The organism is Pseudophaeobacter arcticus DSM 23566, assembly GCF_000473205.1.
In the GTDB taxonomy this organism is placed as follows: Bacteria; Pseudomonadota; Alphaproteobacteria; order Rhodobacterales; family Rhodobacteraceae; genus Pseudophaeobacter; species Pseudophaeobacter arcticus.
Map to the genome: position 1 here is coordinate 169,824 of NZ_AXBF01000005.1, position 55,742 is coordinate 225,565.

Genomic DNA, 55,742 nt, shown 5'->3' on the forward strand with positions numbered 1-55,742 from the left:
TCTCGGCGATCATGCCCTGCACCCGCGCGAGCTTCTCGGCATAGAGGCTTCTCAGATCCTCGAAACTTTGATCCTCGGCCATATACACATCTCCTGTTCGGTCCACCTGCCCGCCGCGCGCCAGCACCTCGCCCGCGCGGAAGAGTGCCGCGGCGATGTCTTCCCGGGCCTCCCGGGAGGCCTCTGCGGCAAGCGAATGGTAGACGGTTCTGGTGTTGACGATCTCCGCCAGCGTCCGGGTCAGGTCCTGCCCCACGCGTTCGCGCTCGCGGGGCGCGCGACCCTCTTCTTTCGCCGCATAAACCTCGCTGGTGCGGGCCGGGTAATGCACGACGCCGCGCTCCACCCGCCGCGTGGCTTCCAGCCGCACGCCGTACTTCTCCGCCTCCTCGACCATGGCGAGGCGGAAATCGTCGTAGTTGAAGCGGTGGTTGCGCCCCAGAAAGAAGAACTCGCCTTCCTGCGAGCGGCGGTTCAGCACCAGATGCGCATGGGGGTGATCGCGGTCCTCATGCACCGCGATGATGTAGTCGAAATGCCCCGCATCGGTCTGGAAGAACCGCTCGGCCACATCCGTCGCAATGTCGCGCACATCCTCCCCGCGCGTGCCGATGGGGAAGGACATGAGCATGTGGGTGGTCTGTCCGAGCTTGGGCTTAAAGCCCGCATCCCACCGCTTGGCAAAGCGCTCCGTCAGGTCCTTGATGTCACCCGCCTCGAGCTTCGCCTTGCCATCCAAGAACCCGCTCGAGTCGACAATATGGGTGGACTTGGTGGTGAGGTAATCGAGCTGGTTTGCGAGCTGCGATTTGGTATGCGTGCCGCCGCCCCGGATCGCCTTGAAGACCGCTGGCCGATGCCCTGCTGCCGCACGCGTAAGCTGGGTCTGCTTGGCCACGTGCAAACCTTGCATCGAGCCCCGGACGCGGCTCCAGCCATCCCGGAAGACCTCGCCCGTGACGGCATGGACGGCATCATTCAGCCGCATGGGCAAACTCCCTCAGCGCGGCCGTGGCCTGCAGCTGCATCGCATCACGACGGCGGCGCAGAAGCAGATCGATCTCGTCAGCAGAATCCAGGATGAACCGCGCCAGCCCGCGCATCTGCGCAAGGCGCAATTCGGTGAACTCGGCACTCGTGCCCCCCACGGCCCCCTGCCCCTGCCGGTTGGCCTGCGTCATCTGCTTGGCAATCTGCGCGACCCCATTGCCGACCTCGTGCAGAGAGGCGCGGTAGCGCGCCATCTCTGCTGCCATCTGCGCGTCCGGAACGAACACCCCGCCTGCCGCCTGAATGAGCCGCCTGAGCCCCTCGGCACGGCTCTCGATCCCGGCCTCGGCCAGCACCTCGTCGAGCGCCGCAAGCTCCGCAGCCGTGACCTTCACACTGACTGCTGAGACCGGAATAGCGGTATCGGTCTGGCGCTCGGCATCAGCTTTGAGCGTGTACTGGATCGCCCGCACCGACACGCCAAACCGTTCCGCCAGCACTGAAGTGGAAACGCCTTCCGCAGCTTCGCGAACGATCTCCATGCGCTCCGCATCGATGAGGCGTTTTGAGCGAGACATGCGAAGAAAGACCCCCTATTTCCTGCCACCTTCCACCAAGGCTGCCCCTACCTTACGATAATATACCAAGCTGTCAATTATATACTTACGTCGCAATCAGGCTCAGGCAGCCTTGGTGTCCGCTTCACGCCGCGGCCCGCAGGGACGCGGCTCTGCCGCCCTCACCACCGGGCGACCCACCTGTCCCAGGGGTCCCGTCCGCCAGCCCCGCCCGAGGGTCTGGCCGAACACCCATGTGTTCGGACGGAACCGCGGGCGGGCGCAAACCCCTCCGACAGGGCGGACAGGCAGGGTCAAGGAGGGCCAGATTTGGGCCCCCAAATCTCTGCCGCAAAAACCGGGAGGCCCTGGCCGATAGGTTTTTGTGGATGGCCCCCTTGAGGCTGACTGGCCGGTCTGTCGCGGCCTGTTCATTCCGGGCGGAGTGCGTCCGTTGAACGCGCAGGGACCGGCATCCCTGGAACAGGGATCGGGCCGCCCCAAGATCGTCCTGGGGCGGCCCATCCTCGTCAGAGGATTTAGTCCTGGGGATCTTTCGCGCTCGGTGGGAACATCACCAGCTCCGAGACCGCGACCGGGAAGTCGAGCTTGAGGCTGAAGAACTCCGAGCCGTCCCCGTTGCGGGTGTTGCGGAACATCGCGCCCACGCGCTGAAAACGGGTGCGCTCCTGGCCATCGGTATCGGTGAACTTGACGGGGACGGTGGCGATGTAGTGGTTGGTCATTTGGGTCTCTCCTTGTTGCGATGGGGATCACCCGGCACGGGGGCAAGAGGGCCGGTCGCAAGCGCAAATGCGGAGGGTCCGCGGCTAGCCGTGGAAGCCGTATTTGTGCTTGCCGAAGCGTGAGCTGAGGGCACGATTGGGCCGACCCCGTGCGATCCACATCTATGAGCAAAAAGGAGAGACCCGGATGACCCTTGCTATCACGCAGCCGCCACCATCCGCGTCCGCGTCCCGCCGAGCCTTGCCGGGGTGCTGACGGAGCCCGCCCGCGTGGATGCGATGTTCCGAAACATGCCCCGAGGGACGTGCAGGTCTTCAGCCTCATGTGCGACGTCTCGACCCCTCGCGTCTTGCGCTGCTGACGATGTGCGTGTGGTGCGCGCCATCCCCAGCCCGTACCGATGCGGATGGGCCGCACGCTGACGTAACGGGTAGAAGGATGACGGTGCTGGCTGCTGCGAGCTGCCGATTACGCGTGACCGACCGCACGCGCCATGAGACATGACGAAAGGGCCGCGCCAAGCGCGCCCCCCTCTCTTCAATCCTGCGACGCCTTCTTCGCCGGGTCCGCAACCCGCATGACCGTCAGACCTTTCGCTTCCGCCTTCTGCCCGAGGTTCAGCGCGACCCCGTTGCCGCCGAAGAGGACAACCCCCGTCGCCGCGAACTTGTCGTCGAGCATTTCGTCGTTGCATTTGAACGGTGCCGCCCGGCCATGCGCTGACCAGCGCGGATCGAAGCGCGCCTGCGCTACCCCGCGTGCCCGGGCCCACCGGGCCGCAATCATCTCCGCCCCGTGCTTGCCACCCTTGTGGCAGAGGAAGATCTCCTGATTGCGGTTCTGCTTGATCCGTTCGCGAACCTTGTCGAGCGTGTTGAAGACCACATCGACATCGGTCCAGTCGGTAGCGCCTGAGACGATCAGGGGAACCCCCGCGACTTTCGACTTCTCGGCGGTTTCGCGGTCGTGCTGCTCGAGGAGCTGCCGTGCCTCGAAGACCGCCCCGGTCTCTTGCGCGCGGACGCTTGCGCGCGACCCGGCTGCCGGGATGAAGGCGTGACCGGTCTCGATCTCGTAGCATTCCGCCGCCGCCTCGCTCATCACCTCGATGGCGCCGACGATCTCGCGCAGTTGCACAAAGCGCGCCTGCGCCTCCTCAATGGCGGTCTCGGCGATCTCCGATCCATCGTGGGATTTTGCCAGGGCGCCGATCTTGTCGGCGGTGCGGTCGACCTCCTTGCCAAGCGCCAACTTGCGGCGCTGCAGGATCGTCGCGAGCCCGTGCGCGAGCGGTTCGATCTCCGCTTCGAGGCCGGTGTTGCGCAATTGCCCGAGCAAAGCCTCGAAGCTCTCGCGGATGATGCGGTCGGTCAGGACGTGATCCTCCGGGATCGGCAGCTGTGCGTCCTTCTCGGTCAGTCCGAAAAGCTCGATGGTCTCGTAGGTGTTTGCGGTGTCGTAAGCCATGTCTGGTCTCCAGTGTTCGGTTATAGAGCCACCACGTGAGTGTGGGGGCATGGCCGAATGTCTGGTTTCCGAATCTGCCCGGGTCAGGGACGGCGCAGCCGCCGGCTTGCCGGGCGCAAAAGTTTTCCGCGCGCAGCACCCGACACATGCGCGCGCTCACGCACGGGACCGCCCCGCACCACAAGCGCCGCCCTCGCCGAAAAGTTTTGCGATCCTTGACGCGGGCTGATTTGGGGGCCATCCGGAGGATATGCTTCCGCACTCATGTGTGTGTGTTTTGACGGTAGGTTTGGCCGACCCGAGCAGGCAAACGGCCCGACCGGACGCGGGAGACGGATGCAGTGGCGGGATCGTTTTGGCCTCGGGCCAAAACAGACCAGAGCGCAATCCGGCGGAGCGGCCGGGGTGGGACGTGCTCGCGAGGCGGGCAAACCGGGATGCCGGGTGCGACGCCGCGGTGAGGCCGCATGGCCGAATGCGCGACGGACCGAAGGGCCGTTCTCCCCTGCGACACGCGCAGCCGAGCGGGGAGGCCGCAAGGCTATTGACGCATTTCGCTCGGTCGGCCCGACCTGCTTGCCAGAAGCGGCAAAATTCGGTAGTCTATTGGAGCACCAAGGAGTTTGCCATGAGCGTTCAAAAGCAATCTGTCAGTTTCACCGACACGGCCTACACATTTGCCAAGGAACTGGTCGAAGCTGGAGAGTACCCAAATATGAGCGCGGCTGTTTCGGGTGAATTGGCGAAGGCCAAGGCAGAGCGAGATCGTGAACGGTCTTTGTTTGAGGCTGAATTGGAACGCCGCCTGTCTCTGCCACTCGACCAATGGGAACCCGTCGGCGAAGCGTCCGACGTCACGGCCAGCGCACGGGCCCATCTTGCGGCGATGGCCAAAAAGACCTGATGCGATTTATCAGGCATCCGTTCTTCGAACGGGACCTTATCGGTATCGTTGATCATATTGTCGACGTGACTGACGGTGACCTTGCAGCGGCGAGCCGTCGACTAGATGAAATCGATGCCCTTATCCAGAACATTGCCGCAAACCCAAAATCTGGTGCTCGCCTCAGCGGCAAGTTGGACGGATGGCTGGTGCGCCATGGCGGCACCGGTCAGCGACTGACCATCGTATTCAAACCGCATGTAGACGCCGCACAGATATATCTCGCTCTTGTCGCGTTCGGCGGCCGGGATTGGATGAGACTGGCGTCAGCGAGACAGGTCTTCACTGACTAGCCTTAGAGCCATGGAGTGGCCGGGAAGTTGTAGACCGGACCTTCGCTGCGCCGTGCGCGAACTGGTAGGATGCGGGACAAAGTGCCCTTTCGCTGCGGTTGCGCCAACGGCTGCTATGGGAAGGTTGCATTGAGGTTGGTGGGCACGGCAGCCTTCAAAATAGCACGATTTGGTAAGGTCATTGCCCCACATCCTATTGCAGGATTTCGACCATTTCGGCGTAGCCGCGCGACGTGGCGTGTTGCAGCGGTGTGACGCCATCGCGATCACCGATGGATTTATCTGCTCCTGCATCAACGAGGATTTGCAACGCCTTGATATGATCTGGGCCGCCGTCTCCTAAAACGACAGCCTCTATCAAAGCCGTCCACGCCAGATTGTTGATATGATCCAGTGGTGCGCCGCCATCCACCAAACGTGCAACAACGTCGTGATGCCCGAGGTGGGCGGCCGCGATAAGGGCTGTCCCGTCGTAGACACTGGTGATCAGGTCAGGGGCGTTCCCGAGTTCCATTGCAAGTGACACCATTTCAGGATCGTTCGCGACAGCGGCGATGGTCAGCACGTCATAGACGCGGTTTTCCAGCGCATTCATATCCGCGCCTCCGTTTGCAAGTGCCGTCAGCGCGTCATCGTGTGATGCGAACGCCGCGACATGAGCAGGCGTGCGCTGGGATCGATCTCGGATGTCCACATCGGCACCTGCTCCGATCAGTCGGTTAATTACATCCACGTCGCCTTCGTGGGCGGCAAGATGCAGACCTGTGTAGGACGCAATGTCTGATGCTGACGGGGCTGTCTGCGCATGGGCAGACCCAAAAGAACCAATTACCAAAGCGAGCAGCAGGAAACGAAACATGATGTTGCCTTTCAGAAAGAGGGGCCCGCCCCCCGAGGGACGGGCCATGTACTTTACTCAGCACCGATTGCGTCAAGACCTGCGCGGGCACATGTCTCGTCAATTGCGCCAGATGGTGCGCCACCGACACCGATGCCACCGACCAATGCGCCACCGATCCGGATGGGCAGGCCGCCAGCCTGGATCACCAGACGGCTGTCCATATCGCGCAGACCACCGTTTTCAGGGTTACCACCGATAAACCCCGCAAGACCTGCCGTGTCACGGCCCATACTGGCGGATGTGAACGCTTTGCCTGTGCTGGACCCAACGGTATGCGGGCCCGCGTTGTCGGCACGCAATAGCACTTTGGTCTCGCCGCTGCGCGCAACGATTGCGACGCTGACATTGTGACCTTCGGCAGAACATGCAGCGACGGCAGCCTGTGTTGCTGTGGTTGCCATATCGAGCGGCAAGTAAGGAGCTGTGGGCAGGTCTTGGGCGAAGGCTGCAGCGGGTGTCAGCAGAGCTGTGGCAAGTGCGATGGAACGGATCATTGTGTATTTCCTTTTGTTGAACTGATGCTCCAGTTCTAATTCGCCGCTGTGATCGGCGATATTCGTAGCATCCGCAAAGGTGTCCGTAGTTCTACTGATAAGTGTGTTAGTCTGCCTGTGCATCCAACCAATAACGGGTCAATTCCGCCGCCGAGGACGTGCCCGCTTTGGCCGCAATAGCCGCGCGGTGACTTTCAACTGTGCGGGGTGACAGGGTCAGCGCGTCAGCGATTTGCTTGGTCGTCAGACCCTTTGCGATCATCTCAAGAACCTGTTGTTCGCGTGTGGACAGATTGCGCACCAATGCCACCGCTTCTGCGCGTTCTTCCAAAGCCTGCTGGTTAGCTTCCAGCTCTGCATGACCCTTCTGGATTGCGTCGATCAGGTTTTGTTCGTCGACGGGCTTGCTCAGAAAATCAATCGCCCCATTGCGAAACGCGCGCCTGCACGCCTCGATATCGCCGTGTCCGCTGATAATGACGGTGGGCCATGACACGCCTTTCTCGGTTAGCTTTTCTTGCAGTTTCAGCCCCGAAATAGCAGGCATCCTGATGTCAAGGATCAGGCATCCCGGCGTCAAGTCTGCCACTTGGCTCAGGAATTTCTCGGGCGAGGCAAAACTGCACACATTCAGCCCGACGGTTTCCAACAAAAGGCTCAGCGCGTTGCGAACAGCCTCATCATCATCAACGAGGTAAACATGGTTGGTCATGGTCTCACCGTCTTGATTGAGCGCGGCAGGGACAAACGGAACGTGGTCTGGTCGGTGTCGTCGAGCAGCTTGATATCACCGCCCATTTCCTCAATCAGCCTTTGACACAGCGCAAGGCCAAGCCCCGTTCCATCCGGTTTGCCTGTCACGAAAGGCTCAAAGACGCGAGGCCTAAGGTCGTCAGACACCCCCGGCCCGGTATCGCTGACATCCAAAATGACCGACGGGCCATCGACATACGTGCGGATCGTGACCTGTGCCTCGTCCGAGGCATCAAGCGCGTTGCGCATCAGATTAAACACAACCTGTTCCAACTCGACCGGATCGGCGTCAATGAAAAGTGGGTGATCATACAGCGACAGGGTAATGCCAGCCCCCTTCGTCTTGGCCTCCAATGCCAACAGATTTTTAACGCTTTGCGCGGCTTCATGGACGGAACAGGCCTCAGACGGGGCACGGTTCGGTTTGCTCCACCTTCGCAGGCGATCAAGGAGATTTGCCGCGCGCTGTGCTTGGGATACCGTGTCGTCCAACACAGTGCCAAGACGTGCGACCTCACCACGCCGCGCCAAATGGCGGCCAGCCTGCGCTTGACTCAGGATTGCGGTCAGAGGTTGCGCCAGTTCATGCGCCATGCCGCTGGCCATTTCGCCCATTGCATTCACGCGGGAGGCGTGGGCTAGCCGCGTTTCCTGCGCGCTCAGCTTGGCGCGGTCTTCTGCATCTTTGGTGCGCGCGCGTTGCTTTAGACCGAAGGCTGACAGCAAAAAGAGGGCCGTGACCAGTGCGATAACAAAGACCACTGTCTCGACCGGCAACAGGTCAGACAGCCCAATTGTCAAAGAGGTCTCAAACACCAAAGGCTGAGACGCACTGCCGAGCGGTTTGGAAAACCCAGTCTCACCCGATGAAACCTCACCGACCAATGCCGTTTGACCATCAGGCGTCGACAGACGCAAAGAAGCTGATGGCGTGTCCCAAAACGGATCATCTGTGGCAATCAGCGCGCGGGCGTCAATCACCAGCGCTAAACCGTGCCGTGCCGCATCAGAATTAGGGGTGCGTTTCACTAGCAGATAGTGATCCGGCAGGTCCGGCATTGGCCCAATTTGCAAAGCCCCGGTCGAGCGGCGGGCCAATTCAATGACGCGTTCCCTCGCCTGTAACGAAAGACCGGGCTGCGTTTCTATGGCGGTTTGGGACGGAACGTATGGGACAACATTCACCGACGTAATACGTGGGTAAAACCGCCTGATCGTCGCGGCCACGTCTAACAGTAAGTCCTGCCGCTCCATCCCACCAGCCACAAAAATTGCAGACAACGATGTCAGATGCGCATCGTGCTGATCAGCCCGCTGTGAGGCCAGACGATGCAGCGTTTCACTTTTGATCGTCAGTTCACGCACCAAGTTCTGTCGTTCAAAAAACGCCACCCCGCCGAGAGCGAGCATGACGGCAAGCGCCCATAGCAAAGTGTTCCGCCAGAAGTTTGTTGGATATGAGACGGCCATTTGCATTCATCGCAGGTGTCGGCGCAAACACCAATCCGTATTTCTACGGGCAAAAAGCTTTGCGTCAATGCCAACCGGCTTGAGATTCCTTAACAAAAAGACCTACATTTTCATCTGCGCAAAAGAGCGGACATTGATGCAACGTGCAGCATTGGATCTTCTGGGCTCTTCGGTAGCATTAGCTGCGGGCGACACGAACGTCAGCAATGTACGCCGGGTTCATTCAACCACACCAGTACAGAAAAAGGGGAACCGTGGTCCCACGGCTCCCCTTTCGGTTCAGATCGTCTCCCCCTCGCGCGCCGATTAGGCAACCAGCGACAGCCCCGCGCCTGCGTCCTGCGGTTGCTCACCGCTGTCGATGAACGGGATGATCGAGAAGGTCTGCCCGCCGCGCTGTTTTTCGTTCTGCACGGCGTTGACGCGCAGATCGCCATCGGGCGTGTTGATCAGCAGCGACAGGTAGTCATTGCCCGTGCGGCTGCTTTTGGCCATCCACGCCGATCCGACGCGGATCGGTGTGCCCCGGGGCGAGCTGACCTCGACGCGGTAATCCGGGTGGGTCTCCTCGGATTTGTAGCTGTTCTCGATCAGCATGAACTCCAGATCGAACATCATGTTGGCGATGTAGCCGGTGAAGGCGTTGTCAGCGTCCATGGCGGTCAACTCGCCCGAGATCGAGCCGGACTTCATCAGGCCGTTCGAGACCAGCGGGATGATCTCGAAGTCGCCGCTTTGGGTCGCGCGCGCCTCTTTCGTCTGCACCGCGTTGACCCGGAACGGGCCCAAGCCGACATCGATCTGCATCGAGACGTAGGGGTTGCCGCTGGTATTGCCGGTCTCGTTCCAGGCCGTGCCGATGCGCACCTTGCGACCGGATTTGTTGACTGCCGTCACGTCAAAATCCGGGCTGCGTTCGGACATCTTGGCCCGCGCCTCCAACTGGATGGCGATGTCAAAGCGCGTCGAGTGGATCATGCCGGTGTACTGAGCGGCTGCGGTCTCGACATTGCGGGTGAGGGTTCCTGCGAACATGGGATGGTTCCTTTTCAGATTGTTCGGTGCCTGACGTTCTTGCCAGCGCATCCGGGATTGCTTTCTCGACCCCTTGAGGGATCACAAACCAGAAAGCTCGCTTTCCTTTCTTCCCAACCTTCAGTTTAGCGCTGACGCCTGAAAGACTGTGCCACCTTCCCGCCGGGTACGACGCCCCTCCCCTGCCCGTCTGGCCTCGGATGGCTGTCCTGGGTATTCTCGTCGCCCTCCTCCGATCCCGCAATGAAGAACTCTGCTTCCTCCCCGTTCAACCGCTGCCCGCTCCGGTCGGTCAGCCCGATGGTGCTACCGTTCGGCTCAAACGTGATCAGGTATTGGCCGAGGCTGTCCTTGTGCACGCGGTAGCCGGTGTTGGCCCAATGTACGGTCTGACCTGCATCGATGGCGGCTTTGATCTCTCCGAGAGTCATGATCGTCCCCTCGCCTATTCTGCTGCCACTGAAGTTACGTCCCAAGTGGCGTCTGGTCCGGTTCCAACAATCCGGGAGAGGATGCCCGCTGTGTCGATCCCGTCCCCGTGCGGCAGAAACACCCGCAACTGAAAGGCGATGATCTCCGTGAAGCAGCCGAGGGCCTTGAGGCCGTCGATCATGCCCCGATCCGCACCGCCCAACTCAAGGCGCATCTCGCCTGCGACACGACGACGGGTCAGAGTCAGACCCCGGCCCAGATCGACCGGCGCGGTGGTGCCGAGGGCGGCGGTCAGCATCTCCTGCGGTGTTTGCGGATTGGAGACGAGGAAGCGGGCGCGCAGCGCGGCCGCCCCTTCTTCGCTCAGCGTCCGCCCGATCATCGCGGTCGCCCCGTCGGGCGTGACCCGGTAGATGCGCTCATTGGTGGTCGGAATGTCCTTCCAGATAGGCAACAAGAGCCCGGTCAGCAGGTAGAGCTTGATCGTGGTGGTTTTTGGCAGGGACGCAGCCTCGGCATCCCAAAGCCTTGCAAACTCAGGCCTTCCGATGTCTTCCCAGGCCGAGGACTCGAACCGCGTCTCCTCCAGATAGCTGGACCCGTTTGGCCGCACCGCCTTGCGCATCAGCGTGACAATGTCCTCGTCATACATCTGCATGGGGCGCGCCGAGATGAGCGCTGCGCGTCCCGAAGCACGGTTAACCATCGGTAGCTTGTCGGGATTGCGCGACAGGGCGTCATCCGCCGACAGCACGTGGACCGGGTCCGTCACCTCAAGTCCGATGATCCGCGTCACCGCCCCGGATTTCGGGCAGGTCCAGAGATCCTCGGTGGAGACCTGCTCGATCTTTTCGCCGCGCAGGGTTTCCACGCCGAGATCGAGCGTGCCCGCCGCGCGCGCCCGTTCCGTCTGATCAGCGATCCGACGCATGAACTCGGCAAAGAGCGCGTTCTGCATGTGGATGGGAAGGGCAAGCACCCGGTTGAGAAACCGCTGGATCGGCGGCAGCTCCTCGAGCAGCACCCCGTCCTTGTCGATCAGCCGCAGGGCCGTCCAGTCGGTGAAGCTCTCGTAGCTCATCGCCTCAGCGCGTCCGGCGGCAAGATCGGCGAAATACCCACGTAGTGCGGCCCGCGCGATCGGGCTTTCCAGATTGTCCTCCTCGCGGAACATGCCCTGCGAGCCGGTTTCGCGCTGACCCTTGGTCAAGGCCCCCAGCTGGTCGAGGCGTTTGGCAATCGTCGAGGTGAAACGCTTTTCGCCATGCACATCCGAGGTGCAGACGCGGAAGAAGGGCGCGCTGACCTGGGCCGAGCGATGGGTGCGGCCCAGCCCCTGGATGGCCGCATCGGCGCGCCAGCCGGGTTCCAACAGGTAGTGCCGGCGCCGTTTCTGGTTCTTCGCCGTTTGCGCCGCGTGATAGGACCGGCCCGTACCGCCTGCATCGGAGAAGATAAGGATATCCTTCTCGCCGTCCATGAAGGCTTGGGTCTCGGATGAATTACTGCTGGCGGCGCGCTTTTCGATGAAGAGATGACCATCCTCGGACTTGAGGGGCCGGATGGACCGCCCCGTGACTTCTGCCACGGCCTCGTCGCCAAAGGCCCAGAGGATCTGATCCAGCGCCGAAGGGATCGGGGCGAGCGTCATCAACTCCATCATGGCCGCATCTCGCAGGGCGAGCGCCTCGCGCGAGACAACGAGCGCGCCGGTCTCATCCCGCAAAGGTTCGGCCACCATGTTGCCGTCGATCTCGACCAGCTTTTGCGCATGAATCGGGAAGGCCTGTTCGAGGTAGCCCAGAACATAGTCGCGCGGCGTCAAGGCCCCCTCAACGAGTTCATCCTCCGGGTCCATTGTCTCAAGTCGACGTTTCAGCAGGCTCTCACCTGTCGAAACCACCTGGATGACGCAAGCCTTGCCCGTTGCCAGATCGTCCTTGATGGCGTGGATGATGCTTGGAGCCTTCATGCCCATCAGGAGATGGTTGAAGAAGCGCTGCTTCGTGCTCTCGAAGCGAGATTTGGCCGAGGCGCGTGCTGCCGACGCATTGGTCTCGCCCGAGGCATCGTTGACGCCGGTCGCAGTCAACGCCGCTTCGAGATTGTGGTGGATCGTCCGAAACGCACCCGCGTATGCGTCGTAGATCTCGATCTGGGCCGGGGTGAGCGCGTGTTCGAGCACGTCATACTCCACGCCATCAAAGCTGAGGGCGCGCGCCGTGTAGAGGCCGAGCGTCTTAAGATCACGCGCGACCACCTCCATGGCAGCCACGCCGCCGGCTTCCATCGCAGAAACGAAACTCTCGCGGCTTGGGAAGGGGTATTCGGGGCCCTGCCCCCAGAGCCCCAGCCGCGCGGCATAGGCGAGATTGTGCACGCTCGTGGCACCCGTGGCCGAGATGTAGAAGACGCGGGCGCGGGGTGCTGCCAGTTGCAGCCGCAGGCCAGCAAGGCCCTGCTGGGAGGGTTTGACCCCCCTGCCCTGCTCGGACCCTGCTGCGTTCTGCATGGCATGGGCCTCATCAAAGGCCAGCACGCCTTCGAACTCCGCGCCCATCCATTCGAGGATCTGGCTCAGTCGCGTGGTGCCGCATTTGCCCGCGGACCGCAGCGTGGCGTAGGTGACGAAGAGGATACCGTCGCCCATCGGGACCGGCTGGTCCGATTTCCATTTGGAAAGCGGCTGAATGTCGGCAGGCGAGCCGCCGAGATCGGTCCAGTCGCGGATCGCGTCCTCAATAAGCGTGGCGGATTTGGAGACCCAGATCGCCTTTCTGCGCCCGGCCAGCCAGTTGACAAGGATGAGCCCCGCGCATTCGCGGCCCTTGCCGCAACCGGTGCCGTCGCCGAGGAAATAGCCAAGGCGATAGGCACGTGCATCCTGGTCATCATCGGCGCGCGTCAGCTTGGTCTGGTCGTAATCGATAGTGAACCGACCGGGCAGGTCGCGCCCATGGGCGTCATGCGCCATGATGATGGTTTCCAGCTGCGCCTCGGAGAGGTGACCCTCCTCGATCAGCTTCGCGGGCAGTCGCAAGTCATCACTGCCCGTGTTTGAGGGCATGGGCGGGGCAACCGAGGCCATTGCGATGCTTTCAACGAGCGGCGTGGGATGTTCCTGCGCACTCGCAATCTCGATCCGTTGCGGACGGTAGCGCGCATAGATGTCCGAGATGGGCGTGTTGTCGCGCGGGGTCTGAAGGCTTGTGAAGCTGAGCGGGACAACGGCCTTGGCCCGGGGTTTGGAGGGGGCGACAGGCGCAGCGGCGGCCTTGCGCGGGGCAGATGATGGAACGCTCGACCGAGTATGAGGGATCGCTGCCGCCCGTTGGACTGGGCGCATCTCGGTCCGGGTCGCGGCCACGGCGTCAACGAAAGGAAGGACTTCCTCCAGATCCTGAACCGCGGCGCGGATCATTTCGCCGTCCTCCTGCACCTTGTCGAAGACCATCAGCTGGGTTTCGACAGAGGTGCCGAGCTTGCGGTAGACCTGCCCCGGCATCGTCAGCGCCAAGCGTGGCGTCAGGAGACCGCAGGCGCGGGACCAATGCGCGGCATCGCGTTCGGGCGTGAATCCCGGCGGCATGATCGCCACCAGCCGCCCGCCGGGCGCGAGACGCTTTGCAGCCCCGATGAGATGTTTTGCAGCGATGTGCTTGTCGCGGGAACGATCGACCGAGGAGGCGAAGGGCGGGTTCATCACCACGACGTCGGGTAGAACCGGCGTCTGCAGCAGATCGTCGATATGCTCACCGTCATGGCCCGTCACATCGCCACCGAAGAGGGCCCGCAGGAGGCACTGGCGAAAGGGGTCGATGTCGTTGAGCAAAAGCGTGGCACCAGCCCGGGCGGCGAAAGCTGCCAGGGCACCGGTGCCAGCCGAGGGCTCCAGAACGGTCTCGCCCTTGCGGATCGCCGCGGCCCGCAAGACCAGCGCCGCAAATGGCAGCGGCGTGGAAAACTGCTGCAGCCGGATCTGCTGCTCGGAGCGGCGGGTTTCCGTCAGCAGCCGTGAGGCAAGCAGCTTTGCAGCAGCGAAGTCACCTGCCGCGCCGTCCCCACGCAGCACAACCTGGATGGCTGCGGCCTGCATCAGGTCATAGGCTATGCGCCAGTCCCAGGCGCCCCCGGCATCGCTGCCATGAAACGTCTCGCGCATGATGCGCGCCAGCGCTGAACTGCGCAGGGGTTGATGGTCGATCTCCGCGCCGATCTGCGCCAGCGCAGAGGTGAAATCAGCGTCGGAGGTTGAGAGAGCCGGGCTTGCCGGATTGGGCTTGGACATGGGATTTTCCTTTGGATCAGGGTCTGAGTTCCAAAGGACAAAAAGCCCGCTTTCGCTTTTCATGGTGACGGGGGTCAGACCGCGCTGACCTCCAAGGCTTGGTCAGGACTTGGCTTCGACCTCCCGTTTCGCATCAATCAATGCCTGTGCGGCCTGCATCACCTGAACCTGAGATGTTCCCGAGCGTGCATCCTCCAGCGCGGCCTGCACCTGCGCGCAAAACCAGGCGTCATAAGAATTCGCTTCAGCGGCCATGGAAATGCTCCTCGAGAGCTTTATCCAGAAGCTTGCCAAGGCCATGGGGCATGTCTGCAACGTGCACCGCGACTGGCAAACGGCCCCGCTTCATCTGGGACGCGCATTGCTCATCGAGACCAAGAAGTGGCCCTTCCTTTCCCGTTTCGTCCATTGCGTTTTCTCCAACCGTGTTAAGGCGTGAGGTTACATCACCTTGCGTGATACCGTAAACGGCGGTGCCGTTAGGGTCGCAGAAAATCATCCTAGGCCACTTACCGATCGGGCGCCGCTTCAAGGGAAGTTTCGAACCGCTTGTCCGCCGCCGCGGCTTCTTTCAGGAGCGCGTCAAAATTGTCAGGTGGGTTGCCATCTTCCAGCATCCCTTTGAACGTCGCATAGGTATCCGTCTTGCTGCCATAGGCGCGCAGGGTCTTGTCGTCGTTCACCCAGGCCACCACGATGACCTTCGCATCGCTGTTGAACCGATAGAACAACCGATACTGTTGGAAGAATTTCGCCCGGAACCAGTGCTTGCGGTGATCGCCGAGTGTGCCGCCTTGCCGGAAGGCGGCGGCACCCGGATCTGCCGGTATGGCCTCGGTGACCAGCTTGAAGATGGCGGCCAGCCGTTTCGTGGAATTCTTCTTGCGCCAGGTCTTGGGATCGCGTGCCTTACGCGCCTCGACCTCCAGGGTCAGCCCTTCGAGCTGGTCCAGAAAGAGCGGATGCGCATAAATCGACCATCCGTTTACGACAAGGGGCGCTTGAGCGGGCACGCTATCGCCGCTCATTCATCCTCGAGCGATAGCGGCGCATCGAGATCGACGTCAACGTCTCCGACCAGTGCTGCAAGACGGTCATGCAAAGCCCCATCGAACGCCCGAATGCGGTCCGGATGCGCCTTGATATCGGCCTCGACAAAATCGAGAAAGGCGCCGAGCACAGGATCTTCCTCGTCGCTGCGCACGGGCTCAATATAGACCCTGCCACTCGGCTCGGTGCAGTAGCGAATCTGGTCGCCCTTGCCCAGCTTGAGCTGCTTGCGCACACCCGCCGGCACGGTCGTCTGATACCGATCCGTGAGTTTCGAGACATCTTGTGCGAGCGCTGTCATGGCAGTCTCCTGAAAGAATGGGGGTCTTTGCTGCCTGCGATAGGTAATGCATTTGCATTGCTCTGTCAAGATAAGCCGCAGGATCTGCTGTCGCCGGGCAGGTCGATGAACCGTCCGGCGCAGCACCTAGTCTCGCCCCGCGAGATACTCCGCCAGCACAGGACTGGCCGCACCCTTCGCGAAACTGAGCAGCTCCGAGCCCGCAAGCGAGGCCTTCGACAGGCGTACGAGCCCACCGGTTTCCTCGATGCGGTAGCAGCGGCGTTTTTGCCGCCCACGCCTGTAGTGCGTCGCGGTCACGATCTGGCAAGTGCTGCCATCGGTGAGCGTCACAGGGGTGGCGAGCCTGATCTTGTCGCCTTCCTCGTAGTCCGGGATCGCAGCCCAATCCCGGCAGCGCTGGCGCCAGTCCTGGGCGTAGCTGTCCGGGTCTTTCAGGTTGGAGAGGAGCCCGATCAACGCAAGGGGAGCACGAGACTCGTTCGGGCCAGCGCTTTCCTCCATGTCCTTGTAGCCCCAGCAGCCGTCATCATATCGGGTGAGGAAGACAGCCCCGAACGTGATGGAGCCATCCACATCGGTCACATAGGTCGCGTCTTCGACAGCGGTGCCGTCGAGATTGGTGACCCTTGCCGCCGCATACCAGGTGGAGCCGACCTTGCAGGCTTTGACCAGTTCGGTTTTGCGCGTGTCGCCATGAGAGGTGCAGAGCCGGGCGATTTCCGCTTTCTCATCCGCGTAGGTTTTGACGCGGCGGTCGGTGTAGAAGAGCCATCCCATCTCAGAGTCCTTTCTCTAATTGGGGGAATTGTTGTCGCCAATGTCCCGAGAAGGCCGCAGGCCTGGCAGGGTATTGGCGATGCTTGTTTGAGAAAGGGCGCGTTACGCCGCCCTCCGGTCATCGATTTCCATCAGCGCATCGAGCGGCACGCGGTAGGGCTGCATGGCGTCGAAATCCTCGCAATTGCCGCAGTTCTGCACGATCGCGAAGGTGTCGCAGGCATCCTCGAGGATGACCCGGAAGGTGCCGCCGAGGCCCGAGGGCACCTCGTAGGTCCCGCCGATGAGATAGTCCGAGGCCCGGCGCACGAAGACGCGGATGCTGTGGCCATCGGTGGCCAGCCGGATGGCCCCCCGCCCCCGGTCGATGAGCACCTGCACGTCATCCAGGGTGTCGGTGTAGAACTGGCCGGTCAGATCGCGAAACGCCATGCGGCGCTGCGCCATCCAGTCGGTGTCCCGAAACGGGTTCATGCCGTCGGCGAAGGCGAAGGACGGATCGGCCTGTTCGGTGGTGACGATACGGGTGGTCGTGCCATCGATGCCGTTTGAGCGCAGATGCACACCATTGCCGACGATCAGGATCAGGGCGGGCCTGTCCACGGGCCCGTTCCAGTTGGGCAGGAAGGTTTTGCAGGCGCGCGCATGGGCGATCTGCGCCGCAACTGCGGAGGCAGAGAACTTGAGAATAGCCATGGGGATGTCTTTCTGTTCGGTTTGGAAGGGTCGACCCGCGCGGGCGACGTGGTCCACGCGCGGGTCGCGTAATGGCTCAGGCCGCTTGCGCGACCTCGCTGTCAGGCTCCGGGGTTTCCGCAGTGGGCTCCGCCTCATCACAGGCGACACCGGCGGTCTGCATCATCGGCGGGCACCAGGCGGCCACGGCAGCGCGCTGCGCGTCGGTGAGCGTGGCGAAGGGTTCAGCGAAGAGTTTGTCGCAGAAGGCGACGATCTCCTTCTTGCTCGACGAGGCGAGCGTCACAGCCTCCTGGGCGAGACCCAGATCCTCACCGAGGATCTTCAGGAGCCAGGCCTTCTTGAAGCGGTTGAAGAGCGCCGCATTCGGCGTCCAGTGGGCGCGGATGTCGGGCATGATCTCGATCTCGAACGCATGCATCAGGCTGTCGCGCTGGCGGTCCCGCGCGAAGCAGGACTGCGTGGTGCTGGCCGTGGCATAGGCCACGAGCTTGGCCTTCTCCCCAGTCTTCAGCGCGCGAAACGCCGCGAACTGATCGGCGGGCGGGCGGGTATCATCGAGCCAGGAGAGGTCAAGCGCATCATGCGCCGCCGCCACCTGCTCAAGCGAGGTCTCGTCGATCTCGTCCATCTTGGCATGGCTGCGGTATTCCTTGCGGGCATCGATCTTGATCGCCTGTGTGACACTCATGCCGCTGGCCAGAACGTCACTGACCAGCTTGAAGAGCGTCAGATCGAGCGTGGCTTCCGGATGCAGCGCCATCGCGGCGCCAAGGGCCATGGCCCGCTCGGTCTTGAGGTCCTCTGCCAGCGAGGCTGGATAGGTGATTTCTCCGGCGTCTGGGGCCTCCTCCCCAGTCGGGTTAGCCGAGGAGCCGCGCGCACCCTCCTCTTTGACGGTGTCCTCCGGGCGCACGAGGCCAATATGGAGCGTGATCTGCCCACCCTGCCACGAGGCAATCACACCAGCGCGGGCGAGGTCCTCGGCGCTGTAGGCCTCCTGCAGATCGCGGGCTTCCTCTTCCAAGGCGTCCACGCGCTCGTAAAGGGCGTTGTAGGCACCGTCCTCGAGCCCCTCATCCTCCATCTCGAGCTGCAGTTTCTCAAGCTCGGCGGTGATTTCATCCACGCGCTTTTGCGCAGCCTCATCAGGCTCGATCGGGCCGGGATAGACGCGGCCGTAATCGGCCATGGTCGCGTAATCATAGCGGACCATCGCATCGGCCCAAGCAAAGCCCAGCCTCATACGGGCGTCCTCGGCGGCTGCACCAAGCTTCTCGAGCAAGATGGTCTCGACCAGAGCCGCATCCTCAAGCACGGAATGCTCATCCAGCAGATCGGCTGCGACGGCACCGCCACGCGCCTCGTAGTCCACGCGCACGAAAGCCCCGATATCGTCGCTGACCTGCACGCCGCGGGATTTGAGGGCCTGACGGACGGTATAGGCCTGCAGATAGCCGCCGTCCTTCGTGAGCGCCTCGAAGACCTCGCGCTGCGCCTCCTGGCTTGGATGCTCAGCAAAGGCCTTCATCGTGTCGAGCGTGATCACCTTGCCCCGGGCCGCGGCGCGGATGTCGGGGTGGATAAGGCCATAGCGCAACCGGCCTTTCACGGCGGCCACCGTGGTGCCGAAGGTCTTTGCGATCGTCTCGGGCGTTTGGCCATCGACCTCCATCATCCGGGCGAAAGCCTCGAACTCGTCAATGGCGTTCATCGGCGCCTGGGTGACGTTCTCGGCGAGCGACAGCGCCGTGGTGACGTCGCAGTCTTCTGGCACAAGGCGGCAGTCCACCTTGGTCTTCGCCGTGAAGCCCTTGATGGCCTTGTCAGCGACCAGCTCCTTCAGCGCGGCATGCCGCCGGCCACCGGCCAGCACGGCGTATTTGCCGTCGAACTTCTGGACCAGGATCGGCTGCAAGAGGCCCAGAACGGCGATGCTGGCCTTCAGATGCGCGATGTTCTCGGGATCATAGGTTTCCGGCGAGTTGCTGCGCACATTGGCGGGATGCGGGACCAGATCGCCGATGGCGACGGTGAGAGGGGCAAAGTTCGTGGTCATGGGGTATCCTTCCAGGTGGGTGAGGTGTGGCCCGCGCCTTCACCCGCGTGACCAATCCCCGGCTTCAGGGATCACCACGACAAAAGGCCCACTCTCCCTTTGAGGGGTCAGTGGGCCTTCATCGCCTGGGGTTTCAGCAGGGGGTGTCCCCTGCCCTACCAGTCGCGCGCCAGCATGATGGTCAGCACGCGCATGGTGGTGGCGGGATTGTCCGGGGTCTCAGCCCCGTAGCGGAAATCCGAGTCTGCTTCATAGAGATCGATTTTCCAGAACACGGTCTCGCCCCGGATCTCGACCGCGCCAAAATCGTGCCATCCCTCGGGATCATTCTCAGGCTCGAATGTGGCAAACTCACCGGTCGCCTTCACCGCCTCGGCCATGAAGCCGTCACCGGCCTCCATAAGCGCGCGGGTGACATGCATCCGGCCCTGGATGGGCCGCGCGGGCGGCACTCCAAGGCATGCGAGCTTGCGAAACGCGTCGTTCTGCGCCGCGATCACGGTCGGATCCGGACGGTCTGGCAGGGGTTGAACGGTCATGGACATGGGGATCTCCTTTGAGAAGTTAAAACACCCTTCTCAAAGCCCGCTTTTTCTTTTCCGCATGTCGGAAAACCCGGTCCAAACCTGCCCGAACCAAACAGTTCCGACAGTCCGCTCAGCGGGACGAAACTGCGGTTCGCGTCACCAATTCGATTGTCCGCTTCGGCAATGACAATGCCTATGATTTCCTCGCCAATATGCAACCGGCTCAAAAAGAAAAGATCATGGCGATGACAAGATCCTAGGCACGGCCCTCTACACCTCATTGAGATCCGACGGGATGACGAAAATCTAGGCTGGAACAAAGAGGGGTGGCGCAATGTGCTGTTTTGTTTTCGTGAATTTGAAAAATCTGACATCTCTGACAGGGCATTTTCTCGTGCCCGAACCCTTGGGAACCAATCGCGCGGGTTGTCAGCATGATGTCGCCCTAGTAGCGCTGTCGGACAAATTGGAATTGGTCCGACAGCGCCATTCAGCAGGCGTAGCGTGTCCGGTTCGTCATCTTCGCCGAGGTCTTGAGTAGCTACCTAAGTGTAACGACCGGTCCGAAAATCCGCGACCAGCTCTCAGCTTGGTGGGACGACTGCTTTATATGTGCTGCCATTCTTCTGGAACCCAAGCGTAGGCCCCGTCTTTTTCTTCGACATGACCGATACCAGGGAACGGCAAATGGGTGCCCGCAACGGCGATCTTGTCGGCAACCACCATATCCAAGACACGGCGGCGCGTCTCGGCGGCCTGCACGCCATCTGCGTCAAAGGCGATACCGGCATCAGGGTGGCTAAACTGCAGCGACGCCACAGCTGTGCTGTCTCCCCATATGATCAACTGATCAGAGCCATCCGACACACGGACCCCACTGTGTCCTGGGGTATGCCCCGGCATTGCCAAAGTGGTGAGGCCGCCACCAAGATCGGTATTGTCGCCAAACATTTCGGTCCGCTGAGTGTAGGCCTCGCTGACAGCACGTGCCAAGGCAAAGAAACCTTGCGAAGACTCCGGCGCACCCGATGCGATCATCTCGTCCGTCCAGAAGGCATGATCGGTTTCGCTGACATGCAACGATGCATTCGGGAAGACCGGGCCATTATCTGCGATCAATCCCCCGATGTGATCCGGATGCATGTGCGTCAACACAATGCGCGTCACGTCTTCAGGTGCAACGCCAAGCAACTCCAGCGATGTGCGCAACCTGCCTGCTGTTGGTCCAAAGGCACTGCCCGCACCAGCATCGACCAAGCTGACCTGGTCTCCTTGGCGAATGACGTGAGTACTGATTGCCAGCGGAATCGGATTCGCGGGGTCAAGATAGGCCGCCTTCATTCCTTCCGCGATTTGCTCGTCCCCGAGGTTCGTCACAAGATTCTGATCGAGCTTGAAATACCCGTCCAGCAATGTCGTCACGCGCAGATTGCCTACCATACGATCATAGAAGGTTGGAAGTGGTGCCGTTGCATGGCCCGCGGCTTGCAGGGGGTGTGGGCGTCCGGCGGCAAGAAGGGCGGCGCCACCCGCGGCGCCCAGAATCAATCCACGGCGCGAAAGATCAAAAGAAGTCATGAGTTTTTCCTTGTTTCATATGCAGAACTTCAATTCTGCGTTTTGTATGCTTTTAGTTAAATAGGTCCAAATTTCAGATGACCACCCACCGAGAGCATGAACAGACCAACGGCCCACGGACGAGCAGCGGACATCTTACGGATTTGCAGCACACCACAACTCGGGCTCACAGCTGCCATTTTCTGCTTTGCGGCAAAGCATAGGTCAAGCGGCCTTGGCGCTGCGCTCTGCCCTGCCCGCCTCTGATCTGGCGATCAGATAATTACATGCGCGCTGCGCATCGGCGGCGTGCTTGAAGATCGCGTTCTTGTCAGAGCGCAGAACGCGCAGCCAGTTGTAGAGATAGGCCGCGTTCATCTCGAGCGTATGCGCCGTAAAGCCGAGCGTCTGCCCAAGAAACACCGAGGTCAGTTCGGCGACGATCTCCTCGCGCGCGTATGAGGTGTTACCGAACTTTGAGAGACCGAAATCACGCTTCAGTCGATGGGGAGCTTTTGTGGCATGAGCCAGCTCATGCGCCCAGACCCCGTAGAAGTTCCGCGGGTTCTCGAACCGCGCGATCGACGGCATGAACACCTTGTCCACGGGCGGCAGGTAGTAGGCTTCCGTCCCCGTGAAGACGGTCGTGATATCGAGGGCATCGAAAAACGCCTGCATATGCGGGATGGGCTCGGACGGCGGATGCTCGGGCGCGGGCTCCGGGTCGGGGAAGAAGCTATCGGGCAGGCCATCGATCTGGCAGGCATTGAACACGCGGTAGGATTTCTGAAAGCGAAAGATGCGGGCTTCCTCGGAGTGATCATCCCCGTCGCTGCGGTCATGCTCATCGCCGCCCGCGTCTTTCCGGCTTTGACCGTAATAGACGACGACAGAGGATTTCTCGCCCTTGCGGACCTTTGCGTCCAAGGCATTGGCCTGCGGCAACGTCATCCAGAAGGGAGAGCTGTGGCCCGCCATCACGGTCCGCATCGTCAGCAGGAAGTTGTTCACTCCCTGGTAGGGTTCTCCGCCCACGCGCAGGGGACGAGAGCTGCCACCTGCGGTCCATGGCTTGCGCCACGGCAGGACGCCGCGCTCGATGATGCGGATGATTTCGTTTGTGATGACCTCGGAGGCATCGAATTTGGGCGTGCGGGATCGGGCCATGGCTGGCGTCCTTTCGAGTGTTGATGAGAGGGAGTGGTGATCAGATTGACTGACGGGGCCTCGGATCGTTGATGATCCTGGCGCCGAGCCCTTCGACCATGTCGATGTAGGTGGTCAGCGAGACGGACCTGCCAGGACCGCAAGGGTCAGGGTCGACCGATCCGTCCCGCGCCACGCACGGCAAGTTCGCGAAGGCGGTGACATCGGTGACGGATCGGATATCGATGAACGGCGTTCCTCGTGCGACCGCGAGGGCGGCCAAGGGAAAGCGCTCGATGGGCGCGAGAGTCGAAACGGTGGTCCAACCGAGATGGAGGAATGTCCCGCCATCCCCGCAGATCACATGCGCGTTTGGCAATGACGCCGCCTGCTTCAGATAGCCGAGATCACGCAGGACGGTCTGGCGTTCGAGACGCTGTGCCAGCGCCGTCTGGCCAGTTCGGCGCAGCCCTCTATGCCGCCACCAGGAGGCGGCGGTTGCGCGGAGCACGCGCAAGACACCTGTTTGCATGGGAGCGCCCTTCATCCGGAACGGCAGACCGGAACCCGGCCCGGACCCATCTGAGGGACCCCAAAGGCCCTCATCCGTCAGTCACAAAACCCGAAGAACACTTTCTCTTTTTCCGGCCCCTTTGGGCACACAACAAAACCGAAAAGCCCGGCCCTTCTGCCGAAGCCATTGATTTCATGCAGCAATTCCAGATCGGCAGGCAAGATCGGCAACGCATATCGGCAAAACCTTGCTTGAAAGTACGAAATGTGTTTATTTTTCAATTACTTTGCAAACATGGAAGATCGGCAAAAATGCTGGAAACACCCGCCAGGATCGAACCCTGCTTCTTCGAGGAGCATATTCCTACAGAACTGGCAGACCTTTCGGTCGACATCCAGAGGGAAGCCACTGGGCTGGGACAAGGGTTGCATCCTGACAGCGCAGCCGAACTTGCCGATCTCGTCCGTGTGATGAACTGCTACTACTCCAACCTGATCGAAGGACACAACACGCGCCCCCGCGACATCGAAAGGGCGCTGGCTGGTGCCGAGCTTGAGGAAGAAACCCGTCCCCTCGCCCTTGAGGCCCGGGCGCACGTCATCGTTCAACGGGCCATCGACGAGATGCATCGCAAGGGCACCCTGCCCCGCCCCACATCCGTCGAATTCCTGACTTGGGTCCATAAGAGCTTCTACGACGAGATGCCGGATGAGTTTCGGGTCATCGAACATCCCGACGGCACACAAGAGCCCATCGTTCCGGGACGCATGCGCCAGGATGATGATCGGGAAGTTGCGGTCGGGCGCCACCTACCTCCTTCATCGTCGCGCGTCGCCGCATTCATGGACCATTTCGACAAACGATTTCAGATTGCGGCGCGGTCTTCGAGCGGACGGATCATCGCGATCGCCTCTGCGCATCACCGGCTCAACTACATCCACCCTTTCCCGGATGGTAACGGCCGTGTCAGCAGACTGATGTCTCATGCCATGGGCCTCACAGCGGGGATTGGTGGCCAAGGGCTCTGGTCCGTATCACGTGGGCTGGCCCGCGGGTTAACCGATCGGGGCGAGTACAAACGGATGATGGATCTGGCCGACAGTCCACGCCGCGGAGACCGCGACGGACGGGGGAACCTGTCAGAAGCGGCACTGAAGACGTTTAGTGAATGGTTCCTAAAGGTGACGCTCGACCAGATCAGCTTCTCAGCAAGATTGTTCGATCTCGGCGGATTGGACCAACGGTATCGTCGTCTTGTTGCAGATACCATCGATGACAAGCGAGCGCCGGAACTAATCTCGGCGGTTCTTCGTCATGGGGCACTGGAACGAGGCGATGCGCAGATTGTGCTCAAGACGTCCGAGCGTACTGCTCGCAACACGCTGAGTAAACTGACCGCCGCCGGATACATGACGTCCGCCTCGCCGAAGACGCCGGTTCGGTTGGCGTTTCCGTTGGATTATCGAGAGCGGCTCTTTCCAAACCTCTTTGGAGACGGTGACCTTCCACAATAACTTTAGGCATTTAGGGTGTAATGCCTGGCCGCCGATTTCTTCCATGAGCGGCCAGATTTTCATCAAGGCTTGCTCGTGTGTCACTTGTCCACCGCGGTGGACATCTGCTGGTCTGAGATAAACTGAAGAACCACCACGCGCCGCTATGTGCGTTTGGACAGTTTTGGTTGCCACAAGCGCCGCTTCTCGCTCGAAGTCCACCGCGGTGGACATTAGACAGTTCGCTCATTGTTTTCGGACAGTCGCTTGATCAAAGCTAATGGATCAAATTGGTTTTGCCTTTGACCCAGGGTGATACTGTGAAAATACGCTCCAAAATCCCTGATGCGTTTTCCAAGCTGTAGCATGATGAAGATCGCGCATGACGCTTTCTGAGCTCCTACAGCATTCTTGGCTTTCTCGAAAGTCTCTGGGTGAATGCCCATCATGGGTGCAAGTGTTCGAGCATGGTTTTCAATGTCCAACCAGTTTCTAAGTCTCTCTGTGGAGAACGATGTCGCCTGATCGCAGACTGAGGTCAGCAAGTCTGGTTTCAGGGCCTCAAGGCCTATGTTGCTATCTAAATCTTTTTTTTCTTCTTCAGACTTAGATTGATGCCGGACAGTTTGTCCGTCATTGGCGGGCAATTCCATAGTTTCAGGCGGGTCATCCGGGGTAGACAAACTCTGGCATTCTGCATCTGTATTGGCGAGCAGAGCGTGGTATTCGGGGAGGCTCAGCTTCCTGCGTAGAGCTTTCCGTGCGTGGTTGATGAATGCGTTGCTAGGATCGTGCTCTTCCAAATGGGCGAGCTTTGTAAGGATCTGTTTGCGGACAAATATCCGATCTCGCCGGTTATTCTCCATCTCTTGCGCGATGGCTATAAGCTCGCTCGCACGTTGGAGCAGGGGGGTGAGAGACAATCCATAACTGATGCACTCCCCGCCGGATGAGCGAACGCGGTAGCGCTTTCGGTTCGAGCTGTCATTGCGCTTGATGAATCCGAGTTCAACGAAGCGGTTGATGTGCCTCCGGAGTGTCCGTTCGTCGATTCCGCCAACGCGCTGGCAAAGTGAATTGTTAGACGCAAAAACCGTTTCGCCATGGCCAGGTTTCAGAAAACTGAGCATTGCTTGAAGTGTCTGTATGTGGCCAGGACGTAGACCAAACACGCTGCGTGCATCTCTCAGGGCTCTGAAGATGGTCCAGACGTCGGTTTCAGATGGGGGAAATGAGCCGCGGGTTGCATCAGCACCTGCGGCTTCGATCGAGAGTTTTGTAAATGCCATGGCTTGTTCACGACGACCGTTCGGCCCACAACTTCCCCGTCTCTTTCCTCGAATTTTCGCGGAAAAAGGCAAAAAATATCAGTCCACCGAATCGGTGACTCTTGACCGGTATGCTGGAGGTTGCTACATCAAAGATGCTAATCAGATGATGAGGGCTCTCCAGGGGAAACTTTGGGGGGCTCTTTTCTTTCGGGTCTTCGCTTTTCTCCTCTGCTCGTGTTGCTCTGTGTGGCCTGGGTTAGGACCCAGAGCCTCTCTCATTCCGCCACTGTACGAAGAGTTGCAAAAGCGTAGCTTCCGCGTGCTCTTCGAGCCATTGGCCGAATTCTGGATTGTCCTTCTTGGTGACCTTGAGCGCGATCGCCTTCTCATCGATTGTCAGCGTGCCCAATGAACTGCCGTTCTCATCATTGATGACCGAAGTCAGCCCACGATTGGGCGGCTTCTTGTCGCTACGTGCTTTGCTCGAGCAAGCCGAATAGACCGCTTGGAACTTTTCGGAACTAGGAGTGTCGTCGGGCAGGGCGGCGAGCGCCTCTTTGGCGATGTCCACCAAATCTACCTTCACCGACAAGGCAGCTAGATCACCCCACTGCCGTCGTCCGATCCCATGTGCTGGCCCGATGAGTTGAACAAGACCGTCTGGCAGTTGTTCTATGACGACCCTGTGGTTGGATACGCCTTGCCGGGTCAGACCTAGAGCATCTTGAATGACACCGGGTTTGTACCCGGATTCTTGCATCTCTTTGATAAAAAGAGACTTTTCTATAAAAGACGGATCAAGCCTGAGGTTGTTCTCCTGGCCTTGAGCGATCAGAGATGCGTCATCGTCCAAGGTTCGAACAATTGCCTTGACCGTTCCACCGACCTTACGGATCGCCGCAAGCCTGCGGCGGCCGTAGATGATGCGGTATCTGTCCGGTTGGGCTGATGGACGGACCATGATGGGCACTTGTTGGCCATGCTTGCGAATGCTCTCGGCCAACTCATCGATACTGGAATCTTCCAGCACCAACCGATCGCGCAGCCCATCCATGTCAATCTGATCGGGTTCGATATCGCGAATCGAGTTTGCTGTGATCTCGCGCAAAGAGTCGCGCAATCCTCCAACAGATCCCGGCAGCTTTGCCGCTTTTGGCGGGGTAGGGGAGGGGGCTCCGCTCTCCGTCTCATTCCTTGGAGGCTGGTTGAAGATGTTTCGGGCCATCAGCGACGCCCCCATGCCATTTGGATCGTCTGCTCTAGCTCATCGCCAACGCCATTCACGCTGGTCAGGGCGCGATCAATTGTCTTTCTGATGAATTGGCTTGGATCGACTTCGTAGACGGTCTGCTGGGTCATCCCCGCGTCGGAGATCGCCGTAGACTTCAGCATTGGCTCTGTCATGACCTGACCTGCCAGAATTGATCTCAGGTAGCCTGCCATTTGGGTCTGCGGACCGTCCGACGGTTCATATCTGGTAATCAGGAACTTGACAAAATCCCATGTGACACGCCGACCGATGGCTTCCTCCACGGCCTTGACCGTTTCTGAAGCAAGCTTCAGGAATTGGCTCATGGATGCGATGTCAAGCATGCCAGGTACCACGGTAACCAAAAGCCCCGTCGAGGCTGCCAGCGCAGTCAGGGTTAGAAACCCAAGCTGAGGCGGGCAGTCGATCAGGACGATGTCGTAGTTTGCCTCAACCTCTTCAAGCGCCAAGGCGAGGCGCTCTGCAAAGATGGGCTGTACGCGACGGGCGAGAGCGTTTGCGGTCTCGGTTTCGTACTCCGAGAGCATCAAACCGGCGGGCACCATGTCGAGCTTATGGAAGTAGGTCTTTTGGATGACGTTCGAGAGAGGAACTTGGTCCTCATATCTCAAAGCATCATAGATTGTGCCGCCATCGGCGAACTCAAGCTCGGGCCGAAAGCCGAAAAACGTGGTCAAACTTGCTTGCGGATCGAGGTCTAGGACCAGCACGCGGTAACCGCGCAAGGCATACCTTTGCGCAAGATGAATCGTTGCAGTAGTCTTTGATGAGCCGCCTTTGAAGTTGACGACGGATATCACCTGGAGACGATCGCCATCACGTCGACCTGGGCGGTAGCTTTCTGCGTTCTTTCCAGTGCGTCCAAGAACATCGCGCAACTCATCAATCTCTTGGGCTGTGTAGAACCGGTGTCCGCGGTTGTCTGTATGCACTTCCGGGAAGCTGCCGTCCTTGTGCCGGTTGCGCAGGTTAGATGTGCTTACGCGCAGGAGGCCGGCGACTTCGGTGGAACTGAAGCGACGTAGGGACTTTCGTTCTTCGGGTTCGAAAGCGATCTTCATCTGGCGATCCAAAGACTCAGCCAGATTGTCGGCAAATGCTCCGATATCGGAAGAGCCTATGCCTTGCGTGTATCCAATGTTACGATCATCCATGTCCTGCCGCCCACTCTCGGCCTCTGTTGAGGCTCTTAGTCATTCTGACGGTGTACAGCGTGTCTGACGCGTTTTGCCGTCAGAATGGGAATGCCACGATCCAGTGAGTCCGGCAAGAAGAATCTAAATGTAGTGTGAAAGTTATCCACAACACCTATAGGTGTTGTCGTGTAAAAAACTCAGCAAGTCATTGATATAGATATATTAAATGCAGATCTAACCAAATCGAGCCGCTACTCTGTTGAGTTGGCACATTAGCAGCTAACCCCAAGCAACTAATGGCACTTTCTGCCTCCTGCGGAGTTTTCTCCCGGTGAAATTTTTTGGATTCGGGTCAGAAGCTACATCTGATTTTGGCTCGATTCGTACGGCATGAGGCCAAGTCGTTCCGCCCGCTCCAACAGCATTTTCACCGAAGACGGCTGCCATCTTGTTCGGCCACGAGGCGTGCGTTCGCGCATCGCTTCCAGCCGGGTGCAGATCGCCTGAAGCGTGATGTCGGGGTCCGCGCCCTTGATGCCGGCGACGATGGCGGGCAGACGGTCGTCGGTTTCGCGGCGCCCGGCGCGGGCCAGCACCTCGGCCGGCAGGAAGCCGTCGCCGACATAGGCCTTCACAGCGCGCAAGAGACGGCTTTGGGTCCAGCGACGCGCCTCGGGCAAGGGGCCGTTGATGATGCGCACCACGTCTTCCCAGGCCAAGTCGGGTCGCAACCGGCGCACATGGGGCACCCAATCTTGTGCCGTCTCGTTCAGACGCTCCATGTAGCCGTCTTGTCGCGCCAGCCGTACTTTGCGAAGAGCAGCAGGGTCTTTGGCCCGCAGTCCAGGGTTCCCGCCGACCCGGCCCTTGGTACGGGCGCTCGCCAGCCCTGCTTTGGTACGTTCCCGGATCAGCGCCCGCTCGAACTCGGCCGCGGCGCCCAGAACCTGCAGCGTGAACTTGCCTTGCGGGGATCCGGTGTCGATCGGGTCCTGAATGGAACGAAAGAACGCCCCCCTGGCCTCCAACCGTTCGATCACCTCGAGAAGGTGCGACAGAGACCGTGCGAGCCGGTCGATCCGTACGACAACCAGCGTGTCGCCCTTGCTAATGCGCTCCAGCAAGCGGGCAAGCACCGGCCGGGCACGATTGCCGCCTGAGGCGTGCTCTTCGAAGATCTCGACGCATCCCGCAGTTTGCAGGGCCTCAGACTGGGGCAGGGGGGTCTGATCCTCTGTGGATACGCGCGCATAGCCTATCAGGGGCATGAAAATCGGCCGTTTGCAATTTCATATACCGTTACTAAACGACTGTTTGTAAACAGATGCAAGGGCGTGCTCTGTGGCGCTGTTCATCATAAAGCCGTTGGTTTCCATACGCTGAGCGCGATCAGAGAAATCTCGCAGACCACCGAGCGCGCGTGCTATATAAGGTATGCAGGCGCACTCTGACAAAACACTTGGGTAAAATGCAAAAGTGCCGTATTTTGCACATATGAAGCCTCAAGTTTCCACGCAGTATGATATTTTTGACGACCCTCTAGTGGATGCGGAGGGGCTCGAAGAGGCGTCTGAGGACGACCTGTGGTTCCTGCCCGGTCCGATGGAAGTGGAGCCGGAATATCTGCCGCCCGGACCGAGGGCAGAGCTGCGTGAAACCGCAGTCCTCGACGATTGGCGGAAGGCAGAGGCAGGCAATGCCGCCCATCTCGCCCGTGTGGCTGGCCGGATTGGCGCACTGGATGACCGTCTGCACCGTGGTCCGGAGGGCTGGCGGCACAGGCTCGCGCTGATGGAGGCGGCAGACCTCAGCTGGTTTGCAGGCGACCGAATTGGCCCGGATCGGCTGGCGCTCTGGATATCCATGCGCTTGTCCGGCGTGCAGGACGACACCGCAGCGCTCGCGCGTGTCGGATGGGCAGTGCGGCGTCTGACAGGCGGTCCCGGCCCAGGGGTGGACCTGTCCGCTTTCCTCGATCGCCGTGACCCCGAAAACATGGCGGATGAAGCCGAGCCCTTTGCGGATCGCGCGGGCGGTTGGCTTGACCTGATGGCGCAAGCCGCCGACCTGCACCCGATCACACGCGCCTGCATGGGGTTTCACCTCTGGAGCCTTGCGGGCCTCGGGCAACAGGGCGACCGGATGGAAGCGGCGGTTACCGCCGCACGCATTGCCGCCAGCGAAGGCCCGAGTTCGAATGGGGGGGCCATCTTTGCGCCTCTGGCTACACGCGGGGCAGGGGGGCTGCGCGCCAGTGGCCCATCGGCTGAGCGCTTAGAGCGTTGGCTCGAGGGAATGGAAACAGCATGCCTGACAGCAATGCGACACCTCGACGATATCCAGGCATGGTCAGCTCGGGCGGAAACCATGATGGCCCCGCTCTCTGGGAAGACACCACCAGCATTGCGCGCCGTGCTGACCGAATGGCCCGTCGTCTCCGCCCCAATGGCCGAGACCCTGACCGGTGCCAGCCGCGCCGCCGTCCAGCGAAACCTCGCCTGGATGGAAACGCGAGGCCTGATCCGCGAGGTGACTGGGCAGGGACGATATCGGATGTGGCGCACCACGACCTAAGAGATGAGCGTCATCGCTCGGTATCCTGACGGGTGCGTGCCAGTCGGCCAAAGTTCCGGTAGGAGGAGGCAAAGCCCGCCGGAACCTTGGTAATCAAGGTGCTCGAAGTTGGAGATACTCCTCGCCAGTGCGCAAGGTCGCTGTGGCCGGCGCTTCCGTGCGGTTGTGCCTTCACCATCTATGATTACTGGTGAAGGCGGCGAGCAAGACGCCCGGTATTTTGAACACCGCGCGGCCCTGTTTGTCGTTGCTGCTTTGCTTGCCCCCGTCACCGTGCAAGTCAAAGTTCACCATACTGCCGTTCGCGGCTCAGGCGAAGCGGGCGATATGGCCCTCCTCCATCGCCAGCTTCGACAGGATCTGACTCTGCAGCAACCGTGGACTCGGGAACAGGCCGGGTCAGGCTGGGCGCCGCGCGGATCTTTTCGTAGTAGCGGATGGTAAATTGCGGATCACAAGGATCGTGTGTGTTCACGAAAATATGTCCTTGAACCTCTAGCCACTAGAAGTCTTATCTAATCAAAGTGAACAGATACCGTTCTTGCCATAGATTGCTGGTGGGAACCGAAAGGGTAAGACATGCTGACAAGACGACACTTCATTCAAACAACAACGGCGCTATTCTCCGCGTCTGTTTCCAGCCCCCTGTTGGCCGATACCTGGCCCGCCGAGGCACAGAAAGCTGAATGGGACGCGCAAGTCACGCCGCCCGGATTCGATCCGGCTACGTCAAACCCTTGGGGCCTACACCCGCGCTTTTTGCCCCAGCGCGTGGTCGCGAAACCCGGACTCGTGCCAGGAGACATCCATGTCGATGCAGTCGCGCGGTATCTCTATCATATCGAGGAGAGCGGGACCGCAATGCGCTACGGTGTGGCCATTGCCCGGGGCAACCTATATGAGCCCGGGGTCTACACGATCAAACGCAAGGTGAGGTGGCCGCATTGGACGCCGACCCAGAACATGATCGAGCGGGATCCGGAAAACGCACGATGGGCCGACGGGATGGAACCCGGCCCCGAAAACGCTTTGGGATCACGAGCCATCTATCTGTACGTCGGAGACCGCGACACTTATCTTCGAATACACGGCACGCCCTATCCGCGAAGTATCGGCGGTCGAGCCAGTTCGGGTTGCGTGCGGATGGTCATGGCTCACATTAACGAACTTTATCCCAACGTTGAGATCGAATCGACGGCACATTTGTACTCAGCGGAGGACAGTGTCACCGCGCGAAGTTGAGTGTGGTGCGTAGGTCTGAGGCGCGTTGATGCAACGTGTGGCGCGTCCTCAAGCTTCGCGTGCCACGCAGATCGGATTACCGTTCGCCGTACGCAACGGCAGCAGCGTCGTTTCGACCGGCCCGCTGTGTTCGTACCAATAGCAGCCGTCTTCCGGCATGAGGCGCGCCGTTGCAACATCCTGATCCGGAGCAGCCATCGCAACCACGGCTTCGGGAACGTTGCCCGTCTGGTCTGCCGTGTCGTTCGGCCCTGTCGGCTGGATGGCGCATCCTGTCGTGAGCAAAAGCGCCACCGCAACCATCATTTTTTGCTTCAGCATCAAAACCTGCATCGAGTTTCCTTTCTTTTCTGTTTTTCTTCGTATCGGCTTTCTATGCCTAACGCCGTGATTGAGGCTGTCGTCGGACCGTCTAGCAAGAAAACAAACGGAAATACCACCGAACTTTTCTCTTGAAGCTCTAGCTACTGTAGGGGCTATGTCATGACAAAGCACCCGAATCCAGAGGTCCGTTCATGCCGTCCGACACCCACCGCCACGATCACGATCACGCCGAAGACGCCCAGGCAAGCGGCGGCAGTTGCTGTGGTAGCGCCGGAACGTGCGGCGACATCGCACCGACGACGCCCGCCCCAACCGGCGGGCGCAGTTTTCAGGTGTCCGGCCTCGATTGCGCCGAGGAGGTCGCGATCTTGAATAAGGTAATCGGCCCGCAGATCGGCGGGGCCGAGCATCTCGCGTTCGATGTGATCAACGGGAGGATGACCATTCTCGACAGCGCAAAGAGTGTATCGGACGACGAAGTTGCGGAACTTGTCGCGAGCACCGGCATGACCGCGAAGCCGTGGAATGCCGAGAACGCGTCGGTCGACCAAGCGGCCCATCTTGCACGACAGCGGCTGTTTACGGCTCTCAGCGGCGGCTTCTGGGCGGCGGGTTTTCTCTGGCACATCGTCGAGACAGGTATGGGCGGGGCGCTCGGCCTCTTCGCGGGGCACGGCGAAGCGCCGATGCCGCTGGCCGAGGCAGGGCTTTTTGCAGTTGCTATCCTATTCGGCGTTTGGCTTGTGGCACCGAAGGCATGGTCGTCCGCACGTCGGCTGTCGCCCGACATGAACCTGCTGATGGTTGTCGCAGTCGCCGGAGCCATCGGGCTCGGTGAATTCTTCGAGGCAGCGACAGTGGCTTTTTTCTTTTCGCTGTCCCTCTTTCTCGAAAGCTGGAGCGTTGGGCGCGCGCGGAACGCGGTGTCGGCGCTCCTGGATCTTGCGCCACCCACCGCGCGCGTGATCCGCGATGACGGAAGCGAGACCGACATGCCGGCGGCGCAAGTCGCCGTAGGCTCAAGCTTTATTGTACGCGGTGGCGACCGTATCCCGCTCGACGGCCTGGTGACGGGTGGCGCGGGCGCGGTCGACCAGGCGCCGATCACTGGCGAAAGTGCTTTGATACCCAAAGAGGCCGGAGACGAGGTCTATGCGGGCACGATCAACGGCGAAGGTACACTAACGGTGCGCGCCACGAAGGCCGCCTCGGATACCGTCTTGGCCAAGATCATCCGCATGGTCGGCGACGCTCATGCCCGCCGCGCGCCCGTGGAACAGTGGGTGGCAAAGTTCGCCCGCATCTACACGCCTATCGTCATGGCTCTCGCCGTCGCAATTGCGCTACTGCCGCCGCTTATCTTCGGCGGAGCCTGGGATTACTGGTTCTACAATGCCCTCGTGCTGCTGGTGATCGCTTGCCCATGTGCTCTGGTCATCTCGACCCCTGTCTCCATCGTCGCAGCGCTCACCGCTTCGGCGCGGGCGGGCGTCCTCATCAAGGGCGGTGCCTATGTAGAGGCGCCGGGCAGGACGACGGCGCTGGCCATGGACAAGACCGGCACAATCACCATGGGCCAGCCGGAAGTGGCGGCGGTGCACCCGCTGGGCGGGGCTTCAGCGCAAGATCTGATGACCCTCGCCGCAGGACTGGAGGCACGTTCGTCGCACCCTTTGGCGCGTGCCATTCTCGCGCGGGCGGAGGCCGACGGCGTCAAGGTGTCCGCCGCAGAGGATACCCGCACCATTCCCGGCAGGGGGCTTGAAGGACGCACTGACGGACGGTCGATCTGGCTGGGGTCGGACCGGTTTGCCGAGGAGAAGGGTTTCGGCGACGCCATTCCGAAGGATCTGCGGGAGCGGATCGAAGGCGCCGGCAGCACCCTTGTCGCTGTCGGCGATGAATCCGGTGTGACGGGCATTCTTGAACTGCGCGATCGCATCCGCCCTGATGCCAAGGGCATCGTGGCGCAACTTCACGCGCAGGGCGTGAAGACCATCGTCATGCTGACCGGTGACAACGAGCGAACAGCGCGCGCCGTTGCCGCCGAGGTCGGTATCGACGAGGTGCGCGCTGAGCTTCTGCCCGAAGACAAGGTGACAGCCATCGAAGACCTGGTCAAAACTCACGACATGGTTGCCATGATCGGCGACGGGGTGAACGATGCACCCGCAATGGCGCGCGCGCATTATGCCATCGCGATGGGTGCGGTTGGTTCTGACGCGGCAATCGAGACGGCGGACATTGCCCTTATGACCGACGACCTCGGCAAGGTGCCTTGGCTGATCGGTCATTCGCGCCGGACAATGTCGATTATCCATCAGAACATCGGTATTTCCTTGGCGACCAAGGGAGTTTTCGTTGTCGCTACCGCGTTCGGAATGGCATCGATGTGGGGCGCTATTGCAGCCGACGTGGGTGTGTCATTGCTGGTGGTGGCGAACGCCCTGCGCCTGCTCAACAGCCAAGAGGCCAAGGCACCGCCGTCCGGTGGCGAGCAGGTTGGGCCACAGATCGCAAAGGCCGCGCTTGCCCACGGACATTGATCACGCGGCATTTGCAAGGTAACATTATTTCCATATCAGACCTCACGAAAGAGGCATCGAGCAGTGAAAACCATCCGATTTCCCCGCCGCGCCGTCCTGTTGGGTGGCTTAGCGGCCTTTTTGTCGGGCTGTGCCGGCAAGTTCCGCAGCTATGACGGACCCGAAGTGACGCGACTTCGGCTCTACAAGGGACAGCGTTTGCTTGTTCTCGACGGATCCGATCGCGTGCTGCAAACCTATCCGATCGGGCTGGGCTTCGCTCCTCAGGGTCACAAGCAATTCGAGGGAGACGGTCGGACCCCGGAGGGCACCTACATAGTCGATAAGCGCAACCCTGAAAGTACGTATCATCTTTCAGTTGGCATCTCTTATCCGAATGAGGCCGACATCGCCTTTGCCGAAGCGCAGGGCCTTTCCCCCGGCGGCGACATCTTCATCCATGGTGGTCCACGCCCCGGCATCGACCCGACGGACATCCGCGACTGGACAGCTGGCTGCATCGCGGTCACAGATCGGCAGATCGAGGACATCTATGCAATGGTGAAGGACGGAACGCCTATCCACATCTATGCATGACGGTCTTTCTCATGCGGCGGTAGTTAGCCGTCGCATTGGCCGCCAGAGCCCAGCTCCACGAAGCCAAGATGAGCGCCAGCAACATCCAGTCCCCAAAAAGCGCATATGGCGTAGGCGGCCGCGCAGAGGGAAGATCAGCGTCGACTATGCCCCTTTCCCCGGTATCGAGCCGCGCAACGATCTCTCCGTTCGCGTCGATGACGGCAGAGATGCCCGTATTCGCGGCTCGGATGACAGGAAGGCCTTCCTCTACGGCGCGCATACGTGCGGAAGCCAGATGCTGCTCGGGTCCGATGCTGGTTCCAAACCAGGCATCGTTTGTCGCGTTAAAAATCCAGTCGGGTCGGAACAGGTCGTCGACCACATGGCCTGGGAAGATGATCTCATAGCAGATCGCCACGGCGACCAGCGGCACACCCGGAAGCGCAAGCGTTCGCAGGCCCGGTCCAGGCGTAAAATCGCCCAGCCCCGCTGTCAGCCGCTCGATCGGCAACCAGCCGCGGAATGGAGTGTATTCGCCAAAGGGCACGAGATGGTGTTTCGCGTATCCGGTCAGGATCTCACTGTTATCGTCAAAAGCCTGGACGGTGTTGAAATATCGGGTGCCATCCTCACTCGGTACACGGTCCGGCACTCCGGTGAGCAGCACGCTGCCGTCCGGAAGCGCAGCCGCGATACGGGATCGCGCCTGGGCATCCTCATCGAGGAAACCGGGAAAGGCAGTTTCCGGCCAGAGAAGAACGTCGAAATCGCCGGGCTGGGTTGAAAGCTCGATATAGCGCGCGAAGGTCGCCTCGCGGTTCTCGGGCGCCCATTTCTCCTCTTGGGGTACGTTGCCCTGAACGATGCGCAGGTCGACATCCGGTGGCTGTGGTGCATCCGACTGGAGGCGAAGCGTGCCGATGGCCCACATCGTTACGATGCCGGCCAGCGGCATGAGCGAGATGATCAATCGTTGTCGCCCGACCGCCATGAGAGCCGCGCCGGGGAGTGCCGCTACGAACACGGTGAGAAAGCTTAGCCCATAACTTCCCACCCAGGCGGCGGGCTGGCGAAGGGCGGCGTAATCAACAAGAGCGTAGCCGGCGAGGTTCCACGGAAAACCTGTCAGAACGTGACCGCGCAACCACTCGGCCGCGGTCCATGAGGTCGCGAACAGGAGGCAGGCCAGGAGACTGCCCATGGCTCCGCGCCGCGCGATTTCGACGAAGAGCACGGCGGCAATGGCCGGGAAAATCGCGAGACCTGCGGACAATCCCGCGACGGCCGGGATCGCCAGCGCCCCGAAACGCTCGGCCTCGACGTAGAAACTTTCCGCGATCCACGAAATCCCGAAACCGAACTGGCCGAGACCAAACGCCCAGCCGACGAGAAAAGCACGCCCGAAGGAGAGGTCGCGAAGACCGACAAACAACGCAGAATAGGCAACGGGAACAAGCAGGAGAATCGAGAAAGGCGGGAAGGTTAGAACGGTCAGCGCCCCGGCGGCGAAACCAAGCGTCATCCGCGAGAGCAGACGTTTGCGCAGAGCGAAGCAGTTCAGAATTACCGGCTTCACGACTTGATCGGACGCCGCGCACTGATCCAGGGTGCGGCGAGCAAGAGCCCCACGCCACTGACGACAAACACATCGGCCATGTTGAAGGCAGGCCAATGCGTTGAGTTGATGTAGAAATCCAGGAAGTCCGTTACAGCCCGATACCGCACACGATCAAAGACATTGCCCAAGGCCCCACCAATAATCGCGCCATAGGCAAGCGTTTCAACCGCATTTTCGGCGCGAAACAGCATAACCCCCAGCCAGCCGCAGATGGCAAGAGCGAGAGCTATGAGGCTCCACCATGGTGCGCCGCCAAGTAGTCCGAAAGTGACGCCATCATTGCGATAAAAGACAAGGTTAAAACCTGGAAACACGGCGATTCCAGTGCTTAAGGAGGCCGCATTCGCCACAACAATGGCTTTTGTGATCTGATCGATTACGAAAGCGGTAAGCGCCGCAAAAATACCGATCACCGGAGATAGTTTATGCACTGGCATTGCGTCACCCCAACCAAACATCGAGAAAAAGCATCAAAACGAGCCCGACGGCCAAGCCGAGCGTTGCCTTGTTCTGATGGCCGCTGCGATGGGTTTCGGGGATGATTTCGTGGCTGATGACATAAAGCATGGCGCCTGCGGCAAAGGCCAAGCCCCATGGCAGCAGCGGTTCCGACAGTGTGATGATGCCAGCCCCGAGCAAACCGCCAATCGGCTCGACCATTCCCGTTAGCGCGGCGATGCCCCAGGCGCGCAGCTTCGGATATCCTTCGCCCAACAGGGATACCGCAACGGCCAGCCCTTCAGGCGCATTCTGAAGCCCGATGCCGATGGCGAGTGGCAGACCGCCTTCCATACCTCCGGAACCGAAGCCAACTCCGACCGCGAGGCCTTCCGGGAAGTTGTGGATCGTGATTGCGATGATGAACAGCCAGACCCGCCGTAAGGACGCCGCTTCGGGCCCTTCGCGTCCCGTTCTGAAATGCTCGTGCGGCAGCCTTTCATTCATCAATGCAACGGCCCCCATGCCCAAAAGGATCGAGACGCAAACGATGGCCGCAGGCATCGCGCCGTTCTCGAACATCGGCTCCGCCGCATCCAACGCCGGGATGATCAGAGAAAAGAACGAGGCTGAGAGCATGACGCCGGCAGCGAAGCCGAGCGACAGATCGCGCGTCGCCCGCGACGGGATGCGCCCGAACAGCACGGGAATTGCTCCGACTGCCGTGAGCGATCCGGCGGCAAGGCTTCCGAGAAAGCCGAGCATTATCGGAGACAGGTTTTCCATAAGCGGGCCAGATTATCCTTCGGCGTAGCTTGAAAAGACTTCGGTCGACCCGTCCTCGCGGATGAGGAAGACATCATAAGCTTCACGGTTTTCTTCCGGCCCCATGCCGGGCGAGCCATAGGGCATTCCCGGAACGGCGAGGCCGACGGCGTCCGGGCGTTCCTCAAGAAGGCGGCGGATATCAGCGGCCGGGACATGGCCTTCAATCACGTAGCCCTCTATGAGCGCGGTATGGCAGGAGACCATGCGCTGCGGCACGCCGTTGTCGAGCTTGAAACGAACCAGCGACCCGCCAAACATGTTCTCGCCCGTCGGCGCGAATCCGTTTTCCTCGAGATGGTTCATCCAGGACAGGCAGCAGCCGCATCCGTTGGTCTTGCGGACGTCTATCGCTGTTGCCTCTGCGAGGGCCTGGGCCGCCGGGAACAGGGCGAGCGCGATGGTCAGAGCTTGGGTCATGCGTTTCATGGGTCAGAGCCTTTCGGTTGTCGTCTGGGCAATTTCGCTGTCAAGGTTTTCAGTCAGAAGCGCGCGCGCCTCGGTCAGACGCAACAGCGCGGCGGTATCATCCACCTCGTTCTCTGCGGCTTCGGCGAGCCTGTCGTCAGAGAGAGGGTCAGTCGGACGCCCATCTACGAGGACTTCGTAGTGCAGGTTGGGACCTGTTGCTGTGCCGGTTGCGCCAACGCGGCCGATCAAATCTCCCGCCGCCACGCGTTGGCCCTGTGTTAGGCCCTCCGACACGGCGCTGAGATGCGCGTAGCGCGTCATGGTCTCGGAGCCATGGGAGATTTCGACCACGCGTCCATAACCGCCTCGCCAGCCGATGAAGCTGACCCGGCCCGGTGCCGTCGTCCGTACCGGCGTCCCGCTTGCCGCGGCAAAATCGACGCCGGTGTGCATCCGGACGTTTCCGTAGACCGGATGTGTGCGGCGCCCGAACACCGAGCTGAGGCGCGCGCCCTCGACTGGCTGTGCAAAGACGCGAAGCACCTCGCCATCGACGTAGATCGTCGCCTGACCGCTGCCGTCGTCCGGCCAAACGATCTCGTAAAGCGAATCGCCGATTTCCAGTGCGGCGAAGGCGAGGTCCGGCTGTCCGATCTTGTCATCGCCGACGCGCGTCTCGCGCCAGAGAAGCCTTAGTGTCTCGCCTCCAGCCATCTCACGGCGGAAATCCACGGTTCCACCCAGCATTTGCGCAAGGTCCACGGCAAATCGGGCGGGGATGCCGGCATTGTCGAGTGCCGCGAAGATCGAGGTGTCGATCACGGCCTCCCCAGCAAGGGTTACGATCTCCGGATCCGGCGCCACGACCTGCGTGGACACCTGCTCGCCAAAAAGCACCTCGATCCGCACCCCGTCCTCGACGGCGAGCGAGACGGTGCGGGGGCTGCCATCCATAGTCGAAACAACAGTGACCGAATTCCCCGGCCGCAACCGTCGCAGATCGTATTCCGCGCCAAGTGCAAGGGCGACTTCCGCCCGGTCGTCTCCCGCAAGACCGGCTTCGGAAAGCAAGGAGTCGAGCGTTTCACCAGAAGAGATGTCGCGAGACCAAGTCAACAGGGGCGGTTCGATGGCCTGCATCGGCCTGTCAACAACAGCGGCCTGCAGCAGGGGCAAGGGGCCGAAGCCGGGTGTATCTTCCACCCACGCCGTAGCTGGCAGCGACAACGGAATATCCAGGCTCCGGGGAGCTTCAGGACGCTGGGGCATCCAGCTACCTGCCTGGGCAAGTTCTGGCGGCACGGGTTCTTTCGACAGAACATCGAAGAATGCGATAGCCGCCCCCGAAACGGTCCCCGCAAGCGCGACACCTGCCGCAAAAGTTCTGAGCCTCATGTCGCTCCCTCCGTTTCTTCTTCCAACGCGCGGCGGATCTTCGGTACCGCGAATTCCCTCGGTTCATGATAGTCAATCATGGTGACGAACCGTCCAGCGGCACCGAACAGGAAGACGCTGGCCGTGTGGTTCATCGTGTAGTCGCCGCCTTCCGTGGGCACCCGCTCGTAGGCAGCGCGGAAGCCGTCCGCGATGCGCGCAATCTGCCCCTCCGGTCCCGTCCAGCCGCGGATCGCTGGGTGGAAATAACTGACATATTCTGCCATCGCCTCGACGGTATCGCGCTCGGGATCGACCGTGATGAAAACCACGTTCAACTGTTTGGCTTCGTCTCCTAAATCGTCGAGCCAACCTGAAATGTCCGAGAGCGTGGTCGGGCAGACATCGGGGCAGTAAGTGAAACCGAAGAACGCCATCGTCGGTCGCCCGATCAGGGTTTCCGGCCCGACCTCGTTGCCTTCATGGTCAGTCAGGCGGAAATCCATCTCGGTCAGAGCCATAGGCCGCTGCTCAATAGGTTCGGGCGCACCGGGTCCGTCGACCCGCCACCAACCGACGAAGAGCGTCAAGGCAATTGCACCGGCACCGGCCGCGCCGTATCCTGCGATCGTCCTTCGTCGCATTAGTCTTCCGGTCCGCGTGCGGCGATGCCAAGGATCGGCACCTCGACTGTCACCTCGCCCCCGTCGACAAAAAGTAGGGTCAGCGGAAAGGTTTCCCCTTCCGTCATGGGTTGTTGTAGCCGCATCAACATCGCGTGGAGGCCGCCCGGCTCAAGCGCGACGCTCTCGCCCGGGGCGATCGCGATCTCACCTGCCGCGCTCATGGAACTCACACCTTCGGCATTGGTCTTCGTCTCGTGGATCTCGGGCATCATCGCGAGGGGTGTTGAAAGACCAATCAGCGTCACCGGCTCGTCGCCAGTGTTGCGGATCGTCATGTAGACGGCCCCGGGGCGGTTCATCCCTATGGAGGCGCGGGACCAGGCGCTTTCGACGACGACATCCACGGGTCCGGCTAGTGCGGGTACTGAGAGCCCTCCAAAGGTCAAGAGCGCGGCCAGTGTGCCCGTCATAATAATCTTTTTCATCGTTTTGGTCCTGCCTTTTCCATTCAGCTTTGCACGGCGGCAACTTCCGCGGCCACTAATCGACGCAGTTCTGCCTCCCCGAATGGATCGAGCGACTTGCCGTTTACAAAGAAAGTAGGAGTCTGGCGAACTCCCACGGTTTCGACGTCCGCACGATCCTGATTCAGGATCGCAACGACATCCGGTGCCAGCATTTGCGTGCGCGCGGCCTCTGCATCGAGTCCGGCAGTGGCGGCGATCTGGAGGATCAGACCGGGCTCAGGCGCGCCGTGCGACGCCCATCTCGGCTGATCCCGCAGAACGGCTTCGAGCACCGGCTCGTAAACGCCTTGCATGCGTGCTGCCTCGAGCACGCGGATCGCTTCCTCGGATGCCTCGCCATGAAACGCGGTGTAGCGGACAACGACGCGGACGGCATCTCCATGCTGTGCCATGATGTCCTTCACGATCGGATGGAAGGCGCGGCAAGCCTCGCAGGCCGGGTCAAAGAATTCGACAATCGTGACGGGCGCGTCGGCAGGTCCGAGGATGGGCGAGTAAGAGCGGATCATCGCGTCCGCGAGTTCCGGCGCAACGGTTTTTGCTTCGGCCGCGGGGCCGGGGCGAGTCGCGTACCAAGTGGCTCCGCCGAAACCGGCAACGCCGAGGGCGAGAACGGACAGGATTAAGCCGCGTCGATTCATGTTTGTGTTTCCTTCAATGAAAGTGCCGACAGGAACCCGATCAGTGCGAAGGCGACCAGCGCCATCAGCGGGATCGGAATGCCGAAGACCAATTGGTTATCATCGGTGCAAGAGGGGCCGGTGGCCGTGCAGGGCTGGATGCGTTCGGGGATCAGGCCCGCGTAGAGGCCCATGTGCCACAGGGCGACCACGCCACCACCAAGCGCCAGAGCGATGCCATAGCGCCCGACGCTGCCGTCTCGCCACCAAAGGCCGAGGCCGAGAATGATCGCGAGCGGGAACATGAAGGCGCGCTGGAACCAGCACAGCACGCAGGGTGTCTGCCCCATCACTTCGCCGATGAAAAGTACAGCAAGCGAGGCGACGAGGGCAACGATCCATGCCAGCCCGAGGGCGGTTTCTGCGGGTACGCGGTTCATGTCGGTCAGATCCTCTCTTCCAGATCGGCGAGAATCTCTTCAGCGGACGTGCCATAGGGCCATGAGTCTGCAAAGCCTGCCTCGGGATCGAATAGAGACAGATGTGACGTGTGGCCCATTGTGTAGCCATCCGGAGCTGTAGCCTCTTCGATGCGTTCAAAGAAGATCGGAAACGTTTCGGATGTAGCGGCGATCTGTTCGGGCGTACCTGTCAGCCCGATGATGTTCGCATCGAACAGCGGAACGAATTCGGCGAGTGCCATGGGCGTGTCCCGTTCGGGGTCGATGGTTATGAAAATCGGCTGGACCCTCGCGGCATTGTCGCCCAGACCGTCCATCACCGCCGCGACCTCAGACAGTGTCGTCGGGCAGACATCGGGGCAGTTGCTGAAGCCGAAAAATACCAACATCCAACGCCCCGAAAAGTCTTCTTCCGTGCGAACCACACCTTGGTGGTCCGTCAATTCGAATGCAGCGACAAACGCTGGATCGTTGTCGGTTCGGGCGCGGTCAGCGCGATAGTCCGACCAGAGCAAAAGCCATACGAAGGCAAGCGACGCGACGCCTGCCAAAACCCAAAGAAATTTCTGTGCCGATGTAAGGGACAAACCTGCGCGCCTGATTTTGATTCTTGATTATTGTCGCGTTTACATCCTCTAGCTACTAGAGGTTCAAGCGCGAAATCACGTTGTGGCTTAAACTCACGCGTCTGTGAATCCGGCACTTGTCTATTGAGGCGGCAAAACCTACACAGACTGTAACTTTTCATGGAGGCGAAGATGCTCACGATCGGCACTCTGTCAAAGAAGACCGGCACAAAGGTGCAGACCATTCGGTACTACGAGCAGATCGGGCTCATGCCCGAACCTGGCCGGACTGAAGGCGGACAGAGGCGCTATGACAATGCACAGCTCGACCGACTGTCCTTCATCCGCCATTCGCGACAACTCGGCTTCTCGCTTGATGCGATCCGCGAGCTGCTCGACCTCAGCGACCAGCCCAATCGGCCCTGCGAAGAAGTCGACGCGATTGCGCGTCGCCAGCTAAAGCAGGTGGAGCAGCGCATGGCCCGTCTGAAGGCGCTGCGCACCGAACTGAAACGCATGGTTCACGAATGCAGCGGTGGACGTACCGCCGATTGCAAGGTGCTTGAGGTGTTGCGGGATCATTCCGAATGTTTGACCGAACACGACGAGATCGGTGCCTGAGATGCCTGCCGCGCTTGCCTATCCGCTTGCGGCCTTGGCCGAGATCGCCGGGTGTTTCGCGATCTGGAGTTGGTGGCGCCTCGGCGCATCCGCGGCCTGGCTCGTACCCGGTATTGTAGCCTTGGTGGTATTCGGGTGGCTTCTGGCGCAAGTCGAAACGGTTGCTGCGGGCCGCGCGTTTGCCGCCTATGGCGGAGTCTACATTGCGGCTTCGATACTGTGGATGTGGCTTGCAGAGGGTCACAGACCGGACAGGTGGGATACGCTTGGCACAGCCGTTTGCTTGCTCGGCGCAGCTATAATACTGGCCGCGCCATGAACCAATTGAACTTTATGGTTTGAACTTGAAACCGTCTCAAATCGCGATCTCATCGCCCCATAAAAAGGGCTATACTCTACTTTGGTTGAGACGCCTGACTGACAGCTCCCGGCGGTCGTAAATGGAACTGACCATTATTAATCAATCCGGAACTCTGATCTGCCCGAGAGGTTGAAGGATCATAGTCGACCAAGCGGAATGGGAAGTATGACTGCAGGAAAAGGAGCAAGCGAAAGACGCACCCTTTGGATTGTTCTCGGTCTAAACGTGGGTCTTGCCATGGCCTTTTTTGCGACCGGGGCCTTCGGGGATTCCAGTGCCCTGATCGCAAACGGGCTCGACAACCTTTCAGACAGCTTGGTCTACGCAATCAGTCTGTTTGCATTGTCGCGGTCTGCGAAATGGAAACGTGGTGCGGCGAATGTCTCGGGCTGCTTGCTGATCGTGTTCGCCATCGGGATCCTTTATGATGCTTGGCGCCGCTATGTCGGTGGGTCGGATCCCCTTGGCACCGTTATGATCGTCATGGCGCTGAGCGCGGCGGCCATCAACTCAGTTTGTGTCTGGTTGCTCGCTCGGCTCAAAGATCCGGACGTCAACATCCGCGCGGCCAATACTTTCAGCTGGAACGACTTTGCGGCAAACCTCGGAATCGTGGTCGCAGGTGGCCTCGTTGCCTGGCTGGGAACGAACTGGCCCGACCTAGTCGTCGGTGTGATTATCGCCGGGATCGCGGCCTGGGGCGGCGTCAATATCCTACGCGACGCACACGGTGAACACCACAAAGCAGTTCACACGGACAAGTAGTTGCGAGAGATCGTTTCTAAAAGAAGGGGTTGAAGCTGCAGTAACTATAGAGACTAGTCTTCCACGCCTGACGCAAGATTCCCAAGTATGCTCAGTTGTGGCATGGTCGGCGGATGAGACGCTCCGACATCTGCCTTTACCTTGGCCCCGCCGACCGCACCGAGCTGCAAGCCCTGATCGCCAACCGCAACACGCCGCGCAAGCTCGTCTGGCGGGCCGAGATCGTGCTGGCCACGGCCGATGGGAGTGGCACCACCGAGATCATGCGGCAGACGGGCATGTCGAAGCCGACGGTCTGGCGCTGGCAGGAGCGGTATCTCGATGAGGGCGTGGCGGGGCTCAAGCGGGACAAGACGCGGCCCTCTCGGGTGCCGCCGTTGCCTCGGGAGGTCCGGCTGAAGGTGATCGCGAAGACCGTGCAGGAGGCCCCGCCCAATGCCACGCACTGGAGCCGCGCGTCGATGGCAGAGGCGGTGGGAATTTCGGCTTCGAGCGTGGGGCGCATCTGGGCCGATGCCGGGCTGAAGCCGCATATCGTGAAGGGCTTCAAGGTCTCGAACGACCCGATGTTCGAGGAGAAGGTCACCGAGATCGTCGGCCTCTACCTCGACCCGCCGGACCGCGCGGTCGTGCTCTGCGTCGACGAGAAGTCCCAGATCCAGGCGCTCGACCGGACCCAGCCGGGGCTGCCGCTCAAGAAGGGACGCGCTGCCACGATGACCCACGACTACAAGCGCCACGGCACCACCACGCTCTTCGCCGCGCTGGACGTGAAGTCGGGCCTGGTCATCGGAGAATGCATGCCGCGCCACCGCGCCAGGGAGTTCCTGAGTTTCCTCCGCCGTATCGACCGGGCGGTGAAGAAGCCCCGCGACATCCATCTCGTGCTCGACAACTACGCCACCCACAAGACGCCCGAGGTGCAGGCCTGGCTGGAGAAGCATCCCCGCTTCAAGCTGCATTTCACGCCCACAAGCGCGTCCTGGATGAACCTCGTCGAGCGCTTCTTCGCCGAGATCACCGCCAAGCGCATCCGCCGCGGCAGCTACTCCAGCGTCGACGACCTCGAGGACGCAATCTACGATTACCTGCTGCAGCACAACGCCAAGCCGAAGCCCTTCGTCTGGAGCAAGACCGCCGAAGACATCCTCGCCCGGGAGCGGCGCGCACTCGACGCGCTCGACCTTATCAGAGGAAATCGGTAGCAAATGTCAGACTCGGAACACTAGGTATGAGGGGGGCGTTGAAAGATCGGGCATTATTGCTTGATTGTTTTTCTAACGCGCGTTAGATTATCGGGGATAACCTCGAACGAGGGACAAAGGGAGGAGGCGTCATGAGTGAGACGCAATTCGGGTCTTCGCGAGAAGACCTACGGGAACGCTCGACCGTTTTTTCAAGCGATTTGTTCGCGGGTAAAACGGTTGTCGTAACTGGCGCAGGTGGTGGCCTGGGCCTGGCGATCGCGGCCCTGTTCGCCAAACTGGGTGCCAATCTTGCAATCAATGGACGTAACGAGGAAAAGCTGGCTTCGGCCAAGGCATTTCTCGAAGACTTGGGCGCCAAAGTCTTTGCCATGCCGATGACCATCCGCGACCCCGAACAGGTCGAGGATTTCGTCAGCAAGGTGAATCAGGAATACGGATCGATTGACGTTCTGGTCAATAATGCGGGCGGGCAGTTTCCACAGGCTGCTCTGGATTTCACCCCTAAGGGCTGGAACGCGGTGATCGATACCAATCTCAATGGCACCTGGTGGATGATGCAATCCACGGCGCGCCATTGGGAAAAGAACAAACAACCGGGCTCAATCGTGAATATCGTTGCCGACATCTGGCGCGGTATGCCGGGCATCGCACATACCTGTGCGGCGCGGGCAGGGGTGATATACCTGTCCAAATCGGTTGCCGTGGAGTGGGCACCGCATAATATCCGGGTGAACTGCGTGGCGCCGGGCTGCTGTGAAAGCAACGGCTTTGGAAACTATCCCGCAGAAGGCTCGGCAACCTTTCAGGATTCCAATCCGATGCGGCATGCAGGTGACGAATGGGATGTTGCGGAAGGTGTCGTCTATATGGCGGCTAATTCGGGGAAATTCGTAACTGGCGAAGTTCTAAATATCGACGGCGGGCAGCAGCTGTGGGGGGATCCCTGGCCAACAGGGCGACCGGACTACTTCCGGATTTCCTAACACAAGCTACGAACATAGGGGGACAACAGAATCTAGATGATGACGAACAAACAAACAGCAAACAGCGCCGGAGATGGGGCTATACTGGAATGCAGTGGGATCGAACGCCGGTTTGGTGGGATCGTCGCTGTTACCGGTGTTGACCTTGTTATTCAGCAGGGTGAAATTTTTGGTCTCGTTGGCCCAAACGGCAGCGGCAAAACAACACTGACAAACGCAATCACCGGGTTTTACCCGCCAAACGTCGGGACTGTCCGGCTGGCAGGAAAAGACATCACGGGCACCGCACCGCATAAGGTTGCGACGCTCGGGGTGGCCCGGACGTTCCAAAACCTCGCCCTGTTCAACGGGATGAGCGTTCTGGATAACATTCTTCTCGGGCGACACATCCACATGAAGCCGGGCGTTATGCGCACCGCGCTTTATTGGTTGGCAGCACAACGCGAAGAGATCGAGAACCGCAAAATCGTCGAGGAAGTGATCGAGTTTCTACAACTTGAAAGCATCCGCCACGAGTTGGTCGATGGTCTTCCGATCGGGTTGAAAAAACGGGTCGAGCTGGCGCGCGCGCTGGTGGCGGAACCGCAAATGCTGATCCTTGACGAACCGATGGCCGGTATGAACCAGGAAGAGAAGGGATATATGTCCCGCTTTATTCTGGATGCGCGTGCCGAACGTGGTGTCAGCGTCCTGCTGATTGAACACCACATGGATGTCATCACCGGCATTTGCGATCGGATGCTTGCATTGAACTACGGCGAAATGATCGCCAGCGGCATTCCGAAAGAAGTTGTAAAAGACCCAAGGGTCATCGAAGCATATATTGGAGGGTCCCATGGCTGAAGGAGCAAAATTGCATTCTGCCAGCGAGACGATCGGCGCTTTGTTGGCGCGGAACGCGTCTAGCCACGGGTCGAGTATTGCGGTTCGCGAGAAAGAGCGCGGCATCTGGAAGGAAACAACCTGGGCCGATTACGCAGAAGAAATCTTGGCCTGTGCGGCAGGTCTGGAGAAACTTGGCGTAAAGCCGGGCAAGGCTGTGCTCATTTTGGGCGACAACCGCGCGCGGCTTTATGGCGGCATGCTGGCGATTTCGCTGCTTGGTGCCTACGCAATGCCGGCCTATCCGGGGGCAACGCTTGACGAGCTGCAGCATTTCCTCGGCGAAGTTGAAATTGTTGCGGCCATCGCGGAAGATCAGGAACAGGTCGACAAGATCCTTGAGCTTCGGGACGCTGGCGCAAGCGGCATCGCACATATCATCTATGATGAGACGCGCGGGCTCGGGTTCTACGAAGACGAAGGTCTGATGTCGTGGGACCACTTGGTTGAGGTTGGTACACACCATCTGAACGAAGATCCGAAGCGTCGCGAAGAACTTTCAAAGAGAGCAACGCCTGACGATCCGGCGATCTTCTTGCACTCGTCGGGTACAACCGGCGCGCCAAAGGGTATTGTTCTGAGCCAGAAGAATGTTTTGGCGGCGGCCAAGAATGGCCATGACGCCGGGGCATATGGAGAGGGTGAGGAAATTCTTGCCTATCTTCCGATGGCTTGGGTCGGGGACTATGCCATTACAGTGGCTGCTGCGCTTTTGTACCGCTTTACCGTGAACGTGCCGGAACGGCAGGAAACGGTCGTTCGGGACATGCGCGAAATCGCACCGACATTCTATTTGGCGGCGCCCAGAAGTTGGGACCAGATGCTGACCACAATTCAGGTCGGTATGGAAGATTCCACCCGGTTGAAAAAGTGGTTGTACCATTTCTTCATGGATCGGGCCACGGCAGCCGAAACCCGCAAGCTGAATGGTAAGACCGGCGGCATGCTGGAACCTTTGGGCCGGATGCTGGGCGAGTTGCTCGTCTTCGGGCCGGTCAAGGACCAATTCGGCATGAGCCGTTTGAAGAATGCCTTCACCGGCGGTGAAGCTATCGGCGAAGACACCTTTGTGTTTTACCGCGCCCTTGGCATCAAACTGCGTCAGTTCTACGGTCAAACCGAGATCAGCGCGATCAGTGCGATGCAAGCACCGGACGAAGTGCGCCTGCATACTGTTGGCAAACCGGCACCGGGTGTTGACGTCAAGATTGACGACAGCGGCGAGATCCTGCTGCGCTCGGACAGCGTGTTCGAAGGCTATTTCAACAAGCCCGAAGCAAGCGCCGAGGCCCTCGAAGGGGGCTGGTTGCGTACTGGCGATGCCGGGTATCTTGAAGATAACGGCCAGCTGGTGGTTCTCGGGCGTGTGTCCGAGGTCATGTATACGGCCGGCGGCGAACGCTATGTTCCCAACTACATCGAGAACCGTCTGAAGTTCAGCCCGTACATCAAAGATGCGGCTGTTCTGGGTGCGGGACTGGATGAGTTGACAGCCATGGTTTGCGTCGATTTCGAAGCGGTGGGTCACTGGGCCGAAGTGAATGGCGTGCCTTACGTCTCTTATGCCGATTTGTCTCAGCGCGATGAAGTTTCCAAGCTGCTGCACCAGGCGTTCGAGCGGGTGAACAAGGCCGTCACGGAGCCTTTGCAGTTGAAGCGTTTTGTCAGTTTGCCGAAAGAATTCGACCCGGATGATGGGGAAATCACACGGACCCGTAAACTACGTCGTAAAGTCGTTCAGGAACGTTATGCCGATGTTATCGCTGCGCTCTACGACGGTTCAAAAGAGGTCCATGTAAGCGCACAAGTGACTTACGAGACCGGGGAAGTAGGGAAGGTCGAAAAAAGCCTTCCCATCAGGGAGGTATAAATGGACTGGATATTTTTATCGGAGCTTGCGATCAACGGTGCCCTCACGGGTCTTCTGTATTCGCTTTTCGCCATCGGCTTGGTGCTGATTTACAAAGCTTCCTCGGTGCCCAACTTGGCACAGGGCGGGCTGACAATGCTCGGCGCCTATGTGGTTGTGGCTCTTTCGCATGACGCGGGTTTGCCTTTGTGGCTTGCGATCCCTCTGGCGGCATTGTTCATGTTCGCATTGGGATTTGGCATCGAGCGTGTCGCTCTGCGCCGTCTCGCGGGTCGTCCTGTTGTCATGATCCTGATGTTGACATTGGGCCTCGATATCTTCCTGCGCGGTACAACGCTTGCCATCTGGGGCGGCACGTCGCGTTCGATGGAATTGGGCGTCAGCTATGATCCGTTGTTCTTGGGCGACATCTTCATCAGCCGTATCCATCTTGTCGGTGCTGCTGTGGCGATCGGTCTCTTTGTGGCCTTCATGCTGTTCTTCCGCAGCCGGATGGGCATCAAACTGCGCGCGATTGCGGATGATTATACCGCTTCGTGGTCGGTCGGGATTTCGGTCGAACGTGGTGTCGGTTTGTCCTGGGCCCTGGCTTCGGTTGTTGCCGTCGCTGCGGGTGTCATCTGGGGCGAAGTTCAAGGTGTCGATCAATCCTTGTCGCTGTTGCTTCTTAAAGGTCTGACAGTTGCGGTTCTGGGTGGTCTCGACAGCATCCTCGGCGCGGTGATTGCGGGTATCATTCTCGGTATCATCGAAAACGTCGGTGCAGATTTCATCGATCCGCTCGTTGGTGGCGGTAGCCGTGAACTTATCGTCGCTGCGGTTCTCATTCTTACGGTCATGATCCGTCCACATGGATTGTTCGGCCGTCACGACATCGAAAGGGTATAAAAGATGTTTTACCGACTTTCCGGTGTCCATCACGCCGATTACATTTCAGACAGTCGTATGTTCAAGGTCCCTGCGGACCGAAATCTGGCGGTCTTTTTCCTAATCATCGGGGTGGCGGCACCGTTCATTATCCCGTCGCTTTACCTGAACAGCTACATGCTGCCTTGGCTCATCTGGACTGCGGCCGCACTTGGGCTGAACCTGGTGACAGGTTGGGCCGGTCAGCTTCACTTGGGCTATGCTGCGGTTATGGCCGTTGGGGCTTACTCCGCGATCCACGCCGCAAAGTTTGGCGTGCCTTGGGAGTTCGCTCTGATCATCGGGGGCCTGGCCTCTTCGGTGATTGGTAGCCTCTTCGCCTTCGCCGCTCTGCGGGTCAAAGGTTTGTATCTGGCGCTCACCACCCTTGCGATGCAGTTCGTAATGGATTGGGTGTTGACCCACTCGCCAGCAATCTCGGGCGGCTCGCATGCGTCGTTGCAATCTCCTACTCTGGCCTTGCTTGGGCAGGACATCACATCTGACGCCGGCTACTACTATGTCGCCTTCGGATGGTGTGTGTTGGTGACGATTTTCATGCTGAACCTGAAGCGCACCGGACTTGGGCGTGCTCTGGTCGCCGTGCGGGAAAAAGACTTCGCAGCCGCGATCTTGGGTGTGAACAGTTTCTACTACAAGATCCTGGCCTTTGCGACGTCGTCCTTTATCGCGGGCGTTAGCGGTGCATTGCTTGTCGCAACCTTCTTCTTCTTGGCTGCGCCTGAGCAGTTCTCAGTGAACGTTTCAATCCAGGTGCTTGCGATGGTGATCGTTGGCGGTCTTGGTAGCATCATCGGATCCTACTTCGGGGTTGCTTTGATCCTGCTTGTTCCGGGTTTGGTGAATGGTCTGGTTGCCGCAGGCAGCGAGGCGATTGGAATGCAGATCAACGTTGAAACGCTCGCTCATATCCCGAACGCGGTCTATGGTGCGCTGATTGTCATCATTCTTTTGATCGAACCGCTGGGGCTTGGTAAGCTCTACGGCAACATCAGAGAATATTTGATGGTCTGGCCCTTCGATCAGCTCAGAAAATAAAGAGAGATCCCGATGCAAGATAAAGCAGAAGCCCAGCCCATTCTGTCGATGAACAGTGTCGAGGTGCTGTACGACAACGTGATGCTGGCAATCAAAGGTGTCTCCGTTCAAGTTCCAAAAGGCGAGATGATCGCGCTTTTGGGCTCGAACGGGGCGGGAAAAAGCACAACCCTAAAAGCGATCAGCGGTCTTTTGAAAGCTGAACGTGGACGTATCAGCCGCGGGGAGATCAAGTTCGAAGGAGAAGATATTACCGACGCACTGGCTCAAAATCGCGTGCAGAAAGGTATCTGTCACGTCATCGAAGGGCGCCGTGTCTTTGAACATCTGTCTCCGGACGAGAACCTGACCGCTGCGGCGCCGACGGGGATGTCCCGGTCGACGCTGAATGCGGAGAAGGAAAAGATCTACGCTTACTTCCCCCGGCTCGCCGAACGCCGCAATTCCCAAGCCGGGTATTTGTCCGGCGGCGAGCAGCAAATGCTCGCCATCGGCAGGGCGTTGGTGACGCAACCGAAGCTGTTGATGCTGGACGAACCGAGCCTCGGCCTTGCGCCGTTCTTGGTGGCCGAGATCTTCGGCATCCTTCAGAAGATCAACAAAGAAGAAGGCATGTCGGTTCTCCTTGTGGAACAGAATGCTCTGGCCGCTTTGGAGATCGTTTCGGAAGGATATCTGATTGAAAACGGTCGTGTCGTTATGAACGGCACTGCGGAAGCTCTCAAGTCCAACTCCGATATCCAAGAATTCTATCTTGGTGGCGGTGAAGGCACCGACTTCCACAATGTGAAGCATTACAGCCGGCGTAAGCGTTGGTTGAGCTGAGGTACTAAAAAAGACAACATCCAGGGAGGACAACATGAGACAACTTACCAAGGCATTAGCCGTATTTTCGATGATGGGCGGCCTGATTACAGGGTCGCAGGCTCTGGCCGAGCCGTTCAAAGTGGGCGTTTGTTACGACCTCAGCAAAGCATATACATTTGCTTCGCCGCAGGTTTCGCAAGCGGCCATGGATCTGGCAAAGCTGGTCAACCTGAAGGGCGGCATCGGTGGGGAGCCGGTGGAAGTCATCGTACGTGACCACGGCAACGAGCCGCAGCGCGGGATTGAATGCTACTCCAAACTTAGCCGCGAGGGCGTCTTTGTCTTCGATACGTTGTCCACCCCGGTGTCTTTGGCGATCCTGCCGCGGGCCATGGAAGACGGGCGCATCTTGATGCAGTCACTCGTCGGACGTGGTGACGCGGTGGATGGCACGGTTTTCGATTGGGTCTACCCGGTCGGACCGACCTATTGGGGGCAGGCCGCCAACGATGTTGCCTATCTCAAGCAATTGCATGATGGCGATCTGTCGGATGTAAAAGTCGGGTTTGTTTACTTCGATTATCCGTTTGGCCAAGAGCCGATCGAGATTCTCGAAACCCTGTCCGAGAAAGAGGGTTTCGACCTCGAACTCTATCCGGTGCCGCTTCCCGGCAGCGATCAGGCCAGCGTGTGGTCCAAGGTGCGTCGCGACAAGCCCGATCATGTCATCGTCTGGATGTTGGGCGGGGCACATGTTGTCGCGTCGAAAGAGATGCAGCGTAACCGCATCCCAATGGACAAGTACATTTCGGTCAACTGGTTGAACGAAGTTGATATTGCCAATATCGGCAACGAGGCCGCCATCGGTTTGAAGCGCGGCACCAATGTGGTGGGCGGTCTTGACGTGCCCCTGCGCCAAGAGATCCTTGCCGAGCTTTATGAAAAGGGTGAAGGCTCTGGCCCGCTGGAGAAAACAGAAGACGTTTTCTACAACACCGGGCTTGCGATGTATTCGATCGTGTTCGAAGCCGCGCGCAAGGCTGTTGAGCTCGAAGGGCTGCCGATCACGCCGCAGTCTTACAAGGCTGGCCTCGAAACTCTGAAGGATTTTGATGCAAACGGTCTGATGGCGCCGATTACCGTGACCGGAGAAGATCACGGTGGCGGTGGCAAGACCCGCATCGAAATGTGGGACGGCGAAACCTGGGTTCCGCAAACTGACTGGATCTCCGCATACGGTGACGTTGTGTGGGACGTGGTCAAGGAAAGTTCCGAAAAATACGGAAAATGACAGTTTGATTAACTGATCGTAAATTATCTGGCAGGGCGTTCCGTCGTCATAGAAGAACGAACGCCCTGCATTCACTCAAAGGGAGAGAGTAAAGATGAAAATCACTCAACACATCAAGGTGGCGGCTCTTACCGCTGCTTTGGCAACTGGCGCAGCGGTGGGCTCCGCCCAAGCCGAGGAACCGATCCGTTTCGGTCTGTGCTTCGACCTTAGCAAGTCGTACACATTCATTTCGCCCCAGGTGGCTCAAGCCGCGCAGGATCTCGCGATGTATGCCAACGACAATGGCGGCATCGAAGGCCATCCGGTTGAAATGGTCGTGCGTGACCACGGTAACGAACCGCAGCGTGGCGTTGAATGCTACGAGCAACTCAAGCGTGACGGGGTGTTTATTTTTAACTTCCTGTCCACGCCCGTCTCGAACGCTGCTTTGCCGCGTATCATGAAAGACGAGAACATCCTGATGCAATCTGCGGTTGGTCGTGGTGATGCGGTTGACGGCGAAGTCTTCGAATGGGTCTTCCCCATTGGCCCGACCTATTGGCAGCAAGCCGCCAACGACGTTGCCTTCATCAAGGAACAAATGGACGGCGACCTGAGCGATGCGAAGATCGGCTTCATCTATCTTGACTATCCGTTCGGTCAGGAACCGATCGAGATCCTGAAAACCCTTGCCGAGAAAGAGGGCTTTCAACTTGACCTCTATCCCGTGCCGCTGCCCGGGTCGGACCAGTCCGGCGCATGGAGTAAAATCCGTCGCGACAAGCCTGACTATATGATCAGCTGGCTTCTGGCCGGTGGCCACGTTGTCGCATCCAAAGAAATGCGCCGTAATGGTTTCCCGATTGACCGCTACCTGTCGGTGAACTGGATGAACGAAGTCGACATCAGCAACATCGGTGCAGCAGATGCCAAAGGCATTCTTCGCGGGACCAACGTTGCCGGCGGCCAAGAAGTGCCAATCATCAAAACGATGCTCGACACTTACTATGCCAACGACAAAGGCAACGGCCCGGAAGAAAAAGTCCGTGACGTGTATTACAACACCGGCATGAGCATGTACTCCGCCGCGTTCGAAGCCGCACGTATCGCCATCAAGGAAAATGGCTGGCCGCTGACCCCCGAAAGCATGAAAGCGGGTTACGAGTCGCTTGAAGGTTACGATGCCAATGGTCTGATGGCTCCGTTGACTGTGACCGGCGAAGATCACGGCGGCGGTGGTAAAACCCGCGTCGAGCAGTGGGACGGTGAAAACTGGGTTCCGCTGACCGACTGGAGCGCCGAGTATCTCGACGTCGTGTGGGAAGTGATCAAGGAAAGCTCCGAGAAGTTCCACGTAGACTAAAAAACCTACCCCCCGCAGCATTCAAGCTGCGGGGGACTCCTGCTGGCTTAACAGCCGAAAATTTTACGACGAGAAGAGGCGTAGCTCATGAACCCCATCGACGTGACGATTGAAGACGGCATTGCAACAGTTTGTATCAACCGGCCCGAGCGCAAGAATGCTTTGTCCGTGGCAGCAACAAACGGGCTGACCGATGCTTGGGAAATGATCGAAGCCGACGACACTGTTCGCGTGGCCATTTTGACCTCAACCGACTGCGGTGTGTTTAGCGCCGGGCTCGATTTGAAGGAAGCAACGCAGATCGCCCGCGATGAGGGTGTCGATATCCTCAGCAAGATGCGCGATCCGTTCCACGAAAAGATGCGCGATTGCAAAAAACCGATTATCGCCGCCATGACCGGATCCCTGATGGCAGGCGGCATGATGCTGACGCTGAATTGTGATCTGCGCGTGGGCCTGAAGGGCACCAAGGTCGGGATTACCGAAGTTAAGATCGGCCGCGGTTCTCCGTGGGCGGCTCCGGCGCTGTCGATGCTGCCGCAACCGATCCTTATGGAAATCGTCCTGACCGGTGATCTGATGCCGATTGAACGGCTGCATGATTACGGCTTTACCAATTATATCGAAGACACCCCGGACGCCGTGCGTGCGCGGGCGTATGATCTTGCCAAACGAATTGCCTCTGCGGCGCCGTTGTCCGTCGTTGCGGCCAAAGGCAGTGTGCGCGCGACCATGGATCTGGGCTGCGCGGGCGGTTTGGAAGA

The 55,742-nt window shown here is 59.8% G+C and carries 57 protein-coding genes (2 of these 57 cut by a window edge); 21 read left to right on the top strand and 36 right to left on the bottom strand.

Annotation, left to right across the window (positions count from 1 at the left end):
• The 4 genes from ARCT_RS0102180 to ARCT_RS0102195 all read right to left on the bottom strand — a co-directional run.
• Positions 1–988, bottom strand: the beginning of a protein-coding gene (locus ARCT_RS0102180) for a relaxase/mobilization nuclease domain-containing protein (protein ID WP_027238614.1). It extends 1,346 nt beyond the left edge of the window; only the first 988 of its 2,334 coding nucleotides appear in the window; its start codon is at positions 986–988; its stop codon lies beyond the left edge, outside the window.
• A complete protein-coding gene (locus ARCT_RS0102185; RefSeq protein WP_027238615.1) occupies positions 975–1,568 on the bottom strand; it encodes a helix-turn-helix domain-containing protein in 594 nt (197 codons plus the stop codon). The genes ARCT_RS0102180 and ARCT_RS0102185 overlap by 14 nt, the downstream gene beginning before the upstream one ends.
• Before the next feature lie 518 nt (positions 1,569–2,086).
• Entirely contained in the window at positions 2,087–2,293 is a 207-nt protein-coding gene (locus ARCT_RS0102190) for a hypothetical protein (protein WP_027238616.1), read from the bottom strand.
• Positions 2,294–2,831: 538 nt separating this feature from the next.
• The gene (locus ARCT_RS0102195) at positions 2,832–3,761 is read right to left on the bottom strand and encodes a DUF2493 domain-containing protein (protein ID WP_027238617.1); all 930 of its coding nucleotides are present in this window, start codon (positions 3,759–3,761) and stop codon (positions 2,832–2,834) included.
• A 628-nt stretch (positions 3,762–4,389) separates the two neighbouring features.
• Here ARCT_RS0102195 and ARCT_RS0102200 point away from each other — a divergent pair.
• On the top strand, positions 4,390–4,665 hold the full coding sequence (locus tag ARCT_RS0102200; RefSeq protein WP_009807941.1) for a hypothetical protein: 276 nt from the start codon (positions 4,390–4,392) through the stop codon (positions 4,663–4,665).
• A complete protein-coding gene (locus tag ARCT_RS0102205; protein ID WP_009807942.1) occupies positions 4,665–4,997 on the top strand; it encodes a type II toxin-antitoxin system RelE/ParE family toxin in 333 nt (110 codons plus the stop codon). The genes ARCT_RS0102200 and ARCT_RS0102205 overlap by 1 nt, the downstream gene beginning before the upstream one ends.
• 193 nt (positions 4,998–5,190) lie before the next feature.
• On the opposite strand, the gene ARCT_RS0102210 is transcribed toward ARCT_RS0102205, so the two are convergent.
• The 8 genes from ARCT_RS0102210 to ARCT_RS25150 form a co-directional block, all read right to left on the bottom strand.
• Positions 5,191–5,856: an ankyrin repeat domain-containing protein gene (locus ARCT_RS0102210; RefSeq protein ID WP_027238618.1), complete on the bottom strand. Its 666-nt coding sequence runs from the start codon at positions 5,854–5,856 to the stop codon at positions 5,191–5,193.
• Between the two features lie 53 nt (positions 5,857–5,909).
• Positions 5,910–6,392 carry a GlcG/HbpS family heme-binding protein gene (locus ARCT_RS0102215; protein WP_009807944.1) on the bottom strand — a complete coding sequence of 161 codons (483 nt, stop codon included), beginning with the start codon at positions 6,390–6,392 and terminating at the stop codon, positions 5,910–5,912.
• Between the two features lie 106 nt (positions 6,393–6,498).
• Complete coding sequence (locus ARCT_RS0102220) at positions 6,499–7,104, bottom strand: response regulator transcription factor (protein ID WP_009807945.1); 606 nt, start codon at positions 7,102–7,104, stop codon at positions 6,499–6,501.
• Positions 7,101–8,555, bottom strand: coding sequence for a sensor histidine kinase (locus ARCT_RS25145; protein ID WP_009807946.1), 1,455 nt, complete (start codon positions 8,553–8,555; stop codon positions 7,101–7,103). Before ARCT_RS25145 ends, ARCT_RS0102220 begins: the two co-directional genes overlap by 4 nt.
• A gap of 366 nt (positions 8,556–8,921) precedes the next feature.
• Positions 8,922–9,650, bottom strand: coding sequence for a DUF736 family protein (locus ARCT_RS0102230; RefSeq protein WP_027238619.1), 729 nt, complete (start codon positions 9,648–9,650; stop codon positions 8,922–8,924).
• A gap of 125 nt (positions 9,651–9,775) precedes the next feature.
• Positions 9,776–10,081 (bottom strand): hypothetical protein, encoded by a 306-nt coding sequence (locus ARCT_RS0102235; RefSeq protein WP_009807948.1) that lies wholly within the window; start codon positions 10,079–10,081, stop codon positions 9,776–9,778.
• Positions 10,082–10,095: 14 nt separating this feature from the next.
• Positions 10,096–14,370 (bottom strand): strawberry notch-like NTP hydrolase domain-containing protein, encoded by a 4,275-nt coding sequence (locus ARCT_RS0102240; RefSeq protein WP_027238620.1) that lies wholly within the window; start codon positions 14,368–14,370, stop codon positions 10,096–10,098.
• A 102-nt stretch (positions 14,371–14,472) separates the two neighbouring features.
• Positions 14,473–14,625 (bottom strand): antitoxin PaaA2 family protein, encoded by a 153-nt coding sequence (locus tag ARCT_RS25150; RefSeq protein WP_009807951.1) that lies wholly within the window; start codon positions 14,623–14,625, stop codon positions 14,473–14,475.
• Here ARCT_RS25150 and ARCT_RS28185 point away from each other — a divergent pair.
• On the top strand, positions 14,624–14,809 hold the full coding sequence (locus tag ARCT_RS28185; RefSeq protein WP_009807952.1) for a hypothetical protein: 186 nt from the start codon (positions 14,624–14,626) through the stop codon (positions 14,807–14,809). The two genes, ARCT_RS25150 and ARCT_RS28185, sit on opposite strands and share 2 nt — an antisense overlap.
• A 70-nt stretch (positions 14,810–14,879) precedes the next feature.
• Here the strand turns inward: ARCT_RS28185 and ARCT_RS0102255 are convergent, their stop codons facing one another.
• The 9 genes from ARCT_RS0102255 to ARCT_RS0102295 form a co-directional block, all read right to left on the bottom strand.
• Positions 14,880–15,398, bottom strand: a complete 519-nt coding sequence (locus tag ARCT_RS0102255) for a type II toxin-antitoxin system YhaV family toxin (RefSeq protein WP_009807953.1) — start codon at positions 15,396–15,398, stop codon at positions 14,880–14,882.
• Positions 15,395–15,721 (bottom strand): type II toxin-antitoxin system PrlF family antitoxin, encoded by a 327-nt coding sequence (locus tag ARCT_RS0102260; protein WP_005668772.1) that lies wholly within the window; start codon positions 15,719–15,721, stop codon positions 15,395–15,397. The genes ARCT_RS0102255 and ARCT_RS0102260 overlap by 4 nt, the downstream gene beginning before the upstream one ends.
• 126 nt (positions 15,722–15,847) lie before the next feature.
• On the bottom strand, positions 15,848–16,501 hold the full coding sequence (locus tag ARCT_RS0102265) for a DUF6927 domain-containing protein (RefSeq protein WP_009807954.1): 654 nt from the start codon (positions 16,499–16,501) through the stop codon (positions 15,848–15,850).
• A gap of 102 nt (positions 16,502–16,603) precedes the next feature.
• Positions 16,604–17,197, bottom strand: a complete 594-nt coding sequence (locus ARCT_RS0102270) for a hypothetical protein (protein WP_009807955.1) — start codon at positions 17,195–17,197, stop codon at positions 16,604–16,606.
• A gap of 76 nt (positions 17,198–17,273) precedes the next feature.
• A complete protein-coding gene (locus tag ARCT_RS0102275; RefSeq protein ID WP_009807956.1) occupies positions 17,274–19,256 on the bottom strand; it encodes a ParB/RepB/Spo0J family partition protein in 1,983 nt (660 codons plus the stop codon).
• A gap of 155 nt (positions 19,257–19,411) precedes the next feature.
• Complete coding sequence (locus ARCT_RS0102280; RefSeq protein WP_009807957.1) at positions 19,412–19,801, bottom strand: DUF3768 domain-containing protein; 390 nt, start codon at positions 19,799–19,801, stop codon at positions 19,412–19,414.
• 588 nt (positions 19,802–20,389) lie between these two features.
• Positions 20,390–21,361, bottom strand: coding sequence for an MBL fold metallo-hydrolase (locus ARCT_RS0102285; RefSeq protein WP_009807958.1), 972 nt, complete (start codon positions 21,359–21,361; stop codon positions 20,390–20,392).
• A 204-nt stretch (positions 21,362–21,565) separates the two neighbouring features.
• Positions 21,566–22,507, bottom strand: coding sequence for an ArdC family protein (locus tag ARCT_RS0102290; protein WP_009807959.1), 942 nt, complete (start codon positions 22,505–22,507; stop codon positions 21,566–21,568).
• A 40-nt stretch (positions 22,508–22,547) separates the two neighbouring features.
• Entirely contained in the window at positions 22,548–23,018 is a 471-nt protein-coding gene (locus ARCT_RS0102295; RefSeq protein WP_027238621.1) for a hypothetical protein, read from the bottom strand.
• A 293-nt stretch (positions 23,019–23,311) separates the two neighbouring features.
• On the opposite strand from ARCT_RS0102295, the gene ARCT_RS0102305 reads away from it, so the two are divergent.
• Positions 23,312–24,514 (top strand): Fic family protein, encoded by a 1,203-nt coding sequence (locus ARCT_RS0102305; RefSeq protein ID WP_009807962.1) that lies wholly within the window; start codon positions 23,312–23,314, stop codon positions 24,512–24,514.
• Positions 24,515–24,726: 212 nt separating this feature from the next.
• On the opposite strand, the gene repC is transcribed toward ARCT_RS0102305, so the two are convergent.
• The 4 genes from repC to ARCT_RS0102325 form a co-directional block, all read right to left on the bottom strand.
• The gene (gene repC / locus ARCT_RS0102310) at positions 24,727–25,782 is read right to left on the bottom strand and encodes a plasmid replication protein RepC (protein WP_009807963.1); all 1,056 of its coding nucleotides are present in this window, start codon (positions 25,780–25,782) and stop codon (positions 24,727–24,729) included.
• 238 nt (positions 25,783–26,020) lie between these two features.
• Positions 26,021–26,989, bottom strand: coding sequence for a plasmid partitioning protein RepB (gene repB / locus ARCT_RS0102315; RefSeq protein WP_024099295.1), 969 nt, complete (start codon positions 26,987–26,989; stop codon positions 26,021–26,023).
• Positions 26,989–28,188 carry a plasmid partitioning protein RepA gene (gene repA, locus ARCT_RS0102320; protein ID WP_009807965.1) on the bottom strand — a complete coding sequence of 400 codons (1,200 nt, stop codon included), beginning with the start codon at positions 28,186–28,188 and terminating at the stop codon, positions 26,989–26,991. The genes repB and repA overlap by 1 nt, the downstream gene beginning before the upstream one ends.
• Positions 28,189–28,529: 341 nt before the next feature.
• Positions 28,530–29,438: a recombinase family protein gene (locus ARCT_RS0102325; RefSeq protein ID WP_009807966.1), complete on the bottom strand. Its 909-nt coding sequence runs from the start codon at positions 29,436–29,438 to the stop codon at positions 28,530–28,532.
• A 226-nt stretch (positions 29,439–29,664) separates the two neighbouring features.
• Between ARCT_RS0102325 and ARCT_RS0102330 the strand changes: the two genes are divergently transcribed.
• Both ARCT_RS0102330 and ARCT_RS0102335 read left to right on the top strand, forming a co-directional pair.
• The gene (locus ARCT_RS0102330; protein ID WP_027238622.1) at positions 29,665–30,744 is read left to right on the top strand and encodes a hypothetical protein; all 1,080 of its coding nucleotides are present in this window, start codon (positions 29,665–29,667) and stop codon (positions 30,742–30,744) included.
• A 579-nt stretch (positions 30,745–31,323) separates the two neighbouring features.
• A complete protein-coding gene (locus ARCT_RS0102335) occupies positions 31,324–31,986 on the top strand; it encodes a L,D-transpeptidase (RefSeq protein WP_027238623.1) in 663 nt (220 codons plus the stop codon).
• A gap of 48 nt (positions 31,987–32,034) precedes the next feature.
• Here the strand turns inward: ARCT_RS0102335 and ARCT_RS0102340 are convergent, their stop codons facing one another.
• Positions 32,035–32,319 (bottom strand): hypothetical protein, encoded by a 285-nt coding sequence (locus tag ARCT_RS0102340; RefSeq protein ID WP_027238624.1) that lies wholly within the window; start codon positions 32,317–32,319, stop codon positions 32,035–32,037.
• Positions 32,320–32,501: 182 nt separating this feature from the next.
• Here ARCT_RS0102340 and ARCT_RS0102345 point away from each other — a divergent pair, with 182 nt between their 5' ends.
• Both ARCT_RS0102345 and ARCT_RS0102350 read left to right on the top strand, forming a co-directional pair.
• Positions 32,502–34,856: a heavy metal translocating P-type ATPase gene (locus tag ARCT_RS0102345; RefSeq protein WP_027238625.1), complete on the top strand. Its 2,355-nt coding sequence runs from the start codon at positions 32,502–32,504 to the stop codon at positions 34,854–34,856.
• Between the two features lie 63 nt (positions 34,857–34,919).
• Positions 34,920–35,432, top strand: a complete 513-nt coding sequence (locus tag ARCT_RS0102350) for a L,D-transpeptidase family protein (RefSeq protein WP_036783996.1) — start codon at positions 34,920–34,922, stop codon at positions 35,430–35,432.
• Here ARCT_RS0102350 and lnt read toward each other — a convergent pair.
• The 10 genes from lnt to ARCT_RS0102400 are packed head-to-tail and all read right to left on the bottom strand — an operon-like array spanning position 35,413 to position 42,901.
• On the bottom strand, positions 35,413–36,936 hold the full coding sequence (lnt, locus tag ARCT_RS0102355) for an apolipoprotein N-acyltransferase (RefSeq protein WP_197540520.1): 1,524 nt from the start codon (positions 36,934–36,936) through the stop codon (positions 35,413–35,415). The two genes, ARCT_RS0102350 and lnt, sit on opposite strands and share 20 nt — an antisense overlap.
• Positions 36,937–36,986: 50 nt before the next feature.
• Positions 36,987–37,445, bottom strand: a complete 459-nt coding sequence (gene lspA / locus ARCT_RS0102360; protein ID WP_027238628.1) for a signal peptidase II — start codon at positions 37,443–37,445, stop codon at positions 36,987–36,989.
• A gap of 28 nt (positions 37,446–37,473) precedes the next feature.
• On the bottom strand, positions 37,474–38,256 hold the full coding sequence (locus ARCT_RS0102365; RefSeq protein WP_027238629.1) for a ZIP family metal transporter: 783 nt from the start codon (positions 38,254–38,256) through the stop codon (positions 37,474–37,476).
• Between the two features lie 12 nt (positions 38,257–38,268).
• Entirely contained in the window at positions 38,269–38,724 is a 456-nt protein-coding gene (locus ARCT_RS0102370) for a DUF411 domain-containing protein (protein WP_009807976.1), read from the bottom strand.
• A 3-nt stretch (positions 38,725–38,727) separates the two neighbouring features.
• Entirely contained in the window at positions 38,728–40,101 is a 1,374-nt protein-coding gene (locus ARCT_RS0102375; protein WP_027238630.1) for a M23 family metallopeptidase, read from the bottom strand.
• A complete protein-coding gene (locus ARCT_RS0102380; protein ID WP_009807978.1) occupies positions 40,098–40,724 on the bottom strand; it encodes an SCO family protein in 627 nt (208 codons plus the stop codon). Before ARCT_RS0102380 ends, ARCT_RS0102375 begins: the two co-directional genes overlap by 4 nt.
• Complete coding sequence (locus ARCT_RS0102385) at positions 40,724–41,191, bottom strand: copper chaperone PCu(A)C (RefSeq protein ID WP_027238631.1); 468 nt, start codon at positions 41,189–41,191, stop codon at positions 40,724–40,726. The genes ARCT_RS0102380 and ARCT_RS0102385 overlap by 1 nt, the downstream gene beginning before the upstream one ends.
• Before the next feature lie 23 nt (positions 41,192–41,214).
• Positions 41,215–41,874: a DsbA family protein gene (locus ARCT_RS0102390; protein ID WP_027238632.1), complete on the bottom strand. Its 660-nt coding sequence runs from the start codon at positions 41,872–41,874 to the stop codon at positions 41,215–41,217.
• Positions 41,871–42,293 carry a disulfide bond formation protein B gene (locus ARCT_RS0102395; protein ID WP_009807981.1) on the bottom strand — a complete coding sequence of 141 codons (423 nt, stop codon included), beginning with the start codon at positions 42,291–42,293 and terminating at the stop codon, positions 41,871–41,873. Before ARCT_RS0102395 ends, ARCT_RS0102390 begins: the two co-directional genes overlap by 4 nt.
• A gap of 5 nt (positions 42,294–42,298) precedes the next feature.
• Entirely contained in the window at positions 42,299–42,901 is a 603-nt protein-coding gene (locus ARCT_RS0102400) for an SCO family protein (protein WP_240476203.1), read from the bottom strand.
• Positions 42,902–43,072: 171 nt separating this feature from the next.
• Between ARCT_RS0102400 and ARCT_RS0102405 the strand changes: the two genes are divergently transcribed.
• From ARCT_RS0102405 to ARCT_RS0102465, 13 genes are all read left to right on the top strand, one after another.
• Positions 43,073–43,501, top strand: coding sequence for a MerR family transcriptional regulator (locus tag ARCT_RS0102405; RefSeq protein ID WP_027238634.1), 429 nt, complete (start codon positions 43,073–43,075; stop codon positions 43,499–43,501).
• A gap of 1 nt (position 43,502) precedes the next feature.
• The gene (locus tag ARCT_RS0102410; protein ID WP_027238635.1) at positions 43,503–43,820 is read left to right on the top strand and encodes a YnfA family protein; all 318 of its coding nucleotides are present in this window, start codon (positions 43,503–43,505) and stop codon (positions 43,818–43,820) included.
• 207 nt (positions 43,821–44,027) lie between these two features.
• Positions 44,028–44,627 carry a cation transporter gene (locus tag ARCT_RS0102415; protein WP_027238636.1) on the top strand — a complete coding sequence of 200 codons (600 nt, stop codon included), beginning with the start codon at positions 44,028–44,030 and terminating at the stop codon, positions 44,625–44,627.
• 113 nt (positions 44,628–44,740) lie between these two features.
• Positions 44,741–45,832, top strand: coding sequence for an IS630 family transposase (locus tag ARCT_RS25155; protein ID WP_027238313.1), 1,092 nt, complete (start codon positions 44,741–44,743; stop codon positions 45,830–45,832).
• Positions 45,833–45,963: 131 nt separating this feature from the next.
• A complete protein-coding gene (locus ARCT_RS0102425) occupies positions 45,964–46,818 on the top strand; it encodes an SDR family oxidoreductase (RefSeq protein ID WP_027238637.1) in 855 nt (284 codons plus the stop codon).
• A 39-nt stretch (positions 46,819–46,857) separates the two neighbouring features.
• Positions 46,858–47,661 carry an ABC transporter ATP-binding protein gene (locus ARCT_RS0102430; RefSeq protein WP_169731201.1) on the top strand — a complete coding sequence of 268 codons (804 nt, stop codon included), beginning with the start codon at positions 46,858–46,860 and terminating at the stop codon, positions 47,659–47,661.
• A complete protein-coding gene (locus tag ARCT_RS0102435) occupies positions 47,654–49,570 on the top strand; it encodes an AMP-dependent synthetase/ligase (RefSeq protein ID WP_027238639.1) in 1,917 nt (638 codons plus the stop codon). The genes ARCT_RS0102430 and ARCT_RS0102435 overlap by 8 nt, the downstream gene beginning before the upstream one ends.
• Positions 49,571–50,458 carry a branched-chain amino acid ABC transporter permease gene (locus ARCT_RS0102440; RefSeq protein WP_027238640.1) on the top strand — a complete coding sequence of 296 codons (888 nt, stop codon included), beginning with the start codon at positions 49,571–49,573 and terminating at the stop codon, positions 50,456–50,458. It abuts the gene before it with no gap.
• A 3-nt stretch (positions 50,459–50,461) separates the two neighbouring features.
• Entirely contained in the window at positions 50,462–51,535 is a 1,074-nt protein-coding gene (locus tag ARCT_RS0102445; protein ID WP_027238641.1) for a branched-chain amino acid ABC transporter permease, read from the top strand.
• Positions 51,536–51,547: 12 nt separating this feature from the next.
• On the top strand, positions 51,548–52,360 hold the full coding sequence (locus ARCT_RS0102450) for an ABC transporter ATP-binding protein (RefSeq protein WP_027238642.1): 813 nt from the start codon (positions 51,548–51,550) through the stop codon (positions 52,358–52,360).
• A 73-nt stretch (positions 52,361–52,433) separates the two neighbouring features.
• Complete coding sequence (locus ARCT_RS0102455) at positions 52,434–53,633, top strand: ABC transporter substrate-binding protein (protein ID WP_322786392.1); 1,200 nt, start codon at positions 52,434–52,436, stop codon at positions 53,631–53,633.
• Positions 53,634–53,727: 94 nt separating this feature from the next.
• Positions 53,728–54,978 (top strand): ABC transporter substrate-binding protein, encoded by a 1,251-nt coding sequence (locus ARCT_RS0102460; RefSeq protein ID WP_027238644.1) that lies wholly within the window; start codon positions 53,728–53,730, stop codon positions 54,976–54,978.
• An 87-nt stretch (positions 54,979–55,065) separates the two neighbouring features.
• Positions 55,066–55,742: the 5' portion of an enoyl-CoA hydratase/isomerase family protein gene (locus ARCT_RS0102465; protein WP_027238645.1), read on the top strand. It continues 100 nt past the right edge of the window; 677 of the gene's 777 nt are visible here — the first part of the coding sequence; it begins with the start codon at positions 55,066–55,068; the stop codon falls past the right edge of the window.

Excerpts from the sequence above, each read along its gene's own strand:
- ARCT_RS0102185 (WP_027238615.1), bottom strand. The coding sequence starts at position 1,568 with ATGTCTCGCTCAAAACGCCTCATCGATGCGGAGCGCATGGAGATCGTT.
- ARCT_RS0102190 (WP_027238616.1), bottom strand. The coding sequence starts at position 2,293 with ATGACCAACCACTACATCGCCACCGTCCCCGTCAAGTTCACCGATACC.
- ARCT_RS0102195 (WP_027238617.1), bottom strand. The coding sequence starts at position 3,761 with ATGGCTTACGACACCGCAAACACCTACGAGACCATCGAGCTTTTCGGA.
- ARCT_RS0102200 (WP_009807941.1), top strand. The coding sequence starts at position 4,390 with ATGAGCGTTCAAAAGCAATCTGTCAGTTTCACCGACACGGCCTACACA.
- ARCT_RS0102205 (WP_009807942.1), top strand. The coding sequence starts at position 4,665 with ATGCGATTTATCAGGCATCCGTTCTTCGAACGGGACCTTATCGGTATC.
- ARCT_RS0102210 (WP_027238618.1), bottom strand. The coding sequence starts at position 5,856 with ATGTTTCGTTTCCTGCTGCTCGCTTTGGTAATTGGTTCTTTTGGGTCT.
- ARCT_RS0102215 (WP_009807944.1), bottom strand. The coding sequence starts at position 6,392 with ATGATCCGTTCCATCGCACTTGCCACAGCTCTGCTGACACCCGCTGCA.
- ARCT_RS0102220 (WP_009807945.1), bottom strand. The coding sequence starts at position 7,104 with ATGACCAACCATGTTTACCTCGTTGATGATGATGAGGCTGTTCGCAAC.
- ARCT_RS25145 (WP_009807946.1), bottom strand. The coding sequence starts at position 8,555 with ATGCTCGCTCTCGGCGGGGTGGCGTTTTTTGAACGACAGAACTTGGTG.
- ARCT_RS0102230 (WP_027238619.1), bottom strand. The coding sequence starts at position 9,650 with ATGTTCGCAGGAACCCTCACCCGCAATGTCGAGACCGCAGCCGCTCAG.
- ARCT_RS0102235 (WP_009807948.1), bottom strand. The coding sequence starts at position 10,081 with ATGACTCTCGGAGAGATCAAAGCCGCCATCGATGCAGGTCAGACCGTA.
- ARCT_RS0102240 (WP_027238620.1), bottom strand. The coding sequence starts at position 14,370 with ATGTCCAAGCCCAATCCGGCAAGCCCGGCTCTCTCAACCTCCGACGCT.
- ARCT_RS28185 (WP_009807952.1), top strand. The coding sequence starts at position 14,624 with ATGGAAATGCTCCTCGAGAGCTTTATCCAGAAGCTTGCCAAGGCCATG.
- ARCT_RS25150 (WP_009807951.1), bottom strand. The coding sequence starts at position 14,625 with ATGGCCGCTGAAGCGAATTCTTATGACGCCTGGTTTTGCGCGCAGGTG.
- ARCT_RS0102255 (WP_009807953.1), bottom strand. The coding sequence starts at position 15,398 with ATGAGCGGCGATAGCGTGCCCGCTCAAGCGCCCCTTGTCGTAAACGGA.
- ARCT_RS0102260 (WP_005668772.1), bottom strand. The coding sequence starts at position 15,721 with ATGACAGCGCTCGCACAAGATGTCTCGAAACTCACGGATCGGTATCAG.
- ARCT_RS0102265 (WP_009807954.1), bottom strand. The coding sequence starts at position 16,501 with ATGGGATGGCTCTTCTACACCGACCGCCGCGTCAAAACCTACGCGGAT.
- ARCT_RS0102270 (WP_009807955.1), bottom strand. The coding sequence starts at position 17,197 with ATGGCTATTCTCAAGTTCTCTGCCTCCGCAGTTGCGGCGCAGATCGCC.
- ARCT_RS0102275 (WP_009807956.1), bottom strand. The coding sequence starts at position 19,256 with ATGACCACGAACTTTGCCCCTCTCACCGTCGCCATCGGCGATCTGGTC.
- ARCT_RS0102280 (WP_009807957.1), bottom strand. The coding sequence starts at position 19,801 with ATGTCCATGACCGTTCAACCCCTGCCAGACCGTCCGGATCCGACCGTG.
- ARCT_RS0102285 (WP_009807958.1), bottom strand. The coding sequence starts at position 21,361 with ATGACTTCTTTTGATCTTTCGCGCCGTGGATTGATTCTGGGCGCCGCG.
- ARCT_RS0102290 (WP_009807959.1), bottom strand. The coding sequence starts at position 22,507 with ATGGCCCGATCCCGCACGCCCAAATTCGATGCCTCCGAGGTCATCACA.
- ARCT_RS0102295 (WP_027238621.1), bottom strand. The coding sequence starts at position 23,018 with ATGCAAACAGGTGTCTTGCGCGTGCTCCGCGCAACCGCCGCCTCCTGG.
- ARCT_RS0102305 (WP_009807962.1), top strand. The coding sequence starts at position 23,312 with ATGCTGGAAACACCCGCCAGGATCGAACCCTGCTTCTTCGAGGAGCAT.
- repC (WP_009807963.1), bottom strand. The coding sequence starts at position 25,782 with ATGGCATTTACAAAACTCTCGATCGAAGCCGCAGGTGCTGATGCAACC.
- repB (WP_024099295.1), bottom strand. The coding sequence starts at position 26,989 with ATGGCCCGAAACATCTTCAACCAGCCTCCAAGGAATGAGACGGAGAGC.
- repA (WP_009807965.1), bottom strand. The coding sequence starts at position 28,188 with ATGGATGATCGTAACATTGGATACACGCAAGGCATAGGCTCTTCCGAT.
- ARCT_RS0102325 (WP_009807966.1), bottom strand. The coding sequence starts at position 29,438 with ATGCCCCTGATAGGCTATGCGCGCGTATCCACAGAGGATCAGACCCCC.
- ARCT_RS0102330 (WP_027238622.1), top strand. The coding sequence starts at position 29,665 with ATGAAGCCTCAAGTTTCCACGCAGTATGATATTTTTGACGACCCTCTA.
- ARCT_RS0102335 (WP_027238623.1), top strand. The coding sequence starts at position 31,324 with ATGCTGACAAGACGACACTTCATTCAAACAACAACGGCGCTATTCTCC.
- ARCT_RS0102340 (WP_027238624.1), bottom strand. The coding sequence starts at position 32,319 with ATGCAGGTTTTGATGCTGAAGCAAAAAATGATGGTTGCGGTGGCGCTT.
- ARCT_RS0102345 (WP_027238625.1), top strand. The coding sequence starts at position 32,502 with ATGCCGTCCGACACCCACCGCCACGATCACGATCACGCCGAAGACGCC.
- lnt (WP_197540520.1), bottom strand. The coding sequence starts at position 36,936 with ATGACGCTTGGTTTCGCCGCCGGGGCGCTGACCGTTCTAACCTTCCCG.
- ARCT_RS0102365 (WP_027238629.1), bottom strand. The coding sequence starts at position 38,256 with ATGGAAAACCTGTCTCCGATAATGCTCGGCTTTCTCGGAAGCCTTGCC.
- ARCT_RS0102370 (WP_009807976.1), bottom strand. The coding sequence starts at position 38,724 with ATGAAACGCATGACCCAAGCTCTGACCATCGCGCTCGCCCTGTTCCCG.
- ARCT_RS0102375 (WP_027238630.1), bottom strand. The coding sequence starts at position 40,101 with ATGAGGCTCAGAACTTTTGCGGCAGGTGTCGCGCTTGCGGGGACCGTT.
- ARCT_RS0102380 (WP_009807978.1), bottom strand. The coding sequence starts at position 40,724 with ATGCGACGAAGGACGATCGCAGGATACGGCGCGGCCGGTGCCGGTGCA.
- ARCT_RS0102385 (WP_027238631.1), bottom strand. The coding sequence starts at position 41,191 with ATGAAAAAGATTATTATGACGGGCACACTGGCCGCGCTCTTGACCTTT.
- ARCT_RS0102390 (WP_027238632.1), bottom strand. The coding sequence starts at position 41,874 with ATGAATCGACGCGGCTTAATCCTGTCCGTTCTCGCCCTCGGCGTTGCC.
- ARCT_RS0102395 (WP_009807981.1), bottom strand. The coding sequence starts at position 42,293 with ATGAACCGCGTACCCGCAGAAACCGCCCTCGGGCTGGCATGGATCGTT.
- ARCT_RS0102405 (WP_027238634.1), top strand. The coding sequence starts at position 43,073 with ATGCTCACGATCGGCACTCTGTCAAAGAAGACCGGCACAAAGGTGCAG.
- ARCT_RS0102410 (WP_027238635.1), top strand. The coding sequence starts at position 43,503 with ATGCCTGCCGCGCTTGCCTATCCGCTTGCGGCCTTGGCCGAGATCGCC.
- ARCT_RS0102415 (WP_027238636.1), top strand. The coding sequence starts at position 44,028 with ATGACTGCAGGAAAAGGAGCAAGCGAAAGACGCACCCTTTGGATTGTT.
- ARCT_RS25155 (WP_027238313.1), top strand. The coding sequence starts at position 44,741 with ATGAGACGCTCCGACATCTGCCTTTACCTTGGCCCCGCCGACCGCACC.
- ARCT_RS0102425 (WP_027238637.1), top strand. The coding sequence starts at position 45,964 with ATGAGTGAGACGCAATTCGGGTCTTCGCGAGAAGACCTACGGGAACGC.
- ARCT_RS0102430 (WP_169731201.1), top strand. The coding sequence starts at position 46,858 with ATGACGAACAAACAAACAGCAAACAGCGCCGGAGATGGGGCTATACTG.
- ARCT_RS0102435 (WP_027238639.1), top strand. The coding sequence starts at position 47,654 with ATGGCTGAAGGAGCAAAATTGCATTCTGCCAGCGAGACGATCGGCGCT.
- ARCT_RS0102440 (WP_027238640.1), top strand. The coding sequence starts at position 49,571 with ATGGACTGGATATTTTTATCGGAGCTTGCGATCAACGGTGCCCTCACG.
- ARCT_RS0102445 (WP_027238641.1), top strand. The coding sequence starts at position 50,462 with ATGTTTTACCGACTTTCCGGTGTCCATCACGCCGATTACATTTCAGAC.
- ARCT_RS0102450 (WP_027238642.1), top strand. The coding sequence starts at position 51,548 with ATGCAAGATAAAGCAGAAGCCCAGCCCATTCTGTCGATGAACAGTGTC.
- ARCT_RS0102455 (WP_322786392.1), top strand. The coding sequence starts at position 52,434 with ATGGGCGGCCTGATTACAGGGTCGCAGGCTCTGGCCGAGCCGTTCAAA.
- ARCT_RS0102460 (WP_027238644.1), top strand. The coding sequence starts at position 53,728 with ATGAAAATCACTCAACACATCAAGGTGGCGGCTCTTACCGCTGCTTTG.